The 55,653-nt window shown below is 70.4% G+C and carries 55 protein-coding genes (1 of these 55 only partly in view); 40 read left to right on the forward strand and 15 right to left on the reverse strand.

Going from position 1 to position 55,653, the window contains the following annotated elements; all coding sequences use genetic code 11:
- Window positions 1–272, reverse strand: a 272-nt coding sequence (locus ACIPVN_RS15585) for a hypothetical protein (protein ID WP_400444730.1), incomplete at its 3' end; no start/stop codon positions are given.
- A 176-nt stretch (window positions 273–448) separates the two neighbouring features.
- Between ACIPVN_RS15585 and ACIPVN_RS15590 the strand changes: the two genes are divergently transcribed.
- Window positions 449–1,894, forward strand: coding sequence for a phytoene desaturase family protein (locus tag ACIPVN_RS15590; RefSeq protein WP_400444733.1), 1,446 nt, complete (start codon window positions 449–451; stop codon window positions 1,892–1,894).
- Window positions 1,895–2,247: 353 nt separating this feature from the next.
- On the opposite strand, the gene ACIPVN_RS15595 is transcribed toward ACIPVN_RS15590, so the two are convergent.
- A complete protein-coding gene (locus ACIPVN_RS15595) occupies window positions 2,248–3,189 on the reverse strand; it encodes a LysR family transcriptional regulator (protein ID WP_400444736.1) in 942 nt (313 codons plus the stop codon).
- Window positions 3,190–3,287: 98 nt separating this feature from the next.
- Between ACIPVN_RS15595 and ACIPVN_RS15600 the strand changes: the two genes are divergently transcribed.
- Both ACIPVN_RS15600 and ACIPVN_RS15605 read left to right on the forward strand, forming a co-directional pair.
- A complete protein-coding gene (locus ACIPVN_RS15600) occupies window positions 3,288–4,280 on the forward strand; it encodes a DUF1852 domain-containing protein (RefSeq protein ID WP_400444739.1) in 993 nt (330 codons plus the stop codon).
- A gap of 20 nt (window positions 4,281–4,300) precedes the next feature.
- A complete protein-coding gene (locus ACIPVN_RS15605) occupies window positions 4,301–5,338 on the forward strand; it encodes a methionine synthase (RefSeq protein WP_400444741.1) in 1,038 nt (345 codons plus the stop codon).
- Between the two features lie 37 nt (window positions 5,339–5,375).
- Here the strand turns inward: ACIPVN_RS15605 and ACIPVN_RS15610 are convergent, their stop codons facing one another.
- A complete protein-coding gene (locus tag ACIPVN_RS15610; protein WP_400444744.1) occupies window positions 5,376–6,260 on the reverse strand; it encodes a DUF2510 domain-containing protein in 885 nt (294 codons plus the stop codon).
- A gap of 336 nt (window positions 6,261–6,596) precedes the next feature.
- On the opposite strand from ACIPVN_RS15610, the gene ACIPVN_RS15615 reads away from it, so the two are divergent.
- Window positions 6,597–7,949 (forward strand): MFS transporter, encoded by a 1,353-nt coding sequence (locus ACIPVN_RS15615; protein WP_247633887.1) that lies wholly within the window; start codon window positions 6,597–6,599, stop codon window positions 7,947–7,949.
- A gap of 156 nt (window positions 7,950–8,105) precedes the next feature.
- Here ACIPVN_RS15615 and ACIPVN_RS15620 read toward each other — a convergent pair whose 3' ends face one another.
- Window positions 8,106–9,116, reverse strand: a complete 1,011-nt coding sequence (locus tag ACIPVN_RS15620) for a LacI family DNA-binding transcriptional regulator (RefSeq protein ID WP_400444747.1) — start codon at window positions 9,114–9,116, stop codon at window positions 8,106–8,108.
- 198 nt (window positions 9,117–9,314) lie between these two features.
- On the opposite strand from ACIPVN_RS15620, the gene ACIPVN_RS15625 reads away from it, so the two are divergent.
- From ACIPVN_RS15625 to ACIPVN_RS15725, 21 genes are all read left to right on the forward strand, one after another.
- Window positions 9,315–10,085, forward strand: a complete 771-nt coding sequence (locus tag ACIPVN_RS15625; RefSeq protein ID WP_400444750.1) for a LamB/YcsF family protein — start codon at window positions 9,315–9,317, stop codon at window positions 10,083–10,085.
- A complete protein-coding gene (locus ACIPVN_RS15630) occupies window positions 10,082–10,804 on the forward strand; it encodes an allophanate hydrolase subunit 1 (RefSeq protein WP_400444753.1) in 723 nt (240 codons plus the stop codon). Before ACIPVN_RS15625 ends, ACIPVN_RS15630 begins: the two co-directional genes overlap by 4 nt.
- A complete protein-coding gene (locus ACIPVN_RS15635) occupies window positions 10,801–11,829 on the forward strand; it encodes a biotin-dependent carboxyltransferase family protein (protein WP_400444756.1) in 1,029 nt (342 codons plus the stop codon). The genes ACIPVN_RS15630 and ACIPVN_RS15635 overlap by 4 nt, the downstream gene beginning before the upstream one ends.
- Window positions 11,826–12,617: an SDR family oxidoreductase gene (locus tag ACIPVN_RS15640; protein WP_400444758.1), complete on the forward strand. Its 792-nt coding sequence runs from the start codon at window positions 11,826–11,828 to the stop codon at window positions 12,615–12,617. Before ACIPVN_RS15635 ends, ACIPVN_RS15640 begins: the two co-directional genes overlap by 4 nt.
- A 31-nt stretch (window positions 12,618–12,648) precedes the next feature.
- Window positions 12,649–13,335: a 4-carboxy-4-hydroxy-2-oxoadipate aldolase/oxaloacetate decarboxylase gene (locus ACIPVN_RS15645; RefSeq protein ID WP_247633893.1), complete on the forward strand. Its 687-nt coding sequence runs from the start codon at window positions 12,649–12,651 to the stop codon at window positions 13,333–13,335.
- Window positions 13,332–14,564: an aspartate transaminase gene (locus tag ACIPVN_RS15650; protein WP_400444761.1), complete on the forward strand. Its 1,233-nt coding sequence runs from the start codon at window positions 13,332–13,334 to the stop codon at window positions 14,562–14,564. Before ACIPVN_RS15645 ends, ACIPVN_RS15650 begins: the two co-directional genes overlap by 4 nt.
- Window positions 14,561–15,625 (forward strand): D-2-hydroxyacid dehydrogenase, encoded by a 1,065-nt coding sequence (locus ACIPVN_RS15655; RefSeq protein ID WP_400444764.1) that lies wholly within the window; start codon window positions 14,561–14,563, stop codon window positions 15,623–15,625. The genes ACIPVN_RS15650 and ACIPVN_RS15655 overlap by 4 nt, the downstream gene beginning before the upstream one ends.
- A 16-nt stretch (window positions 15,626–15,641) precedes the next feature.
- Window positions 15,642–16,409, forward strand: a complete 768-nt coding sequence (locus tag ACIPVN_RS15660) for a glucose 1-dehydrogenase (RefSeq protein ID WP_247956860.1) — start codon at window positions 15,642–15,644, stop codon at window positions 16,407–16,409.
- Window positions 16,409–17,446, forward strand: coding sequence for a zinc-binding dehydrogenase (locus ACIPVN_RS15665; protein ID WP_400444768.1), 1,038 nt, complete (start codon window positions 16,409–16,411; stop codon window positions 17,444–17,446). The genes ACIPVN_RS15660 and ACIPVN_RS15665 overlap by 1 nt, the downstream gene beginning before the upstream one ends.
- Window positions 17,446–17,979, forward strand: a complete 534-nt coding sequence (locus ACIPVN_RS15670) for a gluconokinase (protein ID WP_400444771.1) — start codon at window positions 17,446–17,448, stop codon at window positions 17,977–17,979. The genes ACIPVN_RS15665 and ACIPVN_RS15670 overlap by 1 nt, the downstream gene beginning before the upstream one ends.
- Window positions 17,976–18,704: a hypothetical protein gene (locus tag ACIPVN_RS15675; protein WP_400444774.1), complete on the forward strand. Its 729-nt coding sequence runs from the start codon at window positions 17,976–17,978 to the stop codon at window positions 18,702–18,704. The genes ACIPVN_RS15670 and ACIPVN_RS15675 overlap by 4 nt, the downstream gene beginning before the upstream one ends.
- A 57-nt stretch (window positions 18,705–18,761) precedes the next feature.
- Entirely contained in the window at window positions 18,762–20,528 is a 1,767-nt protein-coding gene (locus ACIPVN_RS15680) for a DHA2 family efflux MFS transporter permease subunit (RefSeq protein WP_400444777.1), read from the forward strand.
- Between the two features lies 1 nt (window position 20,529).
- Window positions 20,530–20,985: a MarR family winged helix-turn-helix transcriptional regulator gene (locus tag ACIPVN_RS15685; RefSeq protein ID WP_400444779.1), complete on the forward strand. Its 456-nt coding sequence runs from the start codon at window positions 20,530–20,532 to the stop codon at window positions 20,983–20,985.
- A 68-nt stretch (window positions 20,986–21,053) separates the two neighbouring features.
- The gene (locus tag ACIPVN_RS15690; protein WP_400444782.1) at window positions 21,054–21,551 is read left to right on the forward strand and encodes a MarR family winged helix-turn-helix transcriptional regulator; all 498 of its coding nucleotides are present in this window, start codon (window positions 21,054–21,056) and stop codon (window positions 21,549–21,551) included.
- Between the two features lie 103 nt (window positions 21,552–21,654).
- Entirely contained in the window at window positions 21,655–22,281 is a 627-nt protein-coding gene (locus ACIPVN_RS15695) for an MSMEG_1061 family FMN-dependent PPOX-type flavoprotein (protein ID WP_400444785.1), read from the forward strand.
- Window positions 22,282–23,226 (forward strand): PDR/VanB family oxidoreductase, encoded by a 945-nt coding sequence (locus ACIPVN_RS15700; protein ID WP_400444788.1) that lies wholly within the window; start codon window positions 22,282–22,284, stop codon window positions 23,224–23,226. It abuts the gene before it with no gap.
- Window positions 23,227–23,432: 206 nt separating this feature from the next.
- Window positions 23,433–23,804 (forward strand): thiol-disulfide oxidoreductase DCC family protein, encoded by a 372-nt coding sequence (locus ACIPVN_RS15705; protein WP_400444790.1) that lies wholly within the window; start codon window positions 23,433–23,435, stop codon window positions 23,802–23,804.
- Window positions 23,805–23,896: 92 nt separating this feature from the next.
- Window positions 23,897–24,853, forward strand: coding sequence for an ABC transporter substrate-binding protein (locus tag ACIPVN_RS15710; RefSeq protein ID WP_400444793.1), 957 nt, complete (start codon window positions 23,897–23,899; stop codon window positions 24,851–24,853).
- Window positions 24,854–24,860: 7 nt separating this feature from the next.
- A complete protein-coding gene (locus ACIPVN_RS15715) occupies window positions 24,861–25,952 on the forward strand; it encodes a FecCD family ABC transporter permease (protein ID WP_400444796.1) in 1,092 nt (363 codons plus the stop codon).
- Between the two features lies 1 nt (window position 25,953).
- Window positions 25,954–27,009 (forward strand): FecCD family ABC transporter permease, encoded by a 1,056-nt coding sequence (locus ACIPVN_RS15720; RefSeq protein WP_400444799.1) that lies wholly within the window; start codon window positions 25,954–25,956, stop codon window positions 27,007–27,009.
- A complete protein-coding gene (locus tag ACIPVN_RS15725; protein ID WP_400444802.1) occupies window positions 27,006–27,791 on the forward strand; it encodes an ABC transporter ATP-binding protein in 786 nt (261 codons plus the stop codon). Before ACIPVN_RS15720 ends, ACIPVN_RS15725 begins: the two co-directional genes overlap by 4 nt.
- A gap of 78 nt (window positions 27,792–27,869) precedes the next feature.
- Here ACIPVN_RS15725 and ACIPVN_RS15730 read toward each other — a convergent pair whose 3' ends face one another.
- The gene (locus tag ACIPVN_RS15730) at window positions 27,870–28,898 is read right to left on the reverse strand and encodes a LacI family DNA-binding transcriptional regulator (RefSeq protein WP_400444805.1); all 1,029 of its coding nucleotides are present in this window, start codon (window positions 28,896–28,898) and stop codon (window positions 27,870–27,872) included.
- Window positions 28,899–29,025: 127 nt separating this feature from the next.
- Between ACIPVN_RS15730 and ACIPVN_RS15735 the strand changes: the two genes are divergently transcribed.
- From ACIPVN_RS15735 to ACIPVN_RS15780, 10 genes are all read left to right on the forward strand, one after another.
- Entirely contained in the window at window positions 29,026–30,261 is a 1,236-nt protein-coding gene (locus ACIPVN_RS15735; RefSeq protein WP_400444808.1) for an amino acid ABC transporter substrate-binding protein, read from the forward strand.
- A 10-nt stretch (window positions 30,262–30,271) separates the two neighbouring features.
- Window positions 30,272–31,156, forward strand: coding sequence for a branched-chain amino acid ABC transporter permease (locus ACIPVN_RS15740; protein ID WP_400444811.1), 885 nt, complete (start codon window positions 30,272–30,274; stop codon window positions 31,154–31,156).
- The gene (locus tag ACIPVN_RS15745; protein ID WP_400444814.1) at window positions 31,140–32,258 is read left to right on the forward strand and encodes a branched-chain amino acid ABC transporter permease; all 1,119 of its coding nucleotides are present in this window, start codon (window positions 31,140–31,142) and stop codon (window positions 32,256–32,258) included. The genes ACIPVN_RS15740 and ACIPVN_RS15745 overlap by 17 nt, the downstream gene beginning before the upstream one ends.
- On the forward strand, window positions 32,255–33,007 hold the full coding sequence (locus tag ACIPVN_RS15750; RefSeq protein ID WP_400444817.1) for an ABC transporter ATP-binding protein: 753 nt from the start codon (window positions 32,255–32,257) through the stop codon (window positions 33,005–33,007). The genes ACIPVN_RS15745 and ACIPVN_RS15750 overlap by 4 nt, the downstream gene beginning before the upstream one ends.
- Window positions 32,997–33,746 carry an ABC transporter ATP-binding protein gene (locus tag ACIPVN_RS15755; RefSeq protein ID WP_400444819.1) on the forward strand — a complete coding sequence of 250 codons (750 nt, stop codon included), beginning with the start codon at window positions 32,997–32,999 and terminating at the stop codon, window positions 33,744–33,746. Before ACIPVN_RS15750 ends, ACIPVN_RS15755 begins: the two co-directional genes overlap by 11 nt.
- A gap of 38 nt (window positions 33,747–33,784) precedes the next feature.
- On the forward strand, window positions 33,785–34,993 hold the full coding sequence (locus tag ACIPVN_RS15760) for a Gfo/Idh/MocA family protein (protein WP_400444822.1): 1,209 nt from the start codon (window positions 33,785–33,787) through the stop codon (window positions 34,991–34,993).
- A 5-nt stretch (window positions 34,994–34,998) separates the two neighbouring features.
- Window positions 34,999–36,201: a dihydrodipicolinate synthase family protein gene (locus ACIPVN_RS15765; protein WP_400444825.1), complete on the forward strand. Its 1,203-nt coding sequence runs from the start codon at window positions 34,999–35,001 to the stop codon at window positions 36,199–36,201.
- A gap of 30 nt (window positions 36,202–36,231) precedes the next feature.
- The gene (locus ACIPVN_RS15770) at window positions 36,232–37,119 is read left to right on the forward strand and encodes a sugar phosphate isomerase/epimerase family protein (protein ID WP_400444828.1); all 888 of its coding nucleotides are present in this window, start codon (window positions 36,232–36,234) and stop codon (window positions 37,117–37,119) included.
- A gap of 22 nt (window positions 37,120–37,141) precedes the next feature.
- Window positions 37,142–38,269 (forward strand): glycerate kinase, encoded by a 1,128-nt coding sequence (locus ACIPVN_RS15775; protein WP_400444967.1) that lies wholly within the window; start codon window positions 37,142–37,144, stop codon window positions 38,267–38,269.
- A 422-nt stretch (window positions 38,270–38,691) separates the two neighbouring features.
- Window positions 38,692–42,861 carry a PQQ-dependent sugar dehydrogenase gene (locus ACIPVN_RS15780; protein WP_400444830.1) on the forward strand — a complete coding sequence of 1,390 codons (4,170 nt, stop codon included), beginning with the start codon at window positions 38,692–38,694 and terminating at the stop codon, window positions 42,859–42,861.
- A gap of 180 nt (window positions 42,862–43,041) precedes the next feature.
- Here the strand turns inward: ACIPVN_RS15780 and ACIPVN_RS15785 are convergent, their stop codons facing one another.
- The 4 genes from ACIPVN_RS15785 to ACIPVN_RS15800 are packed head-to-tail and all read right to left on the reverse strand — an operon-like array spanning window position 43,042 to window position 46,950.
- A complete protein-coding gene (locus tag ACIPVN_RS15785; RefSeq protein WP_400444833.1) occupies window positions 43,042–44,697 on the reverse strand; it encodes a RecQ family ATP-dependent DNA helicase in 1,656 nt (551 codons plus the stop codon).
- Window positions 44,694–45,317, reverse strand: a complete 624-nt coding sequence (locus ACIPVN_RS15790) for a hypothetical protein (RefSeq protein WP_400444969.1) — start codon at window positions 45,315–45,317, stop codon at window positions 44,694–44,696. The genes ACIPVN_RS15785 and ACIPVN_RS15790 overlap by 4 nt, the downstream gene beginning before the upstream one ends.
- On the reverse strand, window positions 45,314–46,174 hold the full coding sequence (locus ACIPVN_RS15795; protein ID WP_400444836.1) for an endonuclease/exonuclease/phosphatase family protein: 861 nt from the start codon (window positions 46,172–46,174) through the stop codon (window positions 45,314–45,316). Before ACIPVN_RS15795 ends, ACIPVN_RS15790 begins: the two co-directional genes overlap by 4 nt.
- A complete protein-coding gene (locus tag ACIPVN_RS15800) occupies window positions 46,171–46,950 on the reverse strand; it encodes a glycosyltransferase (RefSeq protein ID WP_400444839.1) in 780 nt (259 codons plus the stop codon). The genes ACIPVN_RS15795 and ACIPVN_RS15800 overlap by 4 nt, the downstream gene beginning before the upstream one ends.
- A 159-nt stretch (window positions 46,951–47,109) precedes the next feature.
- Here ACIPVN_RS15800 and ACIPVN_RS15805 point away from each other — a divergent pair, with 159 nt between their 5' ends.
- Complete coding sequence (locus ACIPVN_RS15805; protein ID WP_400444841.1) at window positions 47,110–48,195, forward strand: alkene reductase; 1,086 nt, start codon at window positions 47,110–47,112, stop codon at window positions 48,193–48,195.
- Between the two features lie 109 nt (window positions 48,196–48,304).
- Here ACIPVN_RS15805 and hxlA read toward each other — a convergent pair whose 3' ends face one another.
- Together hxlA and hxlB are read right to left on the reverse strand one after the other, a co-directional pair.
- Window positions 48,305–48,928 carry a 3-hexulose-6-phosphate synthase gene (gene hxlA / locus ACIPVN_RS15810; protein ID WP_400444844.1) on the reverse strand — a complete coding sequence of 208 codons (624 nt, stop codon included), beginning with the start codon at window positions 48,926–48,928 and terminating at the stop codon, window positions 48,305–48,307.
- A 70-nt stretch (window positions 48,929–48,998) separates the two neighbouring features.
- Complete coding sequence (gene hxlB / locus ACIPVN_RS15815; RefSeq protein WP_400444847.1) at window positions 48,999–49,580, reverse strand: 6-phospho-3-hexuloisomerase; 582 nt, start codon at window positions 49,578–49,580, stop codon at window positions 48,999–49,001.
- 94 nt (window positions 49,581–49,674) lie between these two features.
- Here hxlB and ACIPVN_RS15820 point away from each other — a divergent pair, with 94 nt between their 5' ends.
- Both ACIPVN_RS15820 and ACIPVN_RS15825 read left to right on the forward strand, forming a co-directional pair.
- Window positions 49,675–50,502, forward strand: coding sequence for a LuxR C-terminal-related transcriptional regulator (locus ACIPVN_RS15820; RefSeq protein WP_400444850.1), 828 nt, complete (start codon window positions 49,675–49,677; stop codon window positions 50,500–50,502).
- Between the two features lie 115 nt (window positions 50,503–50,617).
- A complete protein-coding gene (locus ACIPVN_RS15825; RefSeq protein ID WP_336641821.1) occupies window positions 50,618–50,935 on the forward strand; it encodes a DUF2277 domain-containing protein in 318 nt (105 codons plus the stop codon).
- 80 nt (window positions 50,936–51,015) lie between these two features.
- Here ACIPVN_RS15825 and ACIPVN_RS15830 read toward each other — a convergent pair whose 3' ends face one another.
- A complete protein-coding gene (locus ACIPVN_RS15830) occupies window positions 51,016–51,705 on the reverse strand; it encodes a DedA family protein (RefSeq protein ID WP_400444853.1) in 690 nt (229 codons plus the stop codon).
- Window positions 51,706–51,809: 104 nt separating this feature from the next.
- A complete protein-coding gene (locus ACIPVN_RS15835; protein ID WP_400444856.1) occupies window positions 51,810–53,357 on the reverse strand; it encodes a LuxR C-terminal-related transcriptional regulator in 1,548 nt (515 codons plus the stop codon).
- A 190-nt stretch (window positions 53,358–53,547) separates the two neighbouring features.
- On the opposite strand from ACIPVN_RS15835, the gene ACIPVN_RS15840 reads away from it, so the two are divergent.
- Window positions 53,548–54,036: a pyridoxamine 5'-phosphate oxidase family protein gene (locus ACIPVN_RS15840; protein WP_400444857.1), complete on the forward strand. Its 489-nt coding sequence runs from the start codon at window positions 53,548–53,550 to the stop codon at window positions 54,034–54,036.
- An 81-nt stretch (window positions 54,037–54,117) separates the two neighbouring features.
- Here the strand turns inward: ACIPVN_RS15840 and ACIPVN_RS15845 are convergent, their stop codons facing one another.
- Window positions 54,118–54,390, reverse strand: a complete 273-nt coding sequence (locus tag ACIPVN_RS15845; protein ID WP_400444860.1) for a hypothetical protein — start codon at window positions 54,388–54,390, stop codon at window positions 54,118–54,120.
- Between the two features lie 112 nt (window positions 54,391–54,502).
- Here ACIPVN_RS15845 and ACIPVN_RS15850 point away from each other — a divergent pair, with 112 nt between their 5' ends.
- The gene (locus ACIPVN_RS15850; protein ID WP_400444862.1) at window positions 54,503–54,826 is read left to right on the forward strand and encodes a hypothetical protein; all 324 of its coding nucleotides are present in this window, start codon (window positions 54,503–54,505) and stop codon (window positions 54,824–54,826) included.
- A 7-nt stretch (window positions 54,827–54,833) separates the two neighbouring features.
- On the opposite strand, the gene ACIPVN_RS15855 is transcribed toward ACIPVN_RS15850, so the two are convergent.
- Window positions 54,834–55,653: the 3' portion of a sugar kinase gene (locus ACIPVN_RS15855; protein ID WP_400444865.1), read on the reverse strand. The gene runs 140 nt beyond the window's last position; 820 of the gene's 960 nt are visible here — the last part of the coding sequence; its start codon lies beyond the right edge, outside the window; it ends in the stop codon at window positions 54,834–54,836.

The following is a 55,653-nucleotide window of genomic DNA, read 5'->3' on the forward strand; positions in this document are numbered from 1 at the left end:
TCGTCTGTGGACGCATCGATCGAGTTCGACGCGACCGCTGATGCTTCCGCATCGACGGACCCGTCCGCGAACGTGAACGCTGCGGCGTCGGCTTCCGCTTCGGCGAAGGCTGACCCGGCTGCGAACACGGAAGCGTCCGCGAGCTCGGACTCGAACGCGTCGGCTTCGGCCGGTAGCGACGAGAATCCGTCCTCGCAGTCGTCGAGCAACGGTGGTTCGAGCAAGTCGGATGGCTCGCTGGCGATCACCGGAGGCGACGCAGCGACGGCCATGGGTATCGGTATCGGCGCCACCGCGCTGACCGTGCTCGGCCTGCTCACCGCGGTGCTCGGACGCCGCAAGAAGCGGGAGGTCGAGGTGGAGTAATCCCCTCACACCACCCAGGTAGGGCGGGAACCCTCGGGTTCTCGCCCTACCCCTCTTTTCACTCTCAGAAGGGCACAGCCGAATGCTTACCGCATCACAAGGCGTCGCCATCGTGGTCGGCAGTGGCCCCAACGGGCTCGCGGCTGCGCACGTGCTCAACGCCGCGGGCTATGACGTGACCGTGTATGAGGCGAACGACGTTCTCGGAGGCGGAGCGCGCGCGTCCGAGCCTCTCATCCCGGGGGTCGTGCAGGACCACTGTGCGGCAGTGCATCCACTGGCGCTGATCTCGCCCTCTCTCGCCGAGATCGCTCCGAATGTACAGTGGGCGCGCGCGCCGATCGAATGCGCCCACCCTCTCGAGGGCGGAGGCGCGGCGCTCCTCCATCAGTCGGTCGAGATGACCGCTCACGGCCTGAGCCGCGGAGGCCGGGCATGGCGTCGCATGTTCGGCCGTCCGTCTCGTCGATTCGATATCCTCGCGGAGGATCTATTCGCGCCGCCCGTGCATATGCCGAAGCATCCGTTCCTCTTCGCCCGTTTTGGTCTGATCGCTGCCGCCCCACCGAGCGTGATCGCGCGCCTCCTGCGCTCCGAATCCGCAAGAGCCCTCTATGCGGGGATCGCTGCGCACGCTTTCCAGCCCTTCTCCCGTCCGTTCTCGGGTGCCGTCGCTGCCGCGTTGCTGACCGCTGCGCATGGTGTCGGATGGCCCGTGGTGGTCGGGGGCACCTCGAAACTCACCGATGCGATCGTCGACTCGCTTCGTTCGCGGGGCGTGCGATTCGTCACGGGATGTCGGGTGCGAGACCGCGCGGAGTTGCCCCCGCACGATGTACTCCTGCTCGATGTGCACCCCGAGCAGGTGGAGGGCATCGTCGGCGGCGCCCTCCCGCCCCGCAGAAAGAAGCGCCTCCGCCGATTCCGGAACGGGCCCTCCGCCTTCAAAGTGGACTTCGTCGTCGACGGTGGGGTGCCGTGGGAGCACGCGACGGTGTCGCGCGCCGGAACGGTGCACGTCGGCGGATCGGCATCCGAGATCGCACGTGCGGAAAGGGAGATCGCCCGCGGACGGATGCCGGATCAGCCCTTCGTGCTCGTCGGTCAGCAGGACGTCGCCGACCCGAGCCGTCGTCGCGGCGAACTGGCGCCCGTCTACGCGTACGCACACGTCCCTCACGGCTACACGGGCGATGCGACGGAAGTGATCATCCAGCAGATCGAGCGGTTCGCCCCGGGGTTCCGGCAGCGGATCATGGCGCAGAGGAGCTACCCCACGATGGATCTCGCGCGTGAGAATCCCAATTTCGTCGGTGGCGACATCCTCACCGGAGCGAAGAACGTGTGGCAGCTCCTGTTCGGCCCCGCGGCACCCCTCGCGCCTTATGACGTCGGTGTCCCCGGCGTGTACCTCTGCTCCGCAGCGACGCCACCGGGACCGGGGGTGCACGGAATGTGCGGATACAACGCCGCTCATCGTGCACTCGCCGTCGCCCGTTCTCGCCGGCGCACCACGGTCGCGCTCTGAGGGCGGCCCTCGCGCATGCGGAGGGTGCGGAGCGTGGAACGGGGAGGGGCGCGAGGGGTGCGCCCCTCCCCGTCTGCCCGGCGACGGGGAGGACACCGGGCGCGATCCGGGGAGACCGCGACGGCCAGGGCCGTCACTATATGAACCTGCCCTGCCTCACTTCGTGACGCAGATCGGTCGAATGCCTCGTGGCGAGACGAAAGGGGGAGCGGCGGCGCCGCTCCCCCTTTCGATGGGAGGGATTCCCTGCCGGGATGGGGCCCGCAGGGGCCCGGCGGGGAGCGCCGGGCGGGTCTTTGACGACTTACCTCTTACACCCCGGCCGTCGTCGATCGTGACGCCGATCCGAAAGATCAGTCGATCAGCTCGACCCCGAACCCCGACACCACGGCCCGCAGCTCGTCGAGATACCGCTGCGCCTGTTCGGTGAGGGGGATCGCGGAGTGGCCGATCCATCCGATCTCGATGCGCTCGTCGATGTCGAGGGGGATCGCGGCGATGGACGGATCAAGGTCGTCGCTGATGATTCCCGTCGAGATCGTGTAGCCGTCGAGTCCGATCATGAGGTTGAAGATGGTGGCGCGGTCCGAGACGCGGATCTCCTGGGGGGTCGACAGGGTCGAGAGGATCTCCTCCGCGAAGTAGAACGAGTTGTTCGCGCCCTGGTCGAAGGTGAGCCGCGGGAAGCCGGCGAGATCGTCGAGGGTCACGCGGTCGCGGGCGGCCAAAGGGTTCCCCCGCGAGATGAAGATGTGCGGGTCGGCGAGGAAGAGCGGGCGGAAGGAGAGGCCCGAGTCGCGCAGCAGCTTGTCGATGACGCTGCGGTTGAAGTCGTTGCGATACAGGATGCCGATCTCGCTGCGCAGGGTGCGGACGTCTTCGATGATGTCCCACGTGCGGGTCTCGCGCAGCGAGAACTCGTACTCCGCGGCGCCGCTGGTCTTCACCATGCGCACGAACGCGTCGATCACGAACGAGTAGTGCTGTGCCGAGACGCCGAGCAGACGCCGCGACGGAGGCCGGCCGAGGTAGCGCTGCTCGAGCAGCTCCACCTGCTCGGTGACCTGACGGGCGTAACCCAGGAACTCCGCGCCGTCGGCGGTCAGCGTCACGCCGCGCGCCGATCGCAGCAGGAGGGTGCGACCGGCCCGCGACTCGAGGTCCTTCATCGCCGCCGACATGGTCGGCTGCGAGACGTAGAGCAGGTCGGCGGCCGCGCTGATCGAGCCCTCCGCCGCGACCTCGACGAAGTACTGGAGCTGCTGGAGGGTGATTCCGCTGGACGAGCGAGCCATAGGGAGAGCCTATATGGATGCATAGTTCGGGGTAGTTACCTGATAGTCGACGATCGGTTGCACGATGGGGGTATCCACTTCCAGCAGATGGGCCGCTCATGGCGAACGACTTCACGTTCCACATCACCACCACGCGCTTCGACGAGGACTACTCGCCGTCGGACGACTCGCGCATCACGACGAACTTCGCGAACCTCGCGCGCGGCGAGCACCGTCAGCAGAACCTGCGCAACGCGCTCACGATGATCGACCGACGTTTCAACGACCTCGCCCACTGGGACAACCCGACCCGCGACCGCTACACGCTCGAGCTCGAGATCGTCTCGGCCGGGCTGGAGTTCACCGCCGAGGGCGAGGATAAGCGTTTCCCGCTGCTCGAGGTGCTCGACATCACGATCGTCGACCGTCTGACCGGGCGCCGCCACCACGGGATCGTGGGCAACAACTTCTCGTCCTATGTGCGCGACTACGACTTCAGCGTGCTGCTGCCGGCCGTGACCGAGGCGGCGGGCACGTTCACACTGCCCGACGACTTCGGCGGTCTGCACGGGCGGCTCTTCCGACGCTTCCTCGCCTCGGAGGCGTACCGCGAGCGCTTCACGACCTCTCCGGTCATCTGCATCAGCGTCTCGACCAGCAAGGAGTACCGCCGCTCGGAGAACCACCACCCGGTGCTCGGTGTCGAGTACCTTCAGGACGACCACTCGCTGACCGACGAGTACTTCGGACGGATGGGGCTGCAGGTTCGGTACTTCATGCCTCCCGGGAGCGTGGCGCCGCTGGCGTTCTACTTCGAGGGCGACCTGTTGAACGACTACACCGACCTGCAGCTCATCGGCACCATCGCGACGATGGAGACGTTCCAGAAGATCTACCGTCCGGAGATCTACAACGCCAACTCGGCGGCGGCGAGCATCTACCGTCCGAGTCTCGGTCAGAACGACTACTCGTCGACCCAGATCGCCTACGACCGCGAGGAGCGCAGCCAGCTCGCGCTCGCGCAGGGCAAGCACACCGAGGAGCACTTCATGAAGCCGCACGGCGAGGTGCTCGCTCAGTGGGCCGCCGGCTACCCGGTCGCGGCCGCGTGACCCGCGGAGCATCATCCGATATGAACACGCTTCTTCCCACCTCGATCGTCGGCAGCCTTCCGAAGCCCTCGTGGCTCGCGCAACCGGAGACCCTCTGGTCGCCCTGGAAGCTCGAGGGCGACGCCCTGGCCGAGGGCAAGCAGGACGCCCTGCGCAGCGCCGTGCAGGAGCAGACCCGGCGCGGAATCGATGTCATCAGCGACGGCGAGCAGACCCGCCAGCACTTCGTCACGACGTTCATCGAGCATCTCAGCGGCGTCGACTTCGATCAGCGTGAGACCGTTCGCATCCGCGACCGCTACGACGCGAGCGTGCCGACCGTCGTCGGTGCCGTCAGCCGGGAGAAGCCGGTGTTCGTCGACGACGCGCGCTTCCTCCGCCAGCAGACCGATCGGCCGATCAAGTGGGCCCTGCCCGGCCCGATGACGATGATCGACACGCTCTCCGACCGCCACTACCGCAGCCGCGAGAAGCTGGCCTGGGAGTTCGCGACCATCCTCAACCAGGAGGCGCGGGAACTCGAAGCCGCGGGCGTCGACGTCATCCAGTTCGACGAGCCCGCGTTCAACGTGTTCTTCGACGAGCTCAAGGACTGGGGCGTCGCGACGCTGGAGCGGGCCGCCGAGGGCCTGCGCGCCGAGACCGTCGTGCACATCTGCTACGGCTACGGAATCAAGGCCAACAACGACTGGAAGGCCACGCTCGGGGAGGAGTGGCGCCAGTACGAGGAGTCGTTCCCCCTGCTGCAGCGGTCGATCATCGACACGGTGTCGCTGGAGCGCGCGAACTCGCACGTGCCGCTCGACCTCATCGAGCTCATCCGCGGCAAGAAGGTCATGCTCGGCGCGATCGACGTGTCGAGCACGACCGTCGAGACGCCCGAGCAGGTCGCCGACACCCTGCGCGACGCGCTCGCCTTCGTCGACGCCGACAAGCTCGTGCCGAGCACGAACTGCGGCATGGCGCCCCTGCCGCGTGACGTCGCACTCGGCAAGCTCAGTGCGCTCAGCGCGGGGGCGGCGCTGCTCCGCGACGAGCTGTCGGCAGGGCGGGACTGAGGGCGGGACTCAGAGCCGCGGTCTCAGGGCCGCGGACTCAGGGGCGCGCGGGTGCCGACGACGGGAGCCATCCGTGCGGAGGCTCGGCGGGCGGCAGGAGCAGCCGGGCCTGGTAACGGTTCATGGCGATCACGACGGCACCCAGAGCGGCGAAGAGCACGCCGCCGATCGCCATGACCCATCCGACGACCGGCGACACGTAGTCGGAGGGGTTGTTCGCGCCGATGACGATGAACACGATCCCGACGACCACGACGAGCGCCGCGAGCGCGAACACTCCGATCGCGGTGACGCGCAGAGCAGCCAGTGATCGCGCCGCGTGGAAGGTGGGGCGGATGCCGAAGCGGGAGTTCGTGTACTCGGCCCAGCGCGCGCCGGTCCACCACCGGCTCGTCGTGCCGGTGATCGGGTACCAGCCGGCGCCGGGGCCCTCCTGCTCGCCGGGGAGCGGGCGGACGATGTCGAGCATCAGCGGCGCCGATGTCGGCACCGGGATGCGGAGCACGATCGTCGTCTGGATCGCGATGCCGAACCACAGCGCCGCGACGAGCATCAGCGGGAATCCTGCGAAGGACACCCCGGGCGTCACCATGCCGAGCACCAGCTGCACGCTCGCCAGCGCGAGGAAGACGACGCCGAGGGCCCAGGTGAAGCCGACCTGCTCCGTGTTGCCCCAATCGGTGCCCGGAGTGCCGTCCGCGCGGAACCGTAGGCCGGTCCACTTGCGGCCGTCCCACCAGCGCGGGGGGCCTGCGGGGGTGGCGTACCACCCGGGCACGGGGCCGGCCGGTGCCGCCGACGGCTGCGCCGGTGCCGCGACCGCAGCGGGAGCATCCACTTCATGCGGTGTCCACTGCGTGCCGTCCCACCAGCGCACGCGCCCCGGCGTGCCCGCGTCGTACCATCCCGGTGCTGCGTTCATGAAGCGACCCTCCCCGTCGGCTGTGGCGGTTCGAGCGTAACGTCTCGACGCTCTCGCCCGCCCCGCACGCCGAGCCCGAACGCAGGCAAACCATGGCAAATCTCGTGGCAAGTTCGTGACGATCACATGACGTACCCTTCGAAAAAGCGCGGTATCACAAGGGTCCCGTGGCACATCTGTGGCACATCGCTTGTCTTGCCGGATCGGCGATCCATACAGTTCCTTCAAGCGAGCGAAAGCGCCGCCCATGAATCAGCTAGCGGACCCGCGCACCCCCGACATCGGCGCCTGACGCTCGATCGTGGTACCTGTTGAGAGTCCGCCAATGGAGGCGAAATGACGAATACTGCAATCCCCAAGAAGACGCCCGCGAAGGCGGCCATCGCTTCCTGGGTCGGCACGACCCTGGAGTACTACGACTTCGCCGTCTACGGCACGGCCGCAGCGCTCGTGCTCAATCAGCTGTTCTTCCCTCCTGAGCTCCCCGAGGGCGTGCGCGTGCTGCTCAGCATGATGACGCTCGCGGTCGGCTACGTGGTCCGCCCGCTCGGCGCCTTCATCCTCGGCCCGCTCGGCGACCGCTTCGGCCGCAAGTTCGTCATGATGCTGACGCTGTTCGGCATCGGCATCTGCACGTTCATCATCGGCTGCCTGCCGACCTTCGAGCAGATCGGCGTCCTCGCCCCGATCCTGCTGGTGGTCATCCGCATCATCCAGGGCCTGTCGGTCTCGGGTGAGCAGGCCAGCGCGATCTCGATGAGTCTCGAGCACGCGTCCGACAACCGCCGCGGCTTCACGACGAGCTTCGTCACGAGCGGTTCCGCCTCGGGTGGCCTGCTCGCGACCGCCGTCTTCATCCCCTTCGCGGCGCTGCCGACGGAGGACCTTCTCGGCTGGGCCTGGCGCATCCCGTTCTGGCTCTCGGCGGTCGTCGTCGTGGTCGCGTACCTCATCCGCCGCAACCTCGAAGAGCCGCCGTCGTTCGTCGAGACCCAGGCGATCAAGGCGCAGCTGCCGCCGATCAAGCAGGTGCTGCGCTTCCACTGGCGCACGATCATCCGTGTCGCTGCCTGCGCCATGATCGCCGGCGTCAGCTACCTGTTCGCGACGTTCTCGGTCGCGTTCGCGACCACCGGATACGGCCTCGACAAGTCGACCATGCTCTGGGTGCCCGTGCTCGCCAGCCTGCTCGCCCTGCTCTACACACCGTTCGCCGGGTACATCTCCGACCTCATCGGACGCAAGACGGTCTTCATCATCGGAGCCGTGGGCGCCGGTGTCACGACCGTGCCGTACCTGTGGGCGATCAGCGAGGGCAACTGGCCGCTGATCTTCACCCTCGGCATCCTCTGCAACGGGTTCTTCTACTCCACGGCCAACGCCGCGTGGCCCGCGTTCTTCGCCGAGATGTTCCCGAACCGCGTCCGTGTCTCGGGTCTCGCGGTGGGCACGCAGATCGGCTTCGCGATCGCCGGTGCCATCGGCCCGGTGGCGTCGACGGCGCTCGCCGGAGAAGACCTGCAGAACTGGTTCGGACCGGCCCTCCTCGGGCTGGGACTCATGGCGATCGCCGTGATCGCGGCGCTCACCGCGAAGGAGACCCGTCGCTACTCGCTCGACGAGGTCGACGACGTGCAGCAGACCCAGAAGGAGAAGGACGCGGTCACCGCGTCGATCCTCGTCCCCTGACGACGGATGCCTCGAAGGGCCCGGGATGCTTCGGCATCCCGGGCCCTTCGTGCGCCCGGGAAGCGGCGAGGGGTCAAGACACGCCGCGCCGCGGCAGTTGTTCAGGGCGTGTCTTGACCCCTCACGGAGAAAAGAAGGAGCGGGAGGGAGCGGGCGTCAGGCCTTACGGGGGCCGGTGGATGCCCGCACCGTGAGGTGCGCCGAGATGTGGTCGATGCGGTCGGAGCGATCGCGGGTCGCGAAGCGGCCGATCAGCATGTCGACCGCGGCGCGACCGGCGCTCTCACCCGGCGAGGTGACGGTGGTCAGCGGCGGATGCGAGAACGACGAGCCGAAGATGTCGTCGCAGCCGACCACGCTGAGGTCGTCGGGGATCGAGACGCCGAGCTGGCGGAACCGGTCGAGCGCCCCGATCGCGAGCACGTCGTTGAAGAAGATGCAGGCGGTCGCGCGGGTGAGCACGACGGCATCCGCTGCGGCCGCCCCGTTCGCGAGGGTCACGTGGTAGCGGCCGACGGCGACGAGGTCGACGCCGTCCTCCTCGGCGGCAGCCGTGATCGCGTCGAAGCGCGTGCCGTCGGTCCAGGAGCCGTGCGGGCCGCGCACGTAGGCGATGCGGGTGTGTCCGAGCGAGTGCAGGTAGTGCACCGCCTGCGCGAGGCCGGCGGGGGTGTCGATCACGACGCCGGAGAGCCCGGGGGACTGGCGGTTGATCACCACCGTCGGCGCGATCTGCGCGACCGCGCGCAGGGCCTCGTCATCGATGCGCGGCGACGATACGACGATGCCGTCGACGGTGCGGGCGAGCTCGCGCAGCCACTGCTCCTCCATCGGCAACGACTCCTCGGTGCTGACGAGCAGGTGCAGGTAGCTCGCCGCCCGGATCTGCGCCTGAGCGCCCCGGGTCACGTCGAGGTTGAACGGGTTGGTGAGGTTCGGGAGCACGAGTGCGATCGTGCCGCGCGCGAGGCGGTTCTCGGCGGCGGGCAGGAGCGCCGAGGTGTAGCCCATCTCCTGCGCCTTGCTGGTGATGCGCTCGTACATCACCGGGCTCACGCGGTTGGGGTTCGAGAGGGCGCGCGAGACCGTCGAGGGGGCGACGCCGAGCGCCTCGGCGATCTCGGTGAGGGTGACGCGGCGCTGCACGCGGCGGGCGGGAACGGCCATGGCTCGATGGTAGCGAAGCGGCGTCGTCATCGGTACCCGTTGCTGGCACGGATTTTGCCAACGGACCAAACCGGATGCCCGATAATCACGGGATTCGAGCGAGGTATCCGGCACGGAAGCGGCACGATCCTGCACCCTCCGGTGCCGACCGTCCTAGCCTTTTCCCGACGGCGGAATCGACGACGAGAGGAGCTGGCGATGACCCGCAGGATCGACCTGGTCGCTGACCTGGGTGAGGGCTTCGGCCCGTGGCGGATGGGCGACGACGCCGCCCTCCTCGACGTGCTCACCTCGGCCAACATCGCGTGCGGCTTCCACGCCGGCGACTCGCAGATCATGGACGAGACCGTCCGCGCCTGCGGGCAGCGCGGCGTCGGCATCGGCGCCCACCCCTCGTTCCCGGATCTGCAGGGCTTCGGGCGTCGCGACATGGGCCTCACGGCCGACGAGGTGCGCACCGACGTGCTCTACCAGTTCGGCGCGCTGCAGGCGATCGCCGCCTTCCACGGCACACAGGTCACCCACCTCGCCCCGCACGGCCGGCTCGGCAACCTCGTCGCGGTGCGCGAGGACTACGCGGATGCCGTCGCCACCGCCGCCGCACGCCTCGACCCCGAGCTCATCGTGCTCGCCCAGGACGGCAAGCTCGCCGACGCCGCCCGGGCCGCGGGTCTGCGCGTGGGCATCGTCGGCATCGCCGACCGCGCCTACGAGGACGACGGCACCCTGGTGCGCCGCACCGAGCCCGGCGCCGTGATCCACGACGCCGAGGAGATCCGTCGGCGCACCGTGCGGATGGTCGTCGACGGCGTGATCGAGAGCCGCAACGGCGTGCTCATCCCCGTCGCCTGCGACACGGTGCTCGTGCACGGAGATACCGACGGCGCGGTGGAGCTCGCCCGCCAGATCCGCGCGGGCCTCGAATCGGCGGGCGTCGAGGTCGCCCCGCTCGCGGACTGGCTGGAGTGAGCGACCCCATGTCATCGGCATCCGTCGTCATCTCGCCCAGCGGCAACTCCGCGCTGCGCGTCGCCAGCACCCTCGCCGACCGCGAAGTGGGCTGGCGCCTCGTGCACCACCTGGCCCGTTTCGTCGACGCGGCCCACGTGCCCGGCGTCGAGTGCGTCATCCCCACCTACGACGCGGCGCTGATCGAGATCGATCCCGCCGAGGTGTCGCTCGAGCGTCTCGGCGAGTACCTCGCGCATGTGGTCGACAGCCTCGATCACGACCGCCCGCTCACCGACAGCCCGCGCACCTTCGACGTGCCGGTGCTCTACGACACTGTCGGCGAGCTCGACCTCCGCACCGTCGCCGATGCCCAGGGCCTCAGCGTCGCCGACGTCATCCGCCTGCACTCCGAACCGACCTACGTGGTGCGCTGCCTCGGTGCTCCCGGCGGCTCGCCCATGCTCGACGGCCCGCCGTTCCCCCTGCCCGTTCCGCGTCTCGCGAGCCCGCGGGCGCACGTGCCGCAGGGCGTGGTGTCGGTCGCCGGACGCCAGGCGACGATCACCCCGGCCGCGGCCCCGGGCGGCTGGCCGCTCATCGGGCGCACGCCGCTCGTCGTGCTCGACCTCGCGGCCGAACCGTTCGTGCCCTACGAGCCCGGCGACCTGATCCGCTTCCGCGCGATCGATCAGGCGGAGTACGACGCACTGCTCGGCACCCGGATGGTGGCGCTGTGAACGCCGGGGCGGGGAACGCGGATGCGGTGAACGCCGGGGCGCTGACGGTCATCGAGGCCGGATCCACCCAGGTCACCGACCTCGGGCGGCGCCGGGGTCCCCGCTTCGGCGTGCCGGTCAATGGCGCCCTCGATCAGCGCTCGGCCCGGATCGCGAACATCCTCGTCGGCAACCCCGAGACCGCCCCGGTGCTCGAGATCACCGCTCTCGACGCCGAGTTCGTCGCCGACATCGACATCCTCATCGCGGTCTCCGGCGCCGACGGGCACCTCACCGTCGACGGCGTCGGCCGGCCCACGAACCAGCCGGTCTCGGTGCGCGCGGGCGAGGCGATCGCCCTGCGGCAGATCCAGGGCGGATTGCGCTCCTACCTCGCGGTGCGCGGGTCGTTCGACGTGCCCCAGCTGCTCGGCAGCTGCGCTCCCGACTCGGTGCTCGGCTTCGGCGGGCGCCTCGTGGTCGGCGAGCGGATCGCGCTGCGCACCGCCACGGCGCCGGTCTTCAACGCGCACTTCACGGCCGAGCTCTACGACCTCGACGTGCCGCGTCTGCCCACGGGCTTCATCGTCGACGTCACCGACGGCCCCGACCTCGACGACTTCGCGGGTACCGCCGACCGACTGTTCGCCCAGCCCTATCTCGTCACCCCGAAGAGCAACCACATCGGGTTGCGCATGACGGGGCCGCTGCCCGAGCGGCGGACACAGGGCGAGGTGCTCTCGCGCGGCGTTCCCGTGGGGGCGGTCGAGGTTCCGCCGGGCGACGAACTGCTCGTGCTGCACCGCGGGCGGGGCGTCACCGCCGGGTACCCGGTGCTCGCGGTCGTCACCTCCGGCTCGCTCGACGTGCTCGCCCAGGTGCGCCCGGGGCAGCACCTCCGCTTCCGGCGCCTCTCGGCATCCGATGCCGCGGCCCGTGCCCGCTTCGAGCTCGTCGAGCTCGAAGCGCTCCGCCTTCGCGTCCGCTCCGTCTTCGACGCGCTGGACGCCCTCTCCACAGCCACCACCGGAAGGACCCTCCTATGACTTTCTCCGACTACCGCACCGCCGTCGTCACCGGCGCGACGAGCGGCGTGGGCCGCGGCGCGATCGACCTCTTCCTCGCGAAGGGTCTCACCGTGCACGCGATCGCCCGCGACGAGCAGAGGCTGGCGGCCCTCGCCGAGAAGGGCGTGATCACCCACGCGCTCGACGTGCGCGACACCGCCGCCCTCACGCGTGCGCTCGACGGGGTCGAGGCCGACATCGTGCTCAACAGCGCCGGTGTCAGCCGCGCGGGAAACATCCTCGACGCCTCGGCCGACGACCTCGACGACCTCGTCGAGGTCAACCTCACGGCGGTCATGCAGATCCTGCGCCTGCTCTACCCGGGCATGGTCGAGCGCGACCGCGGCCACGTGCTCAACATCTCGTCGATCGCCGGGCACTACAACTTCTTCGGCCACACGGCCTATCACGCGACCAAGGCCGCCGTGCACCAGCTGTCGCGCCAGCTGCGCAACGACGCCCTCGGCAAGCGGGTGCGCGTCACCGAGCTGAGCCCGGGCCGCATCGAGACCGAGATCTTCTCGCGCAACCTGGGCGGCACGCCCGAGACGGATGCCGCCGCCTGGGCGACCTACTACGAGGGCTTCGAGTCGCTCACGGTCGACGACATCGTCGCGGCCATCGACTACGCGGTCGACGCCCCCTCGCACGTGAACATCGGGCTCATCGAGCTCATGCCCACCTTCCAGGTGCCCGGAGGACTCACCTTCGACCGCCGCGACGCCGAGCTCGTGGAGTCCGCAGCGACCGCCGCGAGCGCCGAGTAAACGAGAACGCAGAGTAAAGAGGAACGACACCATGGTTCACGTCACCACCAAGATCGAGCGCGCCGAGGCATCCGACATCGCCCGTCTGGGCGAGTTCACCGCCGCGACCATCCACGAGGCCCAGGGCCGCCGCGGCGCACTGAACTCGAACATCACGCCCATCGACCGAGACATGTCGTTCGTCGGCTCGGCGTTCACGGTCGTCTGCGCCCCGCGCGACAACCTCATGCTGCAGGTCGCCATCCACTACGCGCAGCCCGGCGACGTGCTCATCGTCTCGGCGGGCGAGTTCGCCGAGGCCGGCATGTTCGGCGACGTGCTCGGCAACGCCTGCAAGGCCAAGGGCATCGCGGCGCTCGTCACCGACGCCGGTGTGCGCGACACGCAGGAGCTGCGCGAGCTGGGTCTGCCCGTCTTCTCGGGCAGCGTCTCGATCAAGGGCACGGTCAAGGAGACCCTCGGGGCGCTCAACCAGCCCGTCGTCTTCGCGGGCGAGCTGATCCGCCCCGGCGACATCGTCAAGGGCGACGCCGACGGCATCGTCGTCGTGCGCCGCGAAGAGGTGCGCGAGGCGGCCGAGCTGTCGGCGGCGCGCGACGCGCACGAGGCCGAGCTCATCACGAAGTACTGGGCCGGCGGCACGACCATCGAGCTGTGCAACCTCACCGAGGTGCTCAAGGCCAAGGGCCTCACCTCCGACATCGAGGACGCATCGTGACCGCGAGCACCGAGACCCCCGCGTCGTCGTTCCGCGCCGCCGAGCGCCTCGGACGCATCAAGCCCTCGCCCAGCACGGCGGCCGCGGCACGCGTGCGCGAGCTGAAGGGTCAGGGGCGCAGCATCCTCGACCTCACCGTCGGCGAGCCCGACTTCGACACCCCCGCGCACATCAAGCAGGCCGCGATCGCGGCCATCGAGGCCGGCGAGACCAAGTACACGCCCGTGAACGGTACGCCGCGGCTGCGCCAGGCGATCCGCGGTGCGCTGCAGCGCACGCACGGCATCGAGTACTCGGATGCCGAGATCACGGTCGGCGGCGGAGGCAAGCAGGTCATCTTCCTCGCGCTCATGGCGACGGTGGATGCCGGCGACGAGGTGCTCATCCCCGCGCCGTACTGGGTGTCGTACCCCGACATGGTGCGCGCGAACGAGGGAACCCCCGTGATCGTGCCGACGTCGGCCGAGAACGGCTACAAGCTCACGGCCGCGCAGCTCGAGGCCTCGATCACCGACCGCACGACCTGGCTGATCCTGAACAGCCCGGGCAACCCGAGCGGTGCGATCCACACCGCGGAGGAGCTGTCGGCCCTCGCCGAGGTGCTGCGCCGCCACCCCGCGGTGTCGGTGCTCTCCGACGAGATCTACAGCGAGATCTCGTTCACGGGCACCCCCGCCCCGAGCCTCGCCGCGGTCGCCCCCGACCTGCGCCACCGCGTGCTCGTGGTGTCGGGCGTCTCGAAGTCGTACGCGATGACGGGCTGGCGCCTCGGCTATGCGGCGGGCGACCCCGCCCTCGTCGGTGCCATCAACACGCTGCAGTCACAGACCTCGTCGTGCCCGTCGTCGATCAGCCAGGCCGCCGCGGCCGCCGCGCTCGAGGGTCCGCAGGACTTCATCGCCGAGTCGGTGCCGGTGTACCGCGAGCGTCGCGACGTCGCGGTGGCGGGTCTCCGCGCGATCGACGGACTCACCCCGCTCGTGCCCGACGGCGCGTTCTACCTCTACGTCGACTGCGCGGGACTCATCGGCCGCACCACCTCCGAGGGAAAGGTGCTCGCCGACGACCAGGACATGACGTTCTACCTGCTCGATCAGGCCGGCGTCGCCGTGATCCAGGGTTCCGCCTACGGCAGCTCGCCCTTCTTCCGCATCTCGTTCGCGACCGACCTCGGCACCATCACCGCCGCGGTCGAGAAGATCGCCGAAGCCGTGGCGGCGCTGCGATGAGCGACGCCACGGCCAGCAACCGCCTGCGCGTCGTCGTCGCCGCGCCCCTCTCCCCCGAGCTGTGCGACCTGCTGGTCGCCCGCGAGCCTCGCATCGACCTCGTCGTCGATCAGACGCTGCTGCCGCCGATGCGGCATCCCGCCGACTTCTCCGGCGACCCGTCGTTCCGTCGCACGCCCGAGCAGCAGGCCGCCTACGAGGCGCTGATCGACTCGGCCGAGGCGCTGTACGGCATCCCCGACGTCGACCCCGCCGCCCTCGCCCGCGCGGTGCGCGCCAACCCGGCACTGCGCTGGGTGCACACGATGGCGGCCGGTGGCGGCGGTCAGGTGCGCGCCGCGCAGCTCACCGACGACGAGCTACGGCGGGTGACCTTCACGACCTCGGCCGGTGTGCACGGCGATGCGCTCGCCGAGTTCGCGGTGTTCGGCGTCTTCGCCGGCGCCAAGCACCTGCCCCGGCTGCAGCGCCAGCAGCGCGAGCGCGAGTGGAGCGGCCGCTGGGTCATGTCGCAGGTCGCCGACCAGACGGTGCTCGTGCTCGGTCTCGGCGGCATCGGGCAGGCCGTCGCACGCCAGCTCGCCGCCCTCGGCACGACGGTGATCGGCACCTCGCGCAGCGGGGCATCCGTTCCGGGCGTCTCGCGCGTCATCCACCCGGACGACGTCGCCGAGGTGCTGCCCGAGGTCGACGCGGTCGTGGCGACCCTGCCCGGCACCGACGCCACGCACCACCTCGTCGGCCGCGACTTCTTCGCCGCGCTCCGCCCGGGCGCGACGCTCGTCAACGTCGGACGCGGCACCGTCATCGACGAGGGTGCCCTGCTCGAGGCGCTCGACGCCGGAACCGTGGGTCTCGCCGCGCTCGACGTGTTCGAGGTCGAGCCGTTGCCGTCGGACAGCCCCCTGTGGTCGCACCCCGACGTGCTGGTGAGCCCGCACACCGCGGCGCTCGACGCCCGAGAAGACGGGCGCATCGCCGAGCTGTTCGCCGACAACGCCACCCGCCTCCTCGACGGCACGCCACAGCGCAACGTCGTCGACACCATCGAGTTCTACTGATCGGGACGGAGCATCCATGAGCACCCCCTTCGACCTCACCGGGCGTCGCGCCCTGGTCACCGGTTCCAGCCGCGGAATCGGACTCGCGATCGCGCGCTCGCTACTCGAGGCCGGCGCCCACGTCGTCGTGCACGGGCGCGACACCTCCACGGTGGGCGAGACGGCGGACGCCCTCGCCCGGGACTTCGGAGCGGATGCCGTCTCCACGGCTGTCTTCGACGTCACCTCCGAGGAGGCCGTGATCGACGGCATCCGCGGGATCGAGGCCGCCGGCCCCCTCGACATCCTCGTCAACAACGCGGGCCTGCAGCACCGGGAGCCGCTGCTGGAGGTGAGCCTCGAGAACTGGGAGCGCGTCATCCGCACCGACCTCACCAGCGCCTTCCTCGTCGGGCGCACGGCCGCCCGTGCGATGGTGGCGCGGGGGAGCGGTGCGATCGTCAACATCTGCTCAGTGCAGACCGACCTCGCCCGCCCGACGATCGGGGCGTACACCGCCGCGAAGGGCGGGCTGCGCAACCTCACCAAGGCGATGACGGCGGAGTGGGCGGGCAGCGGCGTGCGCGTCAACGGCGTGGCCCCCGGGTACATCCGAACCGAGCTCACGCAGGCGCTCGTCGACGACCCCGCGTTCAACTCCTGGGTGCTCGGACGCACCCCGGTCGGGCGCTGGGGCGAGCCGGAGGACATCGGCGGTGCCGTGGTGTGGCTCTCGTCGGACGCCTCGCGCTTCGTGTCGGGCCAGGTCGTCTTCGTCGACGGCGGAATGACGGCGGTCGTCTGATGGCCGCCGCGCTCCACGCCGTCGTGATCCACGAGGCCGGCGACCTGCGCATCGACCCGATCGCCGAGCCCGTGCCCGCCCCCGACGAGGCCGTGATCGACATCGTCTACGGCGGCATCTGCGGGTCCGACCTGCACTACTGGAAGCACGGAGCCGCGGGGGAGTCGATCCTGCGCGCGCCGATGGTGCTCGGGCACGAGGTGGTCGGCGTGGTCCGGCGGGCCGCCGCCGACGGCAGCGGCCCGTGGGAGGGTGCGCGCGTCGCCGTGCATCCCGCGACTCCGGCGCAGGAGCACGTCCGGCATCCGATCGACCGCCCCAACATCGCGGGCGGCGGGTACCTCGGCTCGGCCGCGCGCTTCCCGCACCGCGACGGCGCGTTCGCCCACCGGGTCGCGATGCCCACGCGGATGCTGCGCACTCTCCCCGAGGGGATCGACCTGCAGGAGGCGGCGCTCATCGAGCCCGCCAGCGTCGCCTGGCACGCCGTCAACCGGATCGGCGACGTCTCCGACCTCTCGGCGCTCGTCGTCGGATGCGGTCCGATCGGACTGCTCGCGGTCGCGGTGCTCAAGGCCCGAGGTGCGCGGCACATCACCGCCGTCGATCTGCACGAGCGCCCGTTGCGCATCGCTCGGGAGCTCGGGGCCGATGTCGTGCTGCAGCAGCCCGATGCCGCCGACGTCGCGGCGATCGACGCCGACGTGGTGATCGAGTCGTCCGGCAGTCCGCAGGGACTCGACACCGCGATCCGTGGTGCCGCCCGTGGCGGCGTGGTCGCGATGGTGGGGCTGTTGCCCAGCGGTCCGCAGCCCGTGCAGGTCGCGCTCGCGATCGCCCGCGAGCTCGATCTGCTCGGCTCGTTCCGCTTCAGCGACGAGATCGACGAGGTGATCGCGGCGCTCGCCGACGGCACGCTGCGCATCGCGCCCGTGATCAGCCACGTCAAGCGCTGGCGATCCGCCGTTGACGCCTTCGCGACCGCCGCCGATCCGACGGTGTCGAGCAAGGTGCTTCTGCAGTTCGGGAAGGCGTGATGACCGTGCTGACCGCCTCCCGTCCGCTCGTCGTGGTGATGGGCGTCGCCGGCTCCGGCAAGTCGACCGTCGGTGCCGCCCTGGCCGACCGGCTGCGGCTGCCGTTCGGCGACGCCGACGACCTGCATCCGTCTGCCAACGTCGAGAAGATGTCGCAGGGCATCCCGCTCACCGACGAGGATCGCGCCCCCTGGCTCGACGCCGTCGGCGAGGAGGTCGCCCGGCACCGCGTACCGGGGCTCGTGATCGCCTGCTCCGCGCTCAAGGTCGCCTACCGCGACGTGCTGCGCGCGCACGCGCCCGAGGTGTTCTTCCTGCACCTCGAGACCACCAAGCGCGTGCTCGCCCAGCGGATGCTGGTGCGCTCCGAGCACTTCATGCCGCTCGCGCTCCTCGACTCGCAGCTCGACACCCTCGAGCCTCTCGCGGGCGATGAGACCGGATTCGCGATCGACGCGCGGCGCAGCGTCGACGAGATCATCGGTGCGGCAGAACGGGTGCTCCGAGCCGAACCGGCCGCCCGACGGTCATGAGCGGGCGCGCGGTCTGGGTATCGGCGCCGCACGGCAGCGTCGCCGGTTACGAGGCGGGATGCCGCACCCGGGCGATGTGCCCGATGGGGCCCGACTCCGACATCCTCACGTGCGCCGAGGCGGCGCTGCGGCGGCGCGGCGACTACCGGTTGGCGCGCATGCCGCTCGATCAGCCCGTGCCGCGCTCGGGCGACGTCGACGAGGTCGTCGTCTCGCCGGGCGGTGTGCGCGAGGTGCACGGCACGCCCTGGGGCTATGCCCGCGGATGCCGCGACCCGCAGTCGTGCCCGAACCGGCGTCTGGGCGCGGTGACTTGCGCCGAGTCGCGTCGTCGCTACGTGCACGACTACGTCTCGCGCCGGGCGGCGGGGGAGGGGGCGCCGATCGATCACGGCACCCCGAACGGTTACTTCATGGGATGCCGTGACCGGCGCCTGTGCCCGCGCGGCGATGACGGCGTCTCGTGCGCCGAGGCCCGGGCCGAGCATCGACGCAGCCTCGCCCGCGCGGCCGGAGTCGCGCCGCGGGCCGAGACCCTCGACTCCGGGGCGGCGGCCGCGCGCATCCGCGACCTGCGCTCGCGCGGCTGGTCGTTGCGGCGGATCGCGGCGGCGACGGGGTGCGGACGCACGACGATCGCGGAGCTCGCCGTGGAGGACGGCCCGGTACGGCGTCGGGTCACCGCCGACACCCTGCAGCGGATCCTGGGGGTGGCCGCGGGGTAGATCGCAGGGCGGGTGGTTGCATCCCGTCAACAGTTGCGCTTTTGCAACTAACGGCGTATGGTTGACACTTATCAACTTTCTACGCTGGAGCGTTCCCCTGTGACAACCATCTCTTCACCCGCGCACGACACCGTGCGCTCACCGCGCGAGGTCTTCACCGCGATCTCCGGGCTCGTCGTCGGCATGTTCGTCGCCGTGCTCTCGGGCACCGTCGTGTCGACCTCGATGCCGGTCATCATCGCCGACCTCGGCGGCACGCAGTCCCAGTACACCTGGGTCATCACCGCGAGCCTGCTCGCCACCGCCGTCTCCACCCCGATCTGGGGCAAGCTGGCCGACCTCGTCGACCGCAAGATCCTCGTGCAGATCTCGCTCATCCTCTTCACGGCCGGCACCGTGATCGCCGGATTCTCGACCGACACGAACATGCTCATCGCGGTGCGCGTCATCCAGGGCATCGGCGTCGGCGGCCTCATGTCGCTCGTCATGATCGCGGTCGCCCTCATCATCTCGCCCCGTGAGCGCGGTAAGTACATGGGCGTCGTCGGCGGCATCATGGCCCTCGGCACCATCGGCGGCCCGCTGCTCGGCGGACTCCTCACCGACGTGTGGGGCTGGCGCTCGAACTTCTTCGTCGGCGTGCCGTTCGCGCTGCTCGCGCTCGTGCTGCTGCAGTTCACGCTGCACCTGCCCAAGCCGCAGCGCGACAGCAAGGTCTCGATCGACTACTTCGGCATCGTCCTGCTCGCGGTCGGCGTCTCGACCCTCCTCATCTGGGTCTCGATGGGCGGCAGCCAGTTCGAGTGGAACTCGTCGACGAGCATCATGCTCGCCGTCATCGCGGGCGTCGCGATCGCCGCGTTCATCACCGTCGAGTTCTTCGTCAAGGAACCGATCGTGCCGATGTCGCTGTTCCGCAACCGCACCTTCACGCTCTCGGTCGTCGCGTCGATCGCGATCGGCGTCTCGATGTTCGCCACCTCGGTGTTCCTCGCGCAGTACTTCCAGCTCGCCCGTGGCGCCACGCCGACCGAGTCGGGTCTCATGACGATCCCGATGATCATCGGCCAGATGGGGGCGTCGATCATCATCGGTCAGCTCGTCAGCCGCTTCGGCAAGTGGAAGGGATGGATGCTCACGGGCTCCGTGCTCACCACGATCGGTGTGAGCCTGATGTCGACGCTGCGCTACGACACCCCGTTCCCGCTGGTCGCCGTGTACATGTTCGTGCTCGGGGCGGGCCTCGGCATGGTCATGCAGAACCTCACGCTCATCGTGCAGAACGACACGGCCCCGCAGCAGCTGGGTGCGGCCTCGTCGAACGTGAACTTCTTCCGCACGATCGCCGGCACCATCGGCGTCACCGTCATGGGTTCGCTGCTCTCGACGAGCGTCGCCGGGTACATGACCGACTCGCTCAAGGGCTTCACCCCGACCACGCCGGAAGAGGTCGAGGCTCTGCAGCACCTCGCCTCGGGTGACGTGCCGAAGGTCACGCAGCTGCCCGACACGATCCGCGCGATCGTCGAGGGTGCCTACGGCCACGGCATCGCGGATGCCTTCATCATCGCCATCCCGCTCGCCGTCATCGCCGTCATCGCGATCGCGTTCCTCAAGAACAAGCCACTGTCGACCAAGAACGCCGCCGAGCAGCTGCGCGAGCAGGCCGAGGAATCGGTGCTCGAGGTCTCGGAGGCCGAGGTCGGTGCGACGATGTCGACCGGTGCGATCCGCATCTCGGGAACGGCATCCGCTTCTTCGTCTTCTCCGTCGACGGGGCCGGTGACCGTGCTCGAACGCGAGGACCGGGAGTCGAGGGGCTGAGATGATCGGCTCGGATGCCGTCGCATCGCTCGACGTGGAGACCGCGCTGGGCGATCTGCAGACGCACCTCAACCTCATCTTCGCCCGCACGCGGACGCTGTGGCGGGAGTCCGCCGCCCGCATCTCGCCCGAGTTGCAGGTGGGCGGCTACAAGCTGCTGACCTTCATCGATCGAGCCGGCTCCGTCAGCGCGCACGAGCTGGCGGAGCGGTTCGAGATGGACAAGTCGGTGGTGAGCCGCCAGGTGCGGATGCTCGAGGACCTCGGTCTGATCGAGTCCCGCCCCGACGACCGCGACGGACGCCTGCGGGTGCTGACGGCGACGCCGTCGGCCTGCGCGGCGCTCGCCGAGCTGCGCCGCGACCACGGGGTGCGGCTGCGCGCGGTGGTCGCCGAGCTCACCCCCGAGGAGATCCACGCGGCATCCAAGGTCTTCCGGCTGCTGTCGGAGGTGTGACACGGAGTGTCTGACACGAAGCCCCGTCGCGTGTTCCGCGGCGGGGCTTCGCCGTTAGGCTGGCGACCATGAGCGCCTCGACCGACGACCCCGCCCGCGAGGGCGAGCCCGCCGCGCAGGCCGCCGCCCATTCCGGAAGCGTCGACATCGACCAGGCCGTCTCGCGCGTCGAGCACGAGCTGGGGCGTCTCTTCGCCCGCATCCGGGTGAGCTGGCGGGAGGCCGCGACCACCGTGCACCCCGACCTCCAGCCCCTCGGCTATCAGGTGCTCACGTCGATCGCGACGGGCAAGGCGACCTCGGCCGGCGCGATCATCGAGCGCCTGCAGACCGACAAGTCGGCGGTCAGCCGCCACGTGCGCCAGCTCGAGCAGTTGGGACTGGTCGAGAGCGTGCCCGATCCCGACGACCGCCGGGCCCGCGTGCTGGTCGCGACCGAGCTCGCGCAGGAGCGGGTCGCGCTGGCCCGCTCACGCTACGAGGCGCGCCTCGCCGAGCGGCTGCGCCGCTGGTCGGCCGAGGACCTCGATCGGTTCACGGAGCTGCTCGCGGCCTTCGGCGACTGAGGCCAGCCCCCGTCATCGAGGTGGGCCCTCAGCACAGCCGACGGGGGTGACGCTGTGACGCGGCGACGGTGACCCGCGGCATCCGCCTGGATAGCCTGGAGGGATGGAGCGCCTCGATTTCCCCGCCGTCGACCTCGCGTACCTCCGGTCGACCCTGGGCGAACCCGAGGCGCCGACCACGCAGAAGATCACGGACTACCTCGACGAGAACTGCCTGACCTTCCTCGCGCACTCGCCGTTCTGCACCCTGGCGACGTCGGATGCCGCGGGCAACTGCGACTCCTCGCCGCGGGGCGACTACCCCGGCTTCGTCCGGGCGCTCGACCCGCGCACGGTCGTGATCCCCGACCGCCTCGGCAACAAGATCGCCGACTCGATGACGAACATCATCGACAACGGACACATCGGGCTGCTGTGCTTCGTGCCGGGCATGACCGAGACCCTCCGCATCAACGGCACCGCCACGGTCACGAACGACCCCTCGCTGCTGGCGATGCTCGAGCAGGATCACGCGGTTCCCGATCTCGCGATCGTCGTGCGCACCGAGCAGGTGTACCTGCACTGCGGTCGTGCGCTCGTGCGGGCAGGATTGTGGGACGCCGAGATGCAGGACCTCGCCGACGAGGTCCCGACCTCGGGCAAGATCTGGGCGAGCATGTCGGGCTTCGATCCCTCGGTCGGCGACGTGATCGACGACGCGATGGCCGGCGCCTACCGGAACCTGTACTGAATGCGCTCCCGGGAGGGTTTGCTGCCCCTGGTCGTCACCGAGGTCGTGCGCGAGACGCCCTCGATCGTCAGCATCCGCCTGGCCGCGTCGGATGGTGCCGTGCTGCCGCCCTGGCAGCCCGGCGCCCACGTCGACGTGCAGCTCATCACACGGCACGAGCGCCAGTACTCGCTGTGCGGCGACCCCGCCGATGTGCACGGGTACCGGATCGCCGTGCTGCGCGAGGAGTTCTCGCGCGGGGGATCGCACTACATCCATTCGTTCCTGCGCGTCGGGAGCCGGGTGTGGGTGCGTCCGCCGCGAAACCTCTTCGCGCTGGCGGATGCTCCGGCGTACCACCTGCTCGCCGCGGGCATCGGCATCACGCCGATCCTGGCGATGGCGCGGCACCTGGCCGCCGAGGATGCCGACTGGCGGATGACGTACCTCGTGCGTCGGCGCGAGGACGTGGCCTTCGCCGACGATCTGGCCGCCCTCGGCGATCGGGTCTCGATCCATGTCGGCACCGAGGCCGGTCGCCTCGACCTGGGCGTGCTCTACGCGGGCCTCGCACCCGGCACCGCGGTCTACGCCTGCGGACCTCAGCGCTTCGTCGACGCGCTCGACGACCTCGCGGCTGCCCTGCCCGGTGGCGCGAGCCTGCACGTGGAGCGCTTCGAGCCGAAGCCGCGCGAGTTCCGGCCGAACGAGCCGTTCACCGTGGTGTGCGCGGGCAGCGACACCACGGTCGAAGTGCCCGCGGAGCGCTCGATGCTCGGAGCGTTGCAGGCAGCGGGCGTGCCGCTCGAGGGCTCGTGCCTGCGCGGCATCTGCGGCTCCTGCGCGGTGACCGTGCTCGACGGCGTCCCGGAGCATCGGGACTCGCTCACGGGCGACGACGCGTCCATGACGATGTACCCGTGCGTCTCGCGGGCGCTGTCGCCGACGCTCGTGATCGATGCCTGAGGCATCGGGTCTCGCCTCCGCGCCGCCTCCCCGATGGGCGGAGAACTCCGTGTCTGGCGGACATTCCGGGCGCGCGCATCCGCCCGACGCCGAGAACTCCGCCCGACGCCGAGAACTCCGCCCGACGCGGGGGCCTCTCAGCCCGAAGCCGGCGGTTCGCAGGCCAGGGTTTGAGAACCTGCGGGAGCTGTGGTGGGGTCGGAGGCATGCGCTCGCGACCCGTGCTCGTCTTCGACGGTGACTGCGGGTTCTGCACGACCGCGGTCGGTGTGCTCGAGAAACGACTCGCGCGGTTCCCCGATGCTCAGCCGTGGCAGTGGCTCGACCTCGGCGACCTCGGCCTGAGCGAGCACGACGTCACGCACTACGTCTGGCTGATCGCGGGGGAGCGGCGGTTCCGCGGACACGCGGCCTTCGCGGCGCTGCTGCAGATGCAACCGTCCTGGGGCATCCGATTCATCGGGCGGATGCTGGTGACCCCGCCGCTCTCGTGGGCTGCAGCGCTCGGCTACGCCCTGATCGCCCGATTCCGTCACCGCCTGCCGGGCGGCACCGCCGCCTGCGCCCTCCCGCGCTGACACGCCCGGGGGCCAACTTAGGATTACCTACCCTAACTAGATTTTTGCTACGGTCGAAGGGCTCCCCTTCCTTCGACAGATTGGTCTTCGCCGTGCTCCGCCGGTCCTCTCTCGCTGCCCTCGTCGCCGCCTCCGCCCTGCTCCTCGCCTCGTGCGCCTCGACGGGAGACGCCGCGGAGCAACCGGAATCGGGGGAGGGCGTCACGCTCGAACACCCCTCGCTCGACGGGCTGTCGATCGACTTCGCCGCGCAGCCCGAGAGCATCGTGATGGACTGCTACGCCTACAGCTCGCTGCACGAGTACGGCATCGAGCCCGTCGCCCTCTTCGGCTACGAGTGCGACAACCCGTTCGTGATGGGCGACGCCGACATCTCCGACATCCCGAAGATCGGCGCCGACGGCGAGATCGACGTCGAGAAGCTCGCCGAGCTGCGCCCCGACGCGATCATCGGCCAGGGCACCGCCGACGGCTGGCAGTGGTTCGACGAAGACGTGAACGCGCAGATCACCCGCGTCGCGCCGTTCGTGCCGCTGCCCGGCAGCGAGACGATCGACGCTCGCATCGCCGACACCCGCACGATCGCCGCCTTCTTCGGCGCCGACGTCACCTCCGACGCCATCGTGCAGTCGGACGCCGACCTCGACGACGCCAAAGAGGCCTTCCGCGCGGCGATCGCCGACAACGGCCTGAACATCATGCTCGCGAGCCCCGCGAAGGAGATGCTCTACACCGGGGTCGGCTTCGCGCAGGCCGAGTTGCTCGAAGAGCTCGGCGCGACCATCGTCGGCGCCGACGCGCCCGAGACCGGCAACCCGTGGGGGCAGGTCGCGTGGGAGGATGCCTCGACCTACCCGGCCGACGTCCTGCTCATCGAGGGCTACGGCGACGACTTCTCCTTCACCGCCGACCTGTGGGACGCCCTGCCCGCCGTGCAGGCCGACCAGCTCGGCGCCTGGAGCTCGAAGGGCGCCATGACGGCCGCGACGTACGCCGTTTGGCTGAACGACGTCGCCGATCTCGTGTCGTCGTCGACGAAGGTCTCCTGACCGTCGGATGAGCCCGCAGCCTGCGGCATCCGGGCCCGCCCCGAACACACTCGTGTCCGGGGCGGACCCGCGTCCGCCCTCGCCCCGTTCCTCCACCCGCCCTTCCGCCGGTCGACGCTGGGCCGGTCTCGTACCGCTCGCGGTCCTCTGCCTCGCGGCCCTGGCCGCCAGCATGCTCGTCGGCTCTCGCGCCGTTCCACCGGCCGAGGTGATCCATGCCCTCCTGCACCCGGATCCCGCGGACGCGATCTCTCAGACCGTCTGGTTCTCACGTGTTCCCCGCACCGTGCTCATCCTCGTCGCGGGGGCGGCGCTCGGCGTGGCCGGGGCGCTCATGCAGGCCGTCACCCGCAACCCCATGACCGACCCCGGCATCCTGGGGGTGAACGCGGGCGCCTCGCTCGCGGTCGTGGTGGGGCTCGCGTTCTTCGGCATGGCCGACATCTCGCAGTACATGTGGTGGTCGTTCGCGGGGGCGATGATCACCTCGGTGCTCGTCTTCGTGATCGGCAACACGGGGACCGCCCGCGGCAACCCGGTACGCATGACCCTCTCGGGTGTGGCGCTGGGCGCGGTGCTGATGGGCTTCTCGTCGGCAGTCCTGCTGACGCACTCCGAGATCCTCGAGAAGATGCGCGGCTGGTCGGCGGGCACCACGGCCTCCCAGCCGCTCGAGGCGACGCTCGCGATCGTGCCGTTCATCGTCGTCGGTCTCGTCATCGCCCTGCTCAGCTCGCGCTCCCTCGACGTGCTCTCGTTGGGCGAGGCATCCGCTGTGGCGATGGGGGCGCATCCGAACCGCATCCGTCTCGTCGTGCTCGTCGCGATCGCCCTGCTCGCCGGCGGCGCGACGGCCGCGGCCGGGCCCATCGGCTTCCTGGGGCTGCTCGCCCCGCATCTCGCACGCATGGTCGTCGGCCCGCACCAGGGGTGGATCCTGGCGTACTCGGTGCTCATCGCGCCGACCGTCATGGGATTCGCGGATGTGCTCGGCCGCGTCACCACGGCCGGCGAGGTGCCGGTGGGCGTGGTGACCGCGTTCATCGGCGCGCCCGTGCTCATCTACATGGTGCGGCGCTTCCGCGTCTCGGAGGTGTGACGTGACGACCCACCTCGACTTCGGCCGACGCGTGCACCGCATCGGCCCGCGCTCGCGCCCGTTCCTGCTCGTCGACGCGCGTTCGGCCCGCGTCTGCGCAGGGCTCTGGATCGCGATCGTGTTGCTCGCCGTCTTCGCCGTGTTCTCGGGGTCGGCGCAGATCACCCCGGTCGAGGCGCTCACGGCGCTCGTCGGCCAGGGCGACGCCTACACCTCGATGGTCGTTCTCGAGTGGCGCGCGCCGCGCATCCTCATGGCGGTGCTGCTCGGGGCGTGCCTGGCGATGAGCGGGGCGATCTTCCAGAACCTCACCGGAAACCCGCTGGGCTCGCCCGACGTGATCGGATTCCAGACCGGGTCGTACACGGGCGCGATCGTCGTGATGCTGCTGCTCGGCGGCGGCTCGGTGGAGACCATGGCCGGCGCGCTCGCCGGGGGCGTCGCGACCGCATTCCTCGTCTTCCTGCTCTCGTCGAAGCACGGGGCGGTGCGCGGGGTGCGGCTCATCATCGTGGGGATCGCGGTGAGCGCGATGCTCGCCGCGGTGAACGTGTGGATCCTGCTGACGGCGACCGTCGAAGACGCGATCATGGCGAGCCTGTGGGGTGCCGGGAACCTGTCGGGGGTCTCGTGGGCGACGTTCCTGGGGGCGTTCGGCGGATCGGCCGTCTTCCTGATCGCCGCGATGGCGCTGAGCAGACCGATGCGATTGATGCAGATCGGGATGCCGTTCGCCACCGCCCTCGGACAGAACGTGCGCGCGGTGCAGGTATCGGCGATCGTGATCGGCGTCGGGCTGACCGCCCTCGCCACCGCGACCGTCGGACCGATCTCGTTCATCGCGCTCGCGGCCCCGCAGATCGCGCGCCGCGTGGTGCGCTCCGACGGGCTCGCGCTCGGCCCGACCGCCGCGGTGGGCGCGCTGCTGCTGCTCCTCGCCGATGTCGTGGCGCAGCGCATCCATCCCGATTCGCCCCTGCCCGTCGGCATCGTCACGGTGTCGATCGGCGGACTGTACTTCCTGTGGCTGCTCCTCCGAGAGGGAAAGAAGAGATGACGCGACTGATGGTCGACGGCGCCGCGCTCGGCTATGCCTACAAGCTCGTGTGCGCCGATGTGTCCGTCGAGATCCCCGACGGCGCGTTCACCGTGATCGTGGGCCCGAACGCCTGCGGCAAGTCCACGCTGCTCAAGAGCCTGACCCGGCTCCTGCCCCCGACGCGGGGGAGCGTGCTCCTCGACGGGCGCAGTCTGCACGAGCTGCCCACCAAGCAGGTGGCGCGCGAGGTCGGTCTGCTCCCGCAGGGGCCGGTCGCGCCCGACGGCATCCGCGTGGTCGATCTGGTCACTCGCGGGCGGTACCCGCACCAACGCTTGTTCGCGCCGTGGTCGCCCGAAGACGAAGCCGCCGTCGCCGGCGCGATGGATGCCACCGGCATCCGCCATCTGTCGGGTCGGATGGTCGACGAGCTCTCGGGCGGGCAGCGGCAGCGGGTGTGGATGGCGGTGGCGCTCGCGCAGCAGACGCCGATCCTGCTGCTCGACGAGCCGACGACCTATCTCGACGTGAGCCACCAGATCGAGCTGCTCGAGCTGTGCCGCACGCTCAACCGCACGCAGGGGCACACGCTCGTCGCCGTGCTGCACGACCTCAACCAGGCCGCGCGCTACGCCGATCACGTCATCGCGATGAAGGACGGCGAGGTCGTCGCGACCGGCACACCGGGAGACGTGATCACCGAGGCGCTCGTCGCGGACGTGTTCGGGCTCGACGCCCGGGTCATCCCCGACCCCGAGTCGGCGAGCCCGCTCGTCGTGCCGCGCTGGCCCCACGGCTGAGTTCCGGGGCGCGAGGGGTCGAAACACGCCGAGAACGGATGCCGAGGCGCGGCGTGTCGTGACTCGTCAGCGAGAGAGTCAGGCCCGCGGCGGCGCCGTCGAGGAGCGCACGATCAGCTCGTGCGAGGTCGAGACCGTGCGGGCCTCGTCGCTCGCGGGGCGCAGGATGAGCGTGACGGCGTGCTGCCCCATCTCGAACATCGGGATGCGGGCGGTGGTCAGCGCGGGGGCGACGTCGGCGGCGACCGCGATGTCGTCGAAACCGACGACCGACAGATCGTCGGGAACGCGGATGCCGTGCTGGCGCAGTTCGCTCAGGATGCCGATGGCCATGGCGTCGTTGAGGCCGACGATCGCGGTGAGGCCGCGGGCCGGGAATCCGCCGTCGATGAGCTCGCGCGCCCCGGCGATGCCGCCCTCGCGCGTGAACTCCTTCGAGACGACGGTGAGCTCTACCTCGGCATCCGCGATGCCCTCGCGGAGCCCGGCGATGCGATCGGCCACGGTGTTGAGTTCGAGCGGGCCGGCGACGACCCCGATGCGCCGGTGCCCGAGGGCGGCGAGGTGCGCGCCGACCGAGACGCCGGCGCGGTGGTTGTCGGGCAGCACGGCGTCGATCGGCAGGTAGTGGCGGCCGATGACCGCGGCGCGACCACCGGCGAGCGCGAAGTCGGCGAGTGCGGCGGTCATCTTCTGCTCGTGCTCAGGGTCGGCGTAGCCGGAGCCGGCGATGATGATCGACCCCACGCGCTGCCGCAGCAGCGCCTGCACCTGGGCGAGCTCGCTCTCGGGGGTGCGGTCGGCCTGGGCGATCTGCACGGAGCGGTTCTCGAGGGTGGCGCTGCGGATGACACCGCTGGCGATCTCGGAGAAGTAGGGGTCGCCGATCTCGTGCACCAGCAGGCCGATGGTCGGCACGAGCCCGCCGGCCAGCCCGCGCGCGTGCAGGTTGGGTTCGTATCCGAGCTCCTGCGCGACGCGGCGCACATGGGCGGCGACCTCGGGCGAGATGCCCGATCCCCCGCTCATGGCGCGCGATGCGCTCGCCAGGGAGACCCCGGCCGCCTCGGCGACGTCGACGAGTCGCGGCGTACCTGTACGCTTCACGAAAACCTCCCCTGGAGCAAAATCGACGCTGATCGCGCTGTGGGTTGCTCTCGTTCTTCCACGCAAGTATAGTGGCGGAAGCGCTTACGAAAGCGCTTTCGCTTACGATGACGTAGGAGACACCCGCATGACTGCACGCCGCCAAGGTCGACGGATTGCCGCAGCGATCGGATCGTTGACGATCGCCGCCCTCACGGTTTCGGCCTGTTCCGGAACCGGTGACCAGTCGGAAGGGGGTGGATCGGACGACCCCATCGTCATCGGCATCTCGCTGCCGCTCACCGGCGACTTCTCGGAGCCGGGCAAGGGCGTCGAGCGCGGCTACGAGGCCTGGCGAGACATCGTCAACGAGAACGGCGGACTGCTCGGTCGCCAGGTCGAGCTGAAGATCCTCGACGACCAGTCCAACGCCGACCGTGTCGTCTCGGACTACGAGTCGCTCATCGCCCAGGACGGCGTCGACCTCGTCTTCGGTCCGTTCTCGACCCGTCTGGTCGTGCCCTCGGCGCGTGTCGCGCAGGAGTACGGCATGCTCTTCGTCGAGCCGGCCGGAGCCGCGGCCGAGGTGTTCGAGCAGGGCTTCGACAACCTCTTCTACGCCGCCCCCGCGATCGCGAACGACCACTACAACAACCTCGCCGACTACCTGCTCGCCCTTCCCGAGGACCAGCGTCCCGAGACGGCGGCCGTCGCCGCGATGGACGACCCCTTCGCGCAGGGCACGGCCTACGGCCTGCGCGACAAGCTCGAAGAGGCCGGCGTCGAGATCCTCGTCGACGAGGTCTACCCGCCCAACACGACCGACTTCTCGACGATCGCGGCGAAGATCGCGCAGTCGGATGCCGACATCGTGATCGGCGGCACCCAGTACCAGGACGCGGTCAACCTGATCATCGCGCTGCAGCAGCTGAACTACCAGCCCGAGCTCGCCGCGTTCTCGACCGCCCCGACCAACCCCGAGTTCGCCGCGGCGATCGGCGGGGCGACCGAGGGCATCCTGGCTCCCACCGGCTACTCGCCCGACTCGCAGTTCCCCAGCAACATCGAGTTCGTCGAGAAGTACACCGAGATGCACGGCAACCCGCCGGCCGAGGACGAGGCGAACGCCTACACGACCGGACAGGTCGTCGCCGCGGCCGTCGAGGCCGTCGGCTGCGCCGAGCAGGGGGAGTGCCAGCAGCAGCTCATCGACTGGCTCCGCGACAACGAGGTCGAGACCGTGGTCGGGCCCCTGAGCTGGGACGAGACGGGCAAGCCCACCGGCGCTCACCTCATCCAGCAGTGGGTCGGCGGCGAGATCCGCATCGTCCTCCCCGAGGACGTCAAGGAGACCGACTTCCTCTTCCCGAAGCCGACGTGGTGATCCGTACATCGTGAGTGGAGCACTGCTACTTCAAAGCCTGATCCTCGGCGTGCTGCTGGGAGGGCTCTACGCCCTCCTGGCCGCAGGCCTCACCCTCTACTTCGGCATCATGCGCGTCGTGATGATCGCGCACTCCGCGTTCCTCATCCTCGCCGCGTACCTCGCCTGGTGGTTCAACCGCGAGACCGGGCTCGACCCGCTGCTGTCGCTGGTCGTCACCGTGCCGCTGTTCTTCCTCACCGGCGTCGTGATGCAGCGGCTGCTGGTGTCGCGTCTCAAGCCGCTGACGCTCACCATGATGTCGGTGCTGCTCACCTTCGCGGTGGCGCTGATCATCGAGGGGGCGCTCGGGTTCTTCTTCTCGGGCACCCAGCGGCGCATCCCGCTGCCGTACGCCAGCGCGAGCCTCGACTTCTTCGGGGCCTCGGTGCCGGTCGTCAAGCTCATCGCGTTCGGCCTCGCGGCCGTGGCGCTCGCCGGCCTCTTCGTGCTGCTGAAGTACACGAAGTTCGGCCAGGCGCTCCGGGCCACGATCCAGCATCCGGAGGCGGCGCGGCTGGTCGGCATCAACACCGACCGCGTTGCGGGCTACGGCTTCGGCCTCGGCCTCGCGACCGCCGCGATCGGTGGCACCGCGCTCTCGCTCGATGCCACGATCTACCCCTCGCTGCACTGGCACTGGATCGGCCCGCTCATGGCGATCATCGTCGTCGGCGGTCTCGGCAGCATCCCGGGCGCGGCCATCGCGGCGCTCGTCCTCGGAGTCGCGCAGAGCCTGCTGCAGCTCCCCCTCGGACCCACGTGGGCGCAGACGATCTTCTACGTCGCCCTGTTCGCCACGCTGATGTTCCGCCCGCAAGGATTCTTCGGAGGTCGTCTTGCCCAGCGTTTCTAGCCGCGAACCGATCGCGACCGAGACGGTCGTCATCGCTCCGCCCGCTCCCACCCGTCGTCGCTCGACGACGTGGATCAAGCTCGCCGCTCTCGTCATCGGCGCGGCGCTCATCCTCTCGTTCCCGACCATCGCCCCGAACCCGTACATCCTGTCGGCGGGCGTCGTCATCCTCAACTACGCCGTGCTGTCGACGGGGTGGAACTTCATGGGCGGGTTCACGGGGTACATCTCCCTGGGCCACGCCGCCTACTTCGGGCTCGGCGCCTACGGCACCGCGCTCCTGATCAAGTACCTGGCGCTCCCGGGCTTCGTCGCCTGGGTCCTCGCCGCCCTGCTCGTCGCGGTGATCGCGATCCCGATCGGCATCGCCGCCCTCCGGGTGCGCGGGGCATCGTTCGTGATCGTGTCGATCGCCTTCGTGCTCATCATGCTGCTGGTGTTCCAGAGCTGGCGCGAGGTGACCGGCGGCTCCGAGGGGCTCAACGTCCCCCGGCCGTTCCCGGGCATGCTGCGACCCGAGCACCACCGGGTGTTCTTCTACCTGTTCGTGGCCCTGCTCGCCTTCGCGCTGCTGGTGTGGTGGATCATCGACCGGTCGAAGTTCGGCACCGCGCTCAAGTCCATCCGCGAGGACGAGGACAAGGCGCAGTCGCTGGGCGTGCCGACCACCCGCTACAAGCTCATCGCCTACATCCTCTCGGCGCTGTTCGTGTCGCTGGGCGGCGGCCTCTACGCGCTGTGGTTCGGCGACCTCGACCCGATCTTCCAGTTCTCGATCCTCATCGGCTCGTACATGGTGCTCATGGCGCTGCTCGGCGGGGTGCGCAACCTCTTCGGCCCGCTCCTCGGCGCCGTCGTCGTGGGTGTCGCCCTCGAGTACTTCAAGCTCGAGTTCGGCGACACGCAGTTCCACCTCATCGCCACCGGCATCCTGCTCGGCATCGTCGTGCTCTTCATGCCCGACGGCGTCATCCCCGCGGTGCGCAACCTCATCACCCGCAAATCCGACCAGGCCTCGATCCGCGAGGTGACCGCCGGCGAACTTCTCGAGCAGAACGAGAAACGAACGGCGGATGCCGCGGCGAAGGAGACGTCAGCATGAACGCCGCCACCACCACGCTCGACAGCCTCAGCACCGTCGAGATGACCAAGAGGTTCGGCGGCGTGACCGCCGTCGACGCCGCGACCGTCACCTTCCAGGAGGGCAAGGTCAACGGCCTGATCGGACCGAACGGCTCGGGCAAGACGACCTTCTTCAACTGCGTGACCGGCATGATCAAGCCGGACTCCGGCGAGGTGCGCTACCGGGGGCAGGCGATCACCCGCAAGTCGCCCGACCGCATCGCCCGGGCGGGCATCGGCCGCAGCTTCCAGCTGTGCCGGGTGTTCCCGCGCATGACGGTGATGGAGAACCTGCTGGTCGCCGTGCGCAGCACGAGCATCCGCCAGCAGCTGCGCTCGGCGCACGATCCCGACGAGCTCGAGCGGGCCCGCGGCTGGCTGCGACGCGTCGGCATCGACCACCTCGAGCACGCCGAGGCCCGCAACCTCAGTTACGGCCAGCAGAAGCTGCTCGAGCTCGCGGGCGTGCTCATGGGCGAGCCCGACACGATCATGCTCGACGAGCCGGCCGGTGGCGTGAACCCCGCCCTCATCGGGCGCATCGCGACCCTCGTGCGCGAGCTCAACGAGGAGGGCAAGACCTTCATCATCGTCGAGCACAACATGGAGATGGTCATGAGCCTGTGCGACCACGTGATCGTGTTCGACCGCGGGCGCCCGATCGCCGCGGGCACCCCCGAGATCATCCAGCAAGACCCGCGAGTCCTGGAGGCCTACCTTGGAGTCTGAAGCGAAGAACCTGCTCGAACTGCGCGACATCGAGGCGGGGTACGGCCGGGCGGCGCTCGTGCTGCGCGGTCTCACCGTCGAGGTGCCGCCGGGATCGGTGGTCTGCCTCGTGGGGCCGAACGGCGCCGGCAAATCGACCGTGCTGAAGGTCGCGAGCGGCATGCTCAAGCCGCGCTCGGGCAAGATCGAGGTCGACGGCCGCGACATCACCGGCGAGGGACCGCAGTCGATGCTGCGCCACGGCCTCGCCCACGTGCTGCAGGGCCACAGCGTCTTCCGCGAGATGACGGTCGGCGAGAACGTGATGCTCGGCGCCTTCACCCTCAAGGACCAGAAGGTGATCCAGGAGCGCGTCGAGTTCGTGCAGAATCTCTTCCCCATCGTGGGGGAGCGGTGGAAGCAACTCGCGGGTCTGCTCTCGGGCGGCCAGCAGAAGCAGGTCGAGTTCGCCCGGTCGCTCATGGTGAGCCCCAAGGTCGTGCTCCTCGACGAGCCGTCGATGGGTCTCGACCCCAAGACCACCGAGAAGGTGTTCGAGCAGATCGTGCGCATGCGCGACGCCGGAACCGCGGTGCTGCTCGTCGAGCAGAACGCGCGACGGGCGCTCGAGACCGCCGACATCGGCTGCGTGCTCGACCTCGGTCGCGTGCACATCTCGGGCCCGGCATCCGAACTGCTCGCCGACCCCACCCTCGCCGCGCTCTACCTGGGCGGCAAGCCCGCCACGACCGGCAACTGACTCGCATGAACAGCACCCTGACGGAAGAACGGAACGAGATGTCCCTCACGACCACCGCCTCTGCCGAGGCCCCCGCATCCGCCTTCTCTCCCGCGAATACGCGCGAGATCGGCATCATCATGAACGGCGTCTCGGGGCGCATGGGCTACCGCCAGCACCTCGTGCGCTCGATCCTCGCGATCCGCGACGAGGGCGGCATCGAGCTCTCCGACGGCACGAAGGTGACGGTGCGGCCGCTCCTCGTCGGCCGCAGCGAGACGAAGCTCGCCGAGCTCGCCGAGCGCCACGGCATCGCCGACTACACGACGGATCTCGACGCAGCCCTCGCCGATCCGCAGTGGGAGATCTACGCCGACTTCCTCGTGACGAAGGCGCGGGCCACGGCGCTGCGCAAGGCGATCGCGGCCGGCAAGACGATCTACACCGAGAAGCCGACCGCCGAGTCGCTCGAGGAATCCCTCGAGCTCGCCCGCCTCGCCCGCGAGGCCGGCGTCAAGACCGGTGTCGTGCACGACAAGCTCTACCTGCCCGGTCTGCAGAAGCTCAAGCGACTGATCGACTCGGGCTTCTTCGGACGCATCCTCTCGGTGCGCGGCGAGTTCGGGTACTGGGTCTTCGAGGGCGACTGGCAGCCCGCGCAGCGCCCCAGCTGGAACTACCGCACCGAAGACGGCGGCGGCATCATCGTCGACATGTTCCCGCACTGGAACTACGTGCTCGAGAACCTCTTCGGCACGGTCGAGAGCGTGTACGCCCAGGCGGCCGTGCACATCCCCGACCGCTGGGACGAGAACGGCGAGCGCTACACCGCCACCGCGGAGGACGCCGCCTACGGGATCTTCGAGCTGGAGGGCGGGGCGATCGCGCAGATCAACTCCTCGTGGACCGTGCGCGTCAACCGCGACGAGCTCGTCGAGTTCCACGTCGACGGCACGCTCGGCTCGGCCGTCGTCGGGCTCTTCGGCGCCAAGATCCAGCACCGCAACGCCACCCCGAAGCCGGTGTGGAACCCCGACCTCGCCGATGACCACGACTACGCGGCGGATTGGGCGGGCGTCCCCACGAACGAGGTGTTCCAGAACGGCTTCCGGCAGCAGTGGGAGGAGTTCCTGGAGTCGTACGTGCTCGGCACCGACTACGCGTTCGACCTGCTCGCGGGTGCCCGCGGTGTGCAGCTGGCCGAGGCCGGACTCGCGTCGTCGCGCGAGGGGCGCAAGATCGAACTGACCCCGCTGACCGAGGGGTGACGACCATGGGCGCGCTCACCCTGCTCGCCCCGGACGGCTCGACCTCACAGGTCGAGTTGTCCGAGGCGCCCTCGTACACCCGCCCCGATGGCCCGTTGCGGAGCCGCGTGGCCTACGCCGCGGCGCACGTCGTGCCGAAGGTCGCCGGAGACAACACCCCGGGGCGTCCCGCCGAGATCGACTGGGACGCGACACTCGCCTTCCGCCGCCACGCCTACGCGTGGGGGCTGGGCGTGGCCGACGCGATGGACACCGCCCAGCGCAACATGGGATTGGATGCCGCGGCGACCCGCGAGTTGATCTCGCGCTCGGCCGAGGTCGCCCGCGAGGAGGGCGGCGCGGTCGTCGTCGGGGTCAACACCGACCACGTCGACGACGAGCAGATCACGGTGGATGCCGTCATCGACGCCTACAAGACGCAGCTGCACTTCACCGAGGAGCAGGGAGCGGGGCCCGTGATCATGGCGTCGCGCCACCTGGCCCGCGCCGCCCGTTCGGCCGACGACTACCGCCGGGTGTATCGCGAGGTGTTGGGCGCGGCGACGACCCCGGTCGTGCTGCACTGGCTCGGCACCGCGTTCGATCCCGTGCTGCAGGGGTACTTCGGATCCGACGACTGGCGCACGGCATCCGATGTGCTGATCGAGATCATCGGGGAGAACGCCGACCGGGTGGCCGGAGTCAAGATGAGCCTGCTCGACGCGGCATCCGAAGTCGCCGTGCGCGACCGTCTGCCCGACGGCGTGCGCATGTTCACCGGCGACGACTTCAACTACGTCGGCCTGATCGGCGGGGCCGACGTGCCGGATGCCGCGCAGCCCGTGAGCGAGGCGGCCGAGCCGCGGCGGCACTCCGACGCGTTGCTCGGCGCGTTCGCGGCGCTGACGACGTCGGCATCGGCGGCGATCCAGGCGTTGGACGCCGGTGACCCCGATCGCTACCTCGAGATCCTCGGCCCGACCGAGGCGCTGAGCCGGCAGATCTTCGCGACGCCGACCTTCTACTACAAGACGGGCGTCGCCTTCGTGTCGTGGCTCAACGGCCACCAGCCCGCGTTCCAGATGGTCGGCGGCCTGCACTCCGCGCGCAGCCTGCCGCACCTGTCGCGCATCGTCGAGCTCGCCAACGCCGCACGCGCGTTGGAGAACCCCGACCTCGCGGCCGGCCGCTGGCATGCGCTGCTGAAGCTGAACGGTGTCCTCGCATGAACGGTGTCCTCGCATGAACGGAGTCCTCGCATGACCGCGCCCGACCCCCGTCTGTCGATCAACCAGGCGACCATCAAGCACGCCGACCTCCGCACCGCGCTCGATGTGACGCGCGACGCCGGTGTCGAGGCGATCGGTCTGTGGCGCGAGCCCGTGCAGGCCGTGGGGCTCGCGACCGCCGCGGCGATGCTCGCCGACTCCGGTCTGAGGTTCACGACGCACTGCCGCGGCGGGTTCTTCACGGTGCCCGACGGCGAGGCGCGGCAGGCGTCGCTCGACGACAACCGCGTCGCGATCGACGAGACCGCGGCGCTCGCCGCCGCCGGCGCTCCCGGGTCGACCGCCGTGCTGGTGCTCGTCGCCGGCGGGCTGCCCGAGGGGTCGCGCGACATCGCGGGAGCGCGCGAACGGGTACGCGACGCGATCGGCGACCTGGCGTCCTACGCCGCCGCCGCGGGAGTGACGCTCGCGATCGAGCCGCTGCATCCGATGTTCGCGACCGACCGCTGCGTCGTCTCGACCCTCGGGCAGGCCCTCGACATCGCCGCCGACTTCGACGCGGAGGTCGTGGGCGCCGCCGTCGACACCTTCCACATCTTCTGGGACCCCGATGTGCTCGCGCAGATCGCCCGAGCCGGACGCGGGGGCCGTATCGCGACCTATCAGGTGTGCGACTGGAAGACCCCGCTGCCCGCCGACGTGCTGCTCAGCCGGCACTATCCCGGCGACGGCGTGATCGACCTGCAGGGCCTCACCGAGGCCGTGGTCGCCACCGGGTACGACCGCGACATCGAGGTCGAGATCTTCCACGCCGACATCTGGGCCGATGACCCGGCCGCCGTCGTGCGGCGTACGGCCGAGACCTTCGGGCGCAGCGTCTCGCCGTACCTCGCGCCCGCGCTTCCCCGCCCCGCGTAGTGTCGTGAGCGTGACCCCGAGCGTGCACACCGTCGTCTTCGCCCCCGACAGCTTCAAGGGCACGATCGGTGCCGCCGATGTCGCCGCCGCGCTCGCCGCGGGGTGGGGCTCGGTTCGTCCGGACGATCGTGTGGTGCTGCGGCCGATGGCCGACGGGGGAGAGGGCACGGTCGACGCGTTCGCCGCGGCGATTGACGGGGTGGTGCGCGTGCCGGTGCGGGTGACGGGTCCGGACGGACGGCCGACGGATGCCGCGTGGCTGCGATTGCCGGCGACCACCGATGCTCCGCAGGGCACGGGTGTGGTCGAGCTGGCGTCGACCAGTGGCATCGAACTGCTCGGCGAGCGGCGCGTGGGGGAGGACGCCCACACGCTCGGCTTCGGGCAGGCGATCGCCGCGGCCCTCGACGCCGGGGTGTCGCGCCTCGTGCTCGGGATCGGGTCGAGCGCGTCGACCGACGGCGGGGTCGGGATGCTGACGGCGCTGGGTGCCCGATTCCTCGACGCATCCGGAGCGCCGATCGCCGACGGGGCGCGTGGACTGGCCGAGGTCGCATCGGTCGACCTGACCGGGTTGCGCGCGCTGCCCCCCGGTGGTGTTCTCGTGCTCAGCGACGTGACGAACCCGTTGCTCGGGTCGCTCGGGGCGGCGGCGGTGTTCGGTCCGCAGAAGGGGCTTGCCGATGAGGTGATCGCGCGCGCCGACGCAGGACTCGCGCGCCTCGCGGCTCTCCTGCCCGCCGATCCTGCGATGCCGGGCGCGGGCGCGGCCGGCGGCACCGGATTCGGCCTCCTGGTGTGGGGCGCGCGACTCGTGGCGGGCTCGGCCGAGGTCGGTGAACTCGTGGGACTGCCAGAGGCATTGGCCGCGGCATCCGCTCTCGGTCCTACCGTGGTGATCACGGGCGAGGGCGCGTTCGACGGACAGTCGGGTGCCGGCAAGGTGCCGTCGTATGTCGCCTCGGTCGCCGCCGACGCCCGGGTGCCCGCGCTGCTCGTGGCCGGTCGCATCGACGCGGATGCCGACACCTCGGCGTTCGCCGCGCACGCCGCGCTCACCGATCTCGCGGGCTCCGGCGAGGCCGCGATGCAGGATCCGGCCCGCTGGCTGCATGCGGCCGGGGCGGAGCTCGCGCGCGCACTCGACTGATCTCGGGGCGGGACCCTTCGACAAGCTCAGGGACCCAGTGGCTGGGCCCTTCGACAAGCTCAGGGACCCAGTGGCTGGGCCCTTCGACGAGCTCAGGGACCCAGTCTCAGGAACTGGGTCGCTGAGCCTGTCGAAGCGTCCCCCACGCGCAACACGCGGAGAATTCCGCGTGGGGCGGAAGCATCCGCCCAATTCCTCCGCCCCACGGCGAGAACTCCGCCCGACACGGTGCGTGAGGTCGAAGCATCCCGCCCTTGCCTCCCCCGCGCCCGCGCGCTAGCCTCGACGAAAGCGGTTGCGAAAGCGCTTACGCACGCGCTTCCGTGATGCTGATCGCCCTTCCCTCTGCAGTGCCGCCCCGGGGAGGAGCACGACACCACACCGGCACGACACCACACGACGATGACGTTGAGAGGTCTCTGATGCAGAAGCGAAACACACGGTCGACGAGCGCGAACCGGCGAACGGATGCCGTGCCACCGGGCGGCAGACGCCACCGCAGAGCCGGGGCGGCCGCCATCGCCGCGGCCATGATCGGCACCCTGCTCGCCGCAACCCCCGCGACGGCCGATGCCACGTTCCCCGAGGTGATCGACTTCGAGGGCTACGAGCGCACGGCGCTGAACGGGCAGGACGGCTGGACGGCATCCGCTGCTCCGCGTGTCGTCGCCGACCCGCTCAACGGAAACAACCAGGTCGTCGAGTCGGTCGGCGGCGGCCAGCAGGCGTTCCGCGAGATCCCGGCGATCGCCGACGGCACGACCGGAACGCTCTTCTTCCGCTTCCTGCGCACGGGCAGCGTCGACACCTCGTTCGGTCTGACCGACGTCGACGCCCCGAACGACTACGCGCACAGCCGCGCGTACGTGAACAACCAGAACGACGACGTGCTGCGCGTCCGCGACGGCGGCGCCTTCAGGCCCGCGGGCGTCTGGTCGCGCGATGCCTGGCAGTGCGTCTGGATCGTCGCCGACAACGCCACCGACAAGGTCGCCGTCTACAGTCAGGGCGGCGCCTACGACGAGATCACCCGCCTGCCCGAGGGCACCGAGCAGCAGTTCGGCTTCCGCCAGGCGGTGAACGGCGACCTCGACCGCTTCTTCTGGAAGAACGGCGCCACCAGCACCGGGCGCCTGTTGCTCGACGACGTCGCGATCGACACGACGGGGGAGAACCTCGCGATCGCCACGGGCAACGAGGGCGACTGCGCACCCGGCGAGACCCCGACCGAGCCGCTGCTGAACCCGCTGCCCGACCCGGAGCTCGCGAGCCTGGGCATCGAGGTCACCGAGCTCGCGCAGCTGCCCGAGTCGACGACCACCCCGGCCACACAGGACCCGCGTCTGGTGCGGCACAACCGCATCACGCACCTCGACGAGGTTCCCGATGACTCGGGTCGCCTGATGGTGCCCGACAACAACGCGATCCTCTACCTCGTCGACAAGGCATCGGGCGAGTACGTGCCCTACCTCAACGTGCGCGACGAGTTCGTCGACAACTTCCACAACAGCGCGGGACTGGGCACGGGACTCGGCGCCGCGGAGTTCCACCCGGACTTCGCCGAGAACGGGCTCTTCTACACAGTGCACACCGAGGGCGGTACGGCGCTCACCGAGGACACCCCGGACTTCCCGGCCTTCGGCAACACGCAGTTCCACAGCGTGATCACCGAGTGGACGGCATCCGATCCGTCCGCCGAGACGTTCTCCGGCACGCACCGCGAGGTCATGCGCATCCCGTTCGGCGGCCGCGTGCACACGGTGCAGCAGATCGCGTTCAACCCGACGGCCGCCGAGGGCACCGCCGAGCACGGCATCCTGTACATCCTCGTCGGCGACGGCGGCAACGGCGTCGGCAACGGCAACCCGCAGGATCTCGCCACCCCGCAGGGCAAGGTGCTGCGCATCGACCCGACCGGTGACGACAGCGCGAACGGCGCGTACGGCATCCCCGCCGACAACCCGTTCCTGGACGAGGAGGGTGCGCTCCCCGAGATCTACGCGGTGGGTCTGCGCGACCCGCACCGCATCAGCTGGGACCCCGAGGGCGACCACACCATGTACCTCGCCCACATCGGCGAGTGGCAGGTCGAGTCGGTCTACGCCGTCGAGCCGGGCGACAACTTCGGCTGGTCGGTGCGCGAGGGCTCGTTCCTCGCCGAGAACCGGCAGATCTTCCCGCTGCCCGAGAACGACGCCGAGTTCGGCTTCACCTACCCGGTGGCCGCCTACGACCACAACCGCGACCCCGGCCAGACCGGTGACGCGGGCGTGGCCGTGAACGGCGGCTTCGTCTATCGCGGCGACATCGAGGCGCTGCAGGGTCGGTACCTCTTCACCGACCTGGTGCGCGGATGGGTGCTCTCGACGCAGGCCGACGAGATGGTGCGCAACGACGGCGACATCGCCGATCTCGCGACGATCGAGCAGCTGCGGGTGTTCGAGGACGGCGAGGAGACCACCTTCCAGGAGCTGGTGGGCGACACGCGCGTCGACCTGCGCTTCGGCTCGGATGCCGACGGCGAGCTGTATCTCGTCTCGAAGGCGAACGGCAAGATCTGGAAGGTGACGGGCGCCCGCGAGGCGGGTCCGTCCTCTCCGTTCGTGCTGCCGGAGCTCGCGCCGAACATCGTCACGCACCACGACTTCGACCACCCGGGCTCCGACCCGACCGTCGAGGTCGACCAGGGGCGCTCGGGCACCGACATCGCGCTGATCAACGGCGGTATCGAGCAGCGGGTGACCGACCGTGCCTACTCGGGAGCGGGCAAGGCGCTGCAGACGCAGCAGATGAGTCCGACGACCGCGTCGAACGACGACTGGAAGGCCGGGGTCTACGACGCCACGGGGGTCGACACGCTCGGTGACTTCGCCGGTGCCGAGGAGATCTCGGTGATGGGCTGGTTCAAGCCCACGGGGGATCACCCGGCGCTGAACTCCGGCACCGCGAACCCCGACGACGTCTACAACGCGATCGGTCTCGCGGGCGTGCTCACCGGCACCTCCGACGGCCACGCGGTGCGGGCGCTGCTCGAGGTCATCACGGTCGACGGCGAGCTCAAGCTCGTCGCCCTCGGTCGCCGCGTCGACGGGGCCGGGTCGTGGACGTTCGCGGCCGACCTGCCGTGGGACGAGATCCTGAAGAAGGGGCAGTGGGTGCATCTCGCCGCGACCTTCGACTTCGCCGCGGGAGAGATGAAGCTGTACATGAACGGCGAGGAGCTCGCCGGGCGCTACACGGCAGCCAACCCCTGGGGATCGGGCGCGACGAGCGACACCACCCCCGCCGGCATCAAGATCGGAGGCAGCTTCCCGCAGAACACCCGCGAGTCGAACCCGTTCCACGGCCGGATGGACGACGTGATGCTGCTCGACACGGTGCCGACCGCCGAGCAGATCGCCGCGCAGTACGCGCTCTACGCCGTGCCGCCGGTGGAGCCTCCGGCCCCCGCCGCCTGCACGCCCGACGGGCAGGTGATCACCGACGTGATGGGAGAGGAGAACTGGGCGCCCAGGACTCCCGCCAAATGGGACTTCCCCGGCGACCAGATCGTGCTCACCGAGGCGGGTGCGAACCCGAACGACGGCATCCGTCGTCCCTTCGAATACGCCGTGCTGAACGAGGGGCCCGTGCTCGGGTCGTTCGATCTGACGGCCCAGGTGCGCATCGATGAGAAGGCCTCGGTCAACAACCGCGACGTCATCCTGGTGTTCGGGTGGAAGTCCGACACCGAGTACTCGTACGTGCACCTGTCGAAGGACAACACGATCTACCCGCACAACGGCATCTTCACGGTGAACAACGCCGACCGCGTGCGGGTCGACGACCAGTGGGACGGCTCGGTCGGCGCCCCGCCGGCGATCACCGACGAGGAGTGGCACGACGTGCGTCTCGTGCGCTGCGACACGGGCGAGGTCGCGGTCTACCTCGACGGGCTCGACACCCCGCTGCTCACCGCGACCGACACCACGTTCCCGGAGGGGCGGGTGGGCTTCGGCTCGTTCGACAACTTCGGGCGACTGCGCGACCTGACGGTCACGGCGGCGGCGACCGACACCACGGCTCCCGCCGTGACGGTCAAGCCGGATGCCGGGGCGACGGTCGGCCGCGACGGCGTCTATTCGACCGTCTCGTTCAAGCTGCACGACGAGGGGCTCGTGGCGGGTCTCTCGCTCAACGGCGTCGAGAAGGAGGTGACGGATGCCGTCTGGTCCGACCTCAACGGCGTGAAGCCGGGGGTGTTCGGGGCCGTCGAGGGCGCGAACACCCTGGTCGTGCGCGACGCGGCGGGCAACGAGACGACGGTGCGGTTCACGCTCGACGTCACGCCGCCGACGGTCACGGCGAAACCCGACTCGAAGGGTGCGGGCGCGGATCGCGCATACAAGGTCGTGTCGTTCAAGCTCTACGACGCGCTGAAGGTCGATCGCGTCGTGCTGAACGGGGTGACGACCGAGCTGACCGACAACCCCTGGTCGGATCTCAACGCCGTCAAGGCCGGCCGCTTCGGCGCCGTCGCCGGCGAGAACACCCTGGTGGTGCTCGACGTCGCGGGCAACGCGACGGAGGTGAGGTTCACGCTCGTGCCCTAGCCGCGGCATCCGAGGTCGTCGAGACCCATCACTCTCGCCGAGACCCATCGCCCCGTACGTCGGGGGCGGTGGGTCTCGACGCGTGCGGTGGGTCTCGGCATCCGTCGTGGCGTCGTGGCGTGGCGTGGCGTGGCGTGGTGTGGCGTAATGGGGTGAGGAAGGAAGGCGCGACGGCCGCGCTCAGGCGACCTCGAGGATGCCGCGCTCCAGCGCCTCGCGCGCGAGGACGCGGTACCCCTGCTCCTCGAAGAACACGGTCAGACGGTCGTCCTCGACGCCGACGACCGTGCCGACGCCCCACTCGGTGTGACGGACGGCGTCGTCGGCGCGGATGCCGTCGGGATGGTCTTCGCCCGAGGAGTCGGTCTGCCGGCGCGTGCCCCGCGCGGGTGCCTCGCCCGCATCGCAGCGGTCGCACGCCCCGCATGTGTCGGGGGCCTCGACGCCGAAGTACTCCAACAGGGCGATGCGACGACAGCGCACGGCCTCGGCATAGCCGCGCATGATCGCGATGCGCGACTCGCGGATGCGCCTCTGGGCGTCCTCGTGGTCGCGCACCGCCTTCACGATCGTGGCCGGTGTTCGACGGCCCACCGCCGAGAAGCCCTGCGCGGTGGATGCCGCCGCTCCGACCGCGACGAGCGAGCCGAGCACGCGGCCGGCCGTCCGCGCCGACAGGCCGGCAGCCCCACCGACCGTGGTGGCGCGCACACGTCCACCGGCGTCCCGGAGGGCCTTCCAGACGGCCTTCACCTCGGCAGGACGTGAGTGGCCCCCGGCGAAGAACGCCCGCACCGAGAAGTCCTCGGGGCGATAGTGCAGTACGGCCCGCGACGGCTCTCCGTCGCGCGCTGCCCGGCCGATCTCCTGCGCGTAGGAGTCGAGGGACTCCGTCACGTCGGCGTGCACGACGCGGCGCACGTCGGACTTGTCGATGCCCATCCCGAACGCCGAGGTGGCGACGACGACGTCGAGCTCGCCGGCGCTCCACGCGGCATGCACGGCATCCCGGTCCCGCGCCGACATGCCGCCGTGATACCCCGCTGCTCGGCGCCCGCGCTGGGAGAGCGCATCCGCGTAGTCGCGGGTCTCCTTGCGAGTGGCGACGTACACGAGCGTCGCGCCGGTCTCCGTCGCCGCGTCGTCGATGACGGCGCGGCGCTTCTGCGCGTCATCCTCGTAGCGCTGCACCGCGAGGTGGATCTCGGGGCGGTCCATGCCACGGATCTCGAGGTGCGGGTCGCGCATGCCGAGGCGCTCGACGATGTCGTCACGCACGGGTGAGGAGGCGGTGGCGGTGAGGGCGAGCACCGGCGGATGCCCGAGGGCGTCGACCATGTCACCGATCCGCGCGTAGTCGGGGCGGAAGTCGTGCCCCCAGGCCGAGACGCAGTGGGCCTCGTCGACGACCACCAGGCCCACGCCGGCGGTGACGAGCCGGTCGCGCACCTCGGTGCGGGCGAGCTGCTCGGGTGCGAGGAAGAGGTAGACGGGCTCGCCGCTCTCGACCGCCGCCCAGGCCTCGCGCACGGCACGAGCTGAGGAGCGGGAATTGATCGCGACGGCGGAGGGGGCATCGGGAGCCTGATCGATCGACTCCACCTGGTCGCGCTGCAGAGCGAGCAGCGGCGAGATCACGAGGGTGACGCCGCCGAGTTCGAGCCCGGCGATCTGGTAGACGGCCGACTTCCCCGCGCCGGTCGGGAAGACGACGAGCGTGTCGCGTCCGCCGACGACGGCCTGGATCGCCTCGGCCTGCCCCGGCAGCAGGGTCGACCAGCCGAACGCTTCACGTGCGGCCCGGCGGGTCTCGGCGAGGGTGGGGGGAGCGTTCATGCGGCGGCACCCGTCGGCGCCACGGATGCGGGAGAACCGGTCGGTGCGGCCGGGCGTGCGATCCGCACGCGTGCGAGCAGCACCCCGGCGAGCACGCCGCCGAGTCCGCCCAGGACCATGTCGCCGATCGTGTCCTGATAGGTCACGAAGATCTCGTCGCTGAGGAACGCCCAGCCGACCCACTCGATCATCTCCCAGACCGCGCTGATGGCGAGCGCGATGAGCGGCAGCAGCACGAGGGGAGTGCGCCGGCGCACCCCGGCCTCGCGGGTGAGGGCGACGACTCCCGTGCGCTCGAGCACGACGGCCGCGACGATTGCCAGCACACCGGTGCACACTCCGTGCAGGAGCAGATCCCACCCCGTGATCGTGCGGTAGAGGTCGAACACGTTGCTCCACGCGGCGATCAGCACGGTGACGCACGCGGTGACGTCGAACCAGGGCCGCAGCCCGAGCATCCGGGGCAGCATGAGGGCCGGCAGAGCGAGGGCGGCGATGCCGGCATCGGTGGGCTTCAGCCAGATCGCGGCCGCGACGACCGCCAGCACGCCCAGGGCGCGGAGCACGTCGGCCGCCCACTCGGCCGTGGTGCGCGGCGGGCGCAGGAAGTCCTCTTTCATGGGGTCCATCTGCGTGCGTTCCTGCGGGCGGCACCGTCGACGCGGATCACGGCCTGCACCGCGAGGTGGTCGGACGGGTGCGCACCCGCGAAGGTGCGTGCGTTCGCCCCCGTCGCGCGCACCCGCACGTCGGGAGTGACGGCGATCGCGTCGATGCGCCGGGTGCGAACCCGAGGACGTCGATAGTGCGTGTAGGTGCCCCACTCGGGGGTGAGATGCGCGTCGGCAGCGGCCCAGGCATCCGTGAGCCGGTCTCCGGCGACCAGGGCGCGCACCGACGTCGAGCGGACATCGGCATTGAGGTCGCCCATCACGATCGCGGCCACACCGCGCTCGCCGATGAACGCGGCGATCGCCTCGGACGAGCGCTGCCGGGAGCGCCGCGAGAAGGGATCGAGATGCGTGTTCACGACGAGCAGGCGCGCCCCGGTGGAACGATCGACGAACTCGGCCCACACGGCGATGCGCGGGATGACGTTGCCCCACCCGAGCGAGCCCGGAAGGTCGGGGCGATCGGACAGCGCACGCTGGCCGCCGTCGACGAGCTGCAGGCGCGTGCCGTCGTAGAGCACCGGCGTGCCCTCGCCGGTGCCGCCGCGCCCGCGCCCGCGTCCCAACGATCGGTAGCCGTCGCCGAGCGCCCTCCGGATCGGCGGCATCACGCGCGGAAGGGCCTCCTGCAGGCCGAGCAGGGTCGGACGTTCGGAGGCGAGCAGAGCGTGCACCGCGGGTTCGCGCGTGCTCCAGCGATCGGCTCGAGCGATCAGGGGCCCCTCCATCGCGCGGCGCGCGTTCAGCGTCATCACGTGCACCTCGGGCGGAGCGACCGGGCCGATGAGCGTCGCGCTGCCCGTCATCTGTGGCTCCCGCGAGGTGTCGCCGCCAGTCGCCGGGTGCGGTGGGCGAGCATGCGCCCCCACCGGAACGGCGGGAAGTCGTGGGGCCAGTGCACCAGCACACTGCGCATGCCGCGATGCACGCGCCGGCCGAACCGCCCTCCGGTGAACGGGCGCATGGACATCCCCATCGACAGGCCGGGGAGCGCGCGGATGCGGTGCTCGGCGCCGAGATGGAACGCGAGGTCGAGGTCGTCGTGCACCTCGGGATCGTGGCGGTGCACCTGATCGCGCACGGCGAGCCAGGCGTCTCGGCGGAACGCGAGGTTCGAGCCGAAGAGGGGGCGGTGCCCGAGCGCGAGCCCGGTCACGGCGGCGTAGGCGCCGAGATACACGGCAGCGAGGGGCGCACGCAGGGCGTTCGGACCGTCGGTGAAGTGCGCGCGTCCGGTGAACGCCGCGACGTCGTCGGCCGCGGCGAAGGCGCGGGAGACCTCGCTCACCCAACCCTCGCCCGGGACGCAGTCGGCGTCGAGGCGCAGGATCACCTCGCCGCGCGCGGCGTCGTACCCGGTGGCCGCCGCCGCACCGATGCCCGGGTCCGGGCAGGCGATCACCCGAGCGCCCGCCGCGCGGGCCACATCGGCGGAGGCATCCTGCGACCCGTTGTCGACCACGACGATCTCGCCCGGCGGGGTCGTCTGTCGCGCGAGTGCGGCGAGGCAGACGGCGAGCAGAGCCGCATCGTCCTTCACCGGGATCACGACCGAGGTGGTCAGCGCGCGCGGCGGATGCATGTCCTTCTTCTCCCGTCGTGCCGATCGTCGTCGAGATCCTCGGCGGTGATCGTCTCCTCCCACGGTAGGCGGGCGACGGGGACTGCCGCATCGGGTTGACGCCCGCCGCTCGCGGCGCTAGCGGGAATACCCGCGGGCCCGTGCATCTTGGTCTCCAGTGTGACTCTTTACTCGCCCGCCGTCTTCGGCGCCCTGAACCTGTCCAACCGCGTCGTGATGGCGCCGCTCACGCGCACCCGTGCCGATGACGCCGGCGTTCCCACCGACACGATGGCGGAGTACTACCGCCAGCGCGCGGGACAGGGCCTGATCATCAGCGAGGGCGTGTGGCCCGCGGCGGAGGGCAAGTCGTACCCCGGGCAGCCGGGAATCGTCACGCCCGCGCAGATCGAGGGCTGGCGTCGGGTCGCCGACGCCGTGCACGCGGCCGGCGGAACGATCGTGATGCAGCTCATGCACGGCGGACGCGTCTCGCACCCGCTCATCTCGGGGGAGGACCGCGTCGTCGGCCCCAGCGCGCTCGCCGCTCCGGGCCAGACCCGCACGCCCGAGGGCAAAGCCGACCTGCCCGTTGCGCACGCGCTCACCCTCGACGAGATCCCCGGGGTGGTCGAGCAGTTCGCGCAGGCGGCCCGCAACGCGATCGCGGCAGGGTTCGACGGTGTCGAGGTGCACGGTGCGAACGGCTACCTCGTGCACGAGTTCCTCTCGCCGGTGTCGAACGTGCGCGATGACTCGTACGGCGGATCGCCCGAGAACCGCGCGCGCTTCGCGGTCGAGGTCACGCGCGCGGTCGCCGCGGCGGTCGGGGCGGAGCGCACCGGCATCCGTCTGTCTCCCCAGCACAACATCCAGGGCGTGCTCGAAGAGGACGACGCCGATGCACGAGCCACCTATACCGCCGTCGCGAACGGCCTCGCCGCGCTCGGACTCGCGTTCGTCGACGTGCTCAACGCCGACCCGCGCGCCGACCTGGTGCAGGCGATCCGCGCGGCGTCGAAGGCCCCGCTCATCGTCAACTCCGGCTTCGCGGTCCCCACCACGCGTCAGGAGGCCGAGGAACTGGTCGACGAGGGATGGGCGGATGCCGTCGCCGCCGGGCGCCCCGTCATCGCCAATCCCGACCTCGTCGAGCGGTGGCAGGCACGCGCCGATCTGAACGAGCCCCGCCCCGAACTGTTCTACGGGTCGACCGCCGAGGGCTACACCGACTACCCGTCGCTCGAGGACTCGCGCTCCGTCTGACGCGTTCTCCCAGCTGCGCCGATCGGTGCGAAACGTCGGTTCTGAGGGCTGAAAGTCGACATTTCGCACCGATCGGCGCGCGAGGGGGTGAGGCGAGAGGTGCCGCCCGTCAGACGATGGCCGCGCGCAGCGCCGCGGCTGCGTCTCCGACGTTCTCGGCGCTGTAGATCGCGCTGCCGGCGACGGCGACCTGCGCGCCGGATGCCTGAACCGCGGCGATGCTCGACGCGTTGACGCCACCCGCGACCGAGAAGGCGACACCGGATGCCGCGCCGTCGGTGAGGAGGCTGTCGAGGGAGTAGCCCTCCTGGGCCTGCTCGTCGAGGCCCGCATGCATCTCGACGAACTCCGCGCCCAGGCCGATGACCTGCTGGGCGCGGGCGGCCTTGTCGGCGACGCCGATCAGGTCGACGACGATGCCCTTGCCGTGCTTCTTCGCGGCCTTCACGGCACCGGCGATGGTGCTGTCGTCGGCGGCGCCGAGCACGGTCACGAGGTCGGCGCCCGCGCCGAAGGCGATGTCGGCCTCGAGCTCACCGGCATCCATCGTCTTGAGGTCGGCGAAGATCACCTTGTCGGGGTGGGCCTCCTTCAGCGCGGTGATCGCCGAGAGGCCCTCGCTCTTGATGAGGGGCGTGCCGAGCTCGAGGATGTCGACGTGCGCGGCGGCGGCCGCGGCCAGCTCCAGAGCCTTCTCGGTGCTGAGCGTGTCGATGGCGAACTGCAGTTTCATGGGTGTTCCGTTCTTCGGGGATGGTTTCGGGGATGGTCGGGGGAAGGTCAAGGGACGGGCCTCGGACACGTCATTCGAGGTTTGCGTGCCGCGGCCACAGCTCGTCGGCGCTCGAACCCTGGCGCTGCCAGAGCGCGTGGAAGAGGCCGTCGCCGATCACCACGACGATCTGCTCGAACAGGCCCCCGGCGTACTGCGCCGACGCCTCGGCGCTGCGATCGAGCTTCTGCGCCGCGGGCACCCGCACGCGCACATCGGCGAGGTCGGAGAGGGGCGACGACTCGGCGGTCGTGATCACGCCGACGCGTGCGCCGATCTCGGAGGCGCGGGTGGCCGCGCGCACGATGGACTCGGTGGTGCCCGAGCCGCTCGCGGTGAGCAGCACGTCGCCCGCCGCGATGGCGGGAGTAGTCGTGTCGCCGACCACGTGCACTTCGAGGCCCAGGTGCATGAGGCGCATCGCCGTCATGCGCAGGGCGAGTCCCGAGCGTCCGGCGCCCATCACGAACACCCGGTCGGCGTCGCTGAGGAGGGCGGCGAGGTCGTCGAGCTGTCGCGCGTTCGCGACGCTCGTGCGCTCGGCGGCGTGCAGGAGCTCGTTGGCGACGAGGGAGATCGCCGCTCCCGGGGAGATGGTGGCGGTGAGGGACATGCCCCCAGCCTTCCGAGCATCCGATCGTCGGGCGCTCCTGCCTCGGGACCGTTCCCCCTACCCGAAAGGAGGGGGCGAGATAGAGTGGGTGCCCATGAGCGCCACCGATCACGCCACGCAGACCACGTCGCGCCGCCTCACCGCCGACCACTCCCGCGCGCTCGCCGAGCAGCGCGACCGGTACGCGCTCACGCTCGAATCCCTGCTCGCGACGCTGCGCTCGACCCGCCTCGACGACAAGGCGGCCCGCACGATCGCGGTCGACGTCGCCGCCGGCGCCCTCGTGGGGCTGCGCACCCTGAACGACGAGCAGGGGGCGGGCCTCGAGCCGGTCACCGGGGCGTTCGAACGGCTGCGCGGAGACCTGCGCCCACTCGTGCGGTACAGCGAGCTCGACGTGCAATTCGTCGAACCGCCGGCCAACGGCCGCGCCCTCCCCGGCGACATCGCGCACTCCGCGAGAGCCATCGTGCGCAGCACCGTGCTGGCGATCGTCGACCGCGGCGACACCCGGCGCGTGCGCATCCAGTGGGATTGCGACGGCCTCAACCTGCTCATCGGCATCCGCGACGACGGCCGCGGCGACCTCACCGCCCACGACGACACGCTCCGCTCGATCGGCGAGCAGGTGTCGGCCCTCGCCGGCGACTTCTCGGTGGCGGCGACCCCGGGCTGGGGGTCGGAGGTCGGCATCCGCCTGCCCCTCGACCCCCCGGCGGATGCCGGCGACCTGCCCGCCGCGATCGACGCCAGTCCGCGCGAACGCGACGTGCTGCGGCTGATCGCCGCAGGCCGGCGCAACCGCGAGATCGCGCACACGCTCGGTGTCAGCGAGAACACCGTGAAGTTCCACGTCTCGAACCTGCTGCGCAAGTCCGGCGCCGGCTCGCGGGTCGAGCTCGCGGCGATCGCGCGGGGCTGACCACCCGTTCGGAGGGGCAGGCCCGTGCGAACGGGTGGGGCGGGCCTGCCCGACGGATGCCGTGGACACGCGGCCACCCCTTGACTCCGGCGCTCAGCGATCTAGCCTGGCTGGCATGTGCCGCAACATCATCCCCCTGAACAACCTCGAGCCCCCGGCATCCGACGACGAATGCCACGACGCCGCGCTGCAGTTCGTGCGCAAGATCTCGGGGACGAACGCCCCGTCGCGGGCGAACCGGGAGGTGTTCGACCGGGCGATCGCCGAGATCGAGCGCTCGGTGCGGAATCTGCTCGACGGACTCGTCACCTCGGCGCCCCCGAAGAACCGTCAGGAGCAGGCCGCCAAGCGCCAGGCGCGTTCGGCGGAGCGCTACGAGGCGATCCGGGTGTTCCAGGACGCGAAGCGCGCCGCCCGCACCGCCGAGGCCTGAGTGCGCCGATCGGTGCGAAATGTCGGTTCTCCGGTGCTAAAGCCGGCATTTCCGACCGATCGGTGCGCCTGACGTCGGGGTCAGTCGGCGTCGGGCTGCGGCATCCGTCGCGCCGTTCCCTCGCGCAGCCGCCGGCGGATGCGCAGGACGATGAAGGCGAGCACCAGCAGGGCGATCGCCCCGACCGCGACGTTCGAGATGAGGCCGCTCCACTCCTCGAGCACCGGCTTGATGGCCGGGCCGAACGCGAAGCCGAGACCGATCCAGATCGCGTTCCAGACGCCCGAGCCGATCAGCGTGTAGAGCGTGAACTTCCACAGCGGCATGCGCTCGATGCCCGCGGGGATCGAGATGAACGACCGCACGAGCGGCACGCAGCGACCGAAGAGCACGGCCCCGCCGCCCCAGCGGGCGAAGAACGCCTCGGCCTTGTCGAAGTCGTCGTGGTCGAGCAGCGGGATGCGGCCGACGATCCGACGCGTGCGGTCGCGCCCGACCGCGGCGCCGATCGCGTACCAGATCAGTGCGCCGAGGAGCACGCCGAGGGTGGCCGCCGCCCACGCGCCCCAGGCGCTCATCCGGCCCTCGTAGGCGAGGAACCCGGCGACAGGCAGGATCGCCTCCGAGGGGATCGGCGGCACGAACGTCTCGATGAGGATCGCGATGCCGACGCCCACCTCGCCGAGCGATTCGATGAGGCTCAGCACCCACCCGACGAAACCGTCGTAGGCGGGGGCGGATGCTTCCAGGCTGGGGGTGATGCGGCTCATCGTGTCCTCAGGTGTCGGGGATCGCGGTGGTCGTACCCGTCGACGCTATCCCGTGCACCTGAGTCCCGGCTCAGCGTCCGTTCCGGCTCCGCGTCCGTCCCGGCTCAGCGTCCGAGTCGGAACAGGTCGATCAGCTCCTGTCGGCTCGAGACCTCCAGCTTGCGGAACGCGCCCCGAAGCTGCGACTTGACCGTATTGACGCTCACGTGCTGTTTTGCGGCGATCTCGGTGTTCGACAGCCCGGCCAGGGCCGATGCCACGACCGCGGCTTCGCGGCGGGTGAGCGCCTCGGTGCCCGCGACGACCGTCGTCTCCGGCTGGCCGCGCAGGAGGTGCGCGATCCCGGGCTCGCCGCGCTCCTCGATCAGGTCGGCGAGCGCCCGGCGTGCGGCGGTCGACGCCGACGGGAAGGCGGAGTAGAGGCCGTTCCACGTGGCGAGCGCTGCGGCGCGCTGCAGCAGGTCCTCGCGCTGCGAGGGCGGGCCCGTCTCGGCGGCGATGACGAGGGCGGAGATGATCACCCGGGGTCGAGCGCTCGACGCCTGCAGGAGCGGAGCGACCATGCGGCGCGCAGCGGCGGGTTGTTCGCGCTGCACCAGGCGGCGCGCGAGCAGAGCGGCAGAGGTCTGCGCCACGACGCCCGCATCGGCATCGGGTGCGGTGCTTCCGAGTTCACGGGCCGCACGGTCGGGTTGGTGCAGCAGGAGGAGCAGCAGGTACCGCACCATGGCCGTGTACTCGGCGTTCACGGGAACCTGCGCGTACTCCGGCGCGAGGCCCGCGACGAAGGAGTCGAACTCCGACAGCAGCACCTGCGCCTCGTCGCGCCGATCCGGCGTGATGGTGTAGGCGCGCAGCGCGAAGTACGGCCCCCAGAGGTCGAGCGACAGCGCGATGTCGATCCCGTCGAGGATGGCGCGGGCGGCGTCGGTCTCGAGGCGGTCCACGAGAAGAACGGCCTCCGCGATGCGAGCGGCGGCCGGGGCATCCGCCGCCCACCAGGCATCGGCGGGCACCTCCGGGAGCTGGCCCAGCCAGCGCGCCGCGTCGCGCCCGCGACCGTGCAGTGCATGGATGAGAGCGCTGGCACCGCCGGACGTCGTGCGCACGAGACGGTTGTCGACCGACTCGGCCCAGTCGTAGCTGCGCGCGAACTGCTCGAGCGCATCGTCGAATCGACTGGCCAGGAAGTACGTCAGGCCCCAATGGTAGTGGAGCTCCGGGAGGGCGTTCGCGAAGGTGGGCACCACCTCGACGGGGACGGCGCGCAGGGTCTCCACGGCCCGGTCTGCGTCTGCGGCGGCATCGGCCAGGCGTCCGTCGCCGCGCGCGGTCGCCAGGCGACCGGTGAGGGCGGCGAGGCGGTCGAGCGGTGGTGCGGCCGGGTCGTCCGAGAGGATGTCGGAGTAGGCGCGCCGATGGGGAAGCCGGTTCGACCGTCGGCGCAGGTGCTCCTCGGCGAAGCGCAGGCGAGGGTTCGCGTCGAGGACGGCCGGGGGCAGGGATTCGATCGTGCGGATCAGCAGCTGCGGATGGTCCTGATAGAGAGCGCTCCAGCGTGCACCCAGGATGCCGAGCACCCCGGTCCAGTCACCGTCGTCTCGCGCCGCGGCGAGCGATCGTTCGAGGTCTTCGGCGGCTCCTGCGGTCATCGAATCGATCTCCCTGCTCGTTCCCCTCGACCCTCCCAGTCTCTCAGAAGCGATGCGCGGTGATTGCGCAACCATCGTGCGTCGTGACTAAGGCCTCTCGGGTCGAACCGCAACCCCCTCGGCGACGGCATCCTCCCGTCGCAGGATGGCGGGGATGCCGCGCTAATCGTGGCGCAGAAGGGACACTCTCATGACCGACACCACACCCGTCCAGCGGGTCGCCGAACTGCTCAAGGACTTCCGCTTCGCGATGTTCACCACGCGCAACGCCGAGGGGCGTCTCGTCTCGCATCCGCTCACCGTGCAGGAGGCCGAGTTCGACGGCGACCTGTGGTTCCTCGTGTCGAAGAGCGCCACGCTCGTGCTCGACGCGCAGGCCGACGAGCGGGTGGGCGTCTCGCTCTCGTCGAACGACGCGTGGGTGTCGCTGTCGGGCACCGCGGAGCTGGTCGACGACCCCGCGAAGGTGCGCGAACTCTGGAGCCCCACGGTCGAGGCCTGGTTCACCAACGGACCGGACGACCCCGAGGTGGGCCTGCTGAAGTTCACCGCCGAGTCCGCCGAGTACTGGGACAGCCCGGGTGGGAAGATCGCCTCGCTGTTCAGCTTCGTGAAGTCGAAGATCACCGGCGAGCCCTACGAGGCCGAGAACGAGACGGTCGAGCTCCCGAAGCGGTGACCGTCAACGCGTGAAGATCCACTGGATCGTGGCGACGATCGCGACGACGGAGAAGATGATCCAGTAGAGCGCGCGGGGATCTCAGAGATCCCAGTCGGCGATCGGCATCACGGGAGCCTCCTCGACGAGCGCAGCGGAACTCACGTGCTCGACCGAGATGACGACGCGAGCGCCCGGCGAGACCAGCACGCTCACCAGCCCGTTGCGGTCGGAGATGTCGACGAACGTGGGCTCCGTCCGGGCCGCGGCTTCGATGCGCTCCATGAGCGCCAAGAGGTCGCGGTCCCCGTCCAGGAGGAACTCGCGGCCATCGATGTCGATGCGTGCTCTCGTGTTCGTCCTCGGCTCGTCCATGCGGTCGACGGTAGACCCGATTCCGGCCGATCCTGAGGGGGTTGCGCGACTCGGACGCCGTTGGTAGCCGATGCTCTCCCCGACGACATGCGACCGCGACTATCGTTCCAGTATGGGTTCATTGCACTACGGCGGCTCGGAGGCCCCGATCCGAATCGAGGACCGTGCGCTCGCGCACCTCAAGGTGGCGATCGCCACGAAGCTTCGTCGCAACGAGAGCTTCACGCTGTCGTGGCGCCATGGAGACAGTGACGAGAACGGGCGGTCGACGATCTGGCTGCACCCGTCGATCCCGCTGCGCTTCACGTTCGACGAGCCAGAGGCGCCGCAGCTGAACCTGAAGTGGATCGAGCAGCTGATGATGTCGGCGAACTCCTCGGGCGGCATCAGTCTCGTCGACGAGATGCTCGAGACACCCGAGGAATCCGCGGGCTGAGGTCCGCTCAGCGACGGACGGGGTCGCCCCCGCCGTCGAGGAACCGCCCGAGGTCGCGCATCGTCGGGGCGGCCTCCCAATCGCCCGGCACGAGGCAGGCGATCGCACCGCAGGCATTGGCGCGCCGGAGAGTGCCGGCGATGTCGAGTCCTTCGAGCCGCGCGCTGAGATACCCCGCCACGAACGCGTCACCTGCACCGACCGTGTCGACCACGTCGATCGTGAAGCCGGGGCCGGCGCAGGTGCCGTCGGGCGTGAAGACCGTCGCGCCGTCCGGGCCCTGCTTCAGCACGACGTGCTCGACGCCCGCGGCGTGCAGCAGTCCTGCCGCGTCCGTCTCGGATGCCTCGGGGTACAGCACCGCGAACTCCTCGGCGCCGCCGAAGACGAGGTCGGCGCGCTCCGCGAGTTCCCGCAGGAGGGGACCCGCCTCGGCGACCGGGGCCAGAGCCGAGCGGTAGTTGATGTCGACGCTCACGGTCACCCCGGCGGCCGTCGCGCGGTCGACCGCGACCCGCAGCGTCTCGCGCGCCGAGCTCGACAGCAGCGGGGTGATGCCGGTGACGTGCAGGATCGCCGCGCGCTCGACCCACTCCGCGGGCAGGTCGTCGGGGTGCAGTCGCGATCCGGCCGAGCCCGCGCGGTAGTAGTGCACGGCGGTGGATGCCGCGGACGGCCGTTCCTTCACCATGAGTCCGGTCGGGGCATCCGCGTCCGCGATGCCGTGCACGTCGACGCCCTCGGCGCGGATCTCGCGCAGCACCCGGTCGCCGAGCGAGTCGTCGCCGACCCGACCGAGCCACGAGACGGATGCCCCGAGCCGGCGC

This window comes from Microbacterium sp. NPDC090003, from assembly GCF_044748385.1.
GTDB lineage: Bacteria > Actinomycetota > Actinomycetes > Actinomycetales > Microbacteriaceae > Microbacterium.

What these genes read in the sequence shown, in the direction of transcription:
- ACIPVN_RS15590 (WP_400444733.1), top strand. Translation starts at nt 449, where the DNA reads ATGCTTACCGCATCACAAGGCGTCGCCATCGTGGTCGGCAGTGGCCCC.
- ACIPVN_RS15595 (WP_400444736.1), bottom strand. Translation starts at nt 3,189, where the DNA reads ATGGCTCGCTCGTCCAGCGGAATCACCCTCCAGCAGCTCCAGTACTTC.
- ACIPVN_RS15600 (WP_400444739.1), top strand. Translation starts at nt 3,288, where the DNA reads ATGGCGAACGACTTCACGTTCCACATCACCACCACGCGCTTCGACGAG.
- ACIPVN_RS15605 (WP_400444741.1), top strand. Translation starts at nt 4,301, where the DNA reads ATGAACACGCTTCTTCCCACCTCGATCGTCGGCAGCCTTCCGAAGCCC.
- ACIPVN_RS15610 (WP_400444744.1), bottom strand. Translation starts at nt 6,260, where the DNA reads ATGAACGCAGCACCGGGATGGTACGACGCGGGCACGCCGGGGCGCGTG.
- ACIPVN_RS15615 (WP_247633887.1), top strand. Translation starts at nt 6,597, where the DNA reads ATGACGAATACTGCAATCCCCAAGAAGACGCCCGCGAAGGCGGCCATC.
- ACIPVN_RS15620 (WP_400444747.1), bottom strand. Translation starts at nt 9,116, where the DNA reads ATGGCCGTTCCCGCCCGCCGCGTGCAGCGCCGCGTCACCCTCACCGAG.
- ACIPVN_RS15625 (WP_400444750.1), top strand. Translation starts at nt 9,315, where the DNA reads ATGACCCGCAGGATCGACCTGGTCGCTGACCTGGGTGAGGGCTTCGGC.
- ACIPVN_RS15640 (WP_400444758.1), top strand. Translation starts at nt 11,826, where the DNA reads ATGACTTTCTCCGACTACCGCACCGCCGTCGTCACCGGCGCGACGAGC.
- ACIPVN_RS15645 (WP_247633893.1), top strand. Translation starts at nt 12,649, where the DNA reads ATGGTTCACGTCACCACCAAGATCGAGCGCGCCGAGGCATCCGACATC.
- ACIPVN_RS15655 (WP_400444764.1), top strand. Translation starts at nt 14,561, where the DNA reads ATGAGCGACGCCACGGCCAGCAACCGCCTGCGCGTCGTCGTCGCCGCG.
- ACIPVN_RS15660 (WP_247956860.1), top strand. Translation starts at nt 15,642, where the DNA reads ATGAGCACCCCCTTCGACCTCACCGGGCGTCGCGCCCTGGTCACCGGT.
- ACIPVN_RS15665 (WP_400444768.1), top strand. Translation starts at nt 16,409, where the DNA reads ATGGCCGCCGCGCTCCACGCCGTCGTGATCCACGAGGCCGGCGACCTG.
- ACIPVN_RS15670 (WP_400444771.1), top strand. Translation starts at nt 17,446, where the DNA reads ATGACCGTGCTGACCGCCTCCCGTCCGCTCGTCGTGGTGATGGGCGTC.
- ACIPVN_RS15675 (WP_400444774.1), top strand. Translation starts at nt 17,976, where the DNA reads ATGAGCGGGCGCGCGGTCTGGGTATCGGCGCCGCACGGCAGCGTCGCC.
- ACIPVN_RS15680 (WP_400444777.1), top strand. Translation starts at nt 18,762, where the DNA reads ATGGTTGACACTTATCAACTTTCTACGCTGGAGCGTTCCCCTGTGACA.
- ACIPVN_RS15685 (WP_400444779.1), top strand. Translation starts at nt 20,530, where the DNA reads ATGATCGGCTCGGATGCCGTCGCATCGCTCGACGTGGAGACCGCGCTG.
- ACIPVN_RS15690 (WP_400444782.1), top strand. Translation starts at nt 21,054, where the DNA reads ATGAGCGCCTCGACCGACGACCCCGCCCGCGAGGGCGAGCCCGCCGCG.
- ACIPVN_RS15695 (WP_400444785.1), top strand. Translation starts at nt 21,655, where the DNA reads ATGGAGCGCCTCGATTTCCCCGCCGTCGACCTCGCGTACCTCCGGTCG.
- ACIPVN_RS15700 (WP_400444788.1), top strand. Translation starts at nt 22,282, where the DNA reads ATGCGCTCCCGGGAGGGTTTGCTGCCCCTGGTCGTCACCGAGGTCGTG.
- ACIPVN_RS15705 (WP_400444790.1), top strand. Translation starts at nt 23,433, where the DNA reads ATGCGCTCGCGACCCGTGCTCGTCTTCGACGGTGACTGCGGGTTCTGC.
- ACIPVN_RS15715 (WP_400444796.1), top strand. Translation starts at nt 24,861, where the DNA reads ATGAGCCCGCAGCCTGCGGCATCCGGGCCCGCCCCGAACACACTCGTG.
- ACIPVN_RS15725 (WP_400444802.1), top strand. Translation starts at nt 27,006, where the DNA reads ATGACGCGACTGATGGTCGACGGCGCCGCGCTCGGCTATGCCTACAAG.
- ACIPVN_RS15735 (WP_400444808.1), top strand. Translation starts at nt 29,026, where the DNA reads ATGACTGCACGCCGCCAAGGTCGACGGATTGCCGCAGCGATCGGATCG.
- ACIPVN_RS15750 (WP_400444817.1), top strand. Translation starts at nt 32,255, where the DNA reads ATGAACGCCGCCACCACCACGCTCGACAGCCTCAGCACCGTCGAGATG.
- ACIPVN_RS15760 (WP_400444822.1), top strand. Translation starts at nt 33,785, where the DNA reads ATGTCCCTCACGACCACCGCCTCTGCCGAGGCCCCCGCATCCGCCTTC.
- ACIPVN_RS15765 (WP_400444825.1), top strand. Translation starts at nt 34,999, where the DNA reads ATGGGCGCGCTCACCCTGCTCGCCCCGGACGGCTCGACCTCACAGGTC.
- ACIPVN_RS15770 (WP_400444828.1), top strand. Translation starts at nt 36,232, where the DNA reads ATGACCGCGCCCGACCCCCGTCTGTCGATCAACCAGGCGACCATCAAG.
- ACIPVN_RS15780 (WP_400444830.1), top strand. Translation starts at nt 38,692, where the DNA reads ATGCAGAAGCGAAACACACGGTCGACGAGCGCGAACCGGCGAACGGAT.
- ACIPVN_RS15785 (WP_400444833.1), bottom strand. Translation starts at nt 44,697, where the DNA reads ATGAACGCTCCCCCCACCCTCGCCGAGACCCGCCGGGCCGCACGTGAA.
- ACIPVN_RS15790 (WP_400444969.1), bottom strand. Translation starts at nt 45,317, where the DNA reads ATGAAAGAGGACTTCCTGCGCCCGCCGCGCACCACGGCCGAGTGGGCG.
- ACIPVN_RS15795 (WP_400444836.1), bottom strand. Translation starts at nt 46,174, where the DNA reads ATGACGGGCAGCGCGACGCTCATCGGCCCGGTCGCTCCGCCCGAGGTG.
- ACIPVN_RS15800 (WP_400444839.1), bottom strand. Translation starts at nt 46,950, where the DNA reads ATGCATCCGCCGCGCGCGCTGACCACCTCGGTCGTGATCCCGGTGAAG.
- hxlA (WP_400444844.1), bottom strand. Translation starts at nt 48,928, where the DNA reads ATGAAACTGCAGTTCGCCATCGACACGCTCAGCACCGAGAAGGCTCTG.
- hxlB (WP_400444847.1), bottom strand. Translation starts at nt 49,580, where the DNA reads ATGTCCCTCACCGCCACCATCTCCCCGGGAGCGGCGATCTCCCTCGTC.
- ACIPVN_RS15820 (WP_400444850.1), top strand. Translation starts at nt 49,675, where the DNA reads ATGAGCGCCACCGATCACGCCACGCAGACCACGTCGCGCCGCCTCACC.
- ACIPVN_RS15825 (WP_336641821.1), top strand. Translation starts at nt 50,618, where the DNA reads ATGTGCCGCAACATCATCCCCCTGAACAACCTCGAGCCCCCGGCATCC.
- ACIPVN_RS15830 (WP_400444853.1), bottom strand. Translation starts at nt 51,705, where the DNA reads ATGAGCCGCATCACCCCCAGCCTGGAAGCATCCGCCCCCGCCTACGAC.
- ACIPVN_RS15835 (WP_400444856.1), bottom strand. Translation starts at nt 53,357, where the DNA reads ATGACCGCAGGAGCCGCCGAAGACCTCGAACGATCGCTCGCCGCGGCG.
- ACIPVN_RS15840 (WP_400444857.1), top strand. Translation starts at nt 53,548, where the DNA reads ATGACCGACACCACACCCGTCCAGCGGGTCGCCGAACTGCTCAAGGAC.
- ACIPVN_RS15845 (WP_400444860.1), bottom strand. Translation starts at nt 54,390, where the DNA reads ATGGACGAGCCGAGGACGAACACGAGAGCACGCATCGACATCGATGGC.
- ACIPVN_RS15850 (WP_400444862.1), top strand. Translation starts at nt 54,503, where the DNA reads ATGGGTTCATTGCACTACGGCGGCTCGGAGGCCCCGATCCGAATCGAG.